A 57,671-nucleotide genomic window follows, 5' to 3' on the forward strand; every position below is an offset into this window, starting at 1 on the left:
TGGTCTACAATGTAGATCAACCGATACCTACGGATATAACCGTCTGGACCGCCGGTATTCAGCCTGTTTCTGTCATACAAAATTTGGATCTGCCAAAAGACCGTAGTGGACGGATTTTACTTAATGATCTGTATCAAGTTCCTTCCCATCCGGAAGTATATGTCATCGGCGATTGCGCCAGCCTTCCGTTTGTGCCAAGCGCACAAGCCGCAGGAGCTCAAGCTGAGCAGATTGGACATGTACTGAAGGCTCTATGGAGAGACGACACACCTAAGGTACACCCGCTTAAACTGAAGGGCACCCTCGGTTCACTCGGCAAGCGGGCCGGCTTTGGTTTAATGGGCAGTACCTCCGTTATGGGACGAGTGCCTAGACTGCTAAAAAGTGGTGTGCTCTGGAAGTCCAAGCGCCATTTCTGATGGTTTAAGATCACAGTTGCTCGATTTCCTTTATTTTTCGGAGGATGGATAAATAGAGCTCTTCGGCTGTAGCGGCTTCCACGATTTCATCATTCACAAAAGCGAATGGTGCCAAATAGCATTGTCCACAGTTTGTAAGGCAGCCGTACTCGATGACCTCGCAATCCGGTCGTTCCTCGAGCGGTTTTAGAGCTTTATCTGTACCGAAATGTGCATTCCCAGCACAGAACTCAACAATGGGTCGCATCATGATCTACCTGCCTTTAGATTGGCATTTTAATTTGCCGGTTTATGTACTATAATATAGGGAGGAAAGGAGTTGAACAAGATGAGCGAAAACGCACAAAGCACAACATATGATGAAGTAGCTGAAGTGCTTGATAAGCTTCGTCCGTTCCTGCAGCGCGACGGCGGTGACGTGGAATTGGTCGACGTTGAAGACGGCATTGTTAAACTGAAACTTGTAGGTGCCTGCGGCAGCTGCCCAAGCTCCACCATAACCTTGAAGGCCGGGATTGAACGTGCCCTGGTTGAAGAAGTTGAAGGCATCCAAGAAGTAGTACAAGTGTTCTAAAACCTATATACAAGTAGAAATGATTCCGTCGTCCTTTTGAAAAGGACGACGGAATCTCTTCGAGAAATATAAGCCAAGTATAAATGAAATCTTATACTTCTTATATTTGCACAAAAGAGTCTTGGTTCTCATGAACCAGGACTCTTTTTTTGGGGGATATAAGAAAAACGTCTATCGTTATTCCGTTTATTTACTCAGGGATGATGCGGGGGCGAATGGGATCCAGACCGCCGGATATATCCATAATATTGCCTGTGATGAAATCCGATTTCTCCATACAGAGATACTCGATGACCCGGGCGATGTCTTCACCGCTTCCTGAACGTCCACGAGGAGTAAGCTCATCCGTTATACCGAACACCTCATCGATCGTCTTCTCTTTGTTCGCTCCCCGGATATCTCCGGGACAGACCATATTTACCGTAATACCGTAAGGGGCCTCTTCTACAGCCAATGTCTTGGTGAAGGATACAAGTCCCACTTTGGCAGCTGCGTAAACAGAACGGTGCGGCCAGGATCTTGCTTCACCCGCATGACCGAATCCGAAATGAATAATGCGCCCCCATTTCTGTTCTCTCATGGAGGGTAGGACACGATGATCCAGCAGCATAACGCCAGTCAGGTTGCCATTAATCAGATGTACGATTTCATTACGATCATATTGTGAAAACAGACGTCGTTCCCGAATAAACGGACCCGCATTGTTAACCAGAATATCAACTTGTCCCAGTTGTTCCTCAGTCTGATCTATAAGACTGTACAATTCCTCTTCCACAGCGATATCCGCTTTCACTGCAATTGCCCGAACACCCATCCCTTCGATTTCTTTCTTAAGAGCGTGTGCCTGCTCCTTGCTGTTAACGAAGTTCAGCGCAATATCGCAGCCCTGCCGGGCCAGCGTTAAGGCGGTCATTTTGCCCAATCCAGTCGCACTTCCGGTAATCAGCGCCACTTTCCCCTTCAAGACCTTCCCTCCTCCGTACATAATCATCTTTCCTCAGTATAAAATATTTGCCTCCTCCCCACAACTTGACGCTTTTTCTCATGAGAAAAATCATGTAACATCTCCCACTTTAAACATTTACACATAAAGAAACCGTTCTTTAATAAAATGGAGTTACAACCCATCCACTTACAAAAAGAACGGTTTTTTTGTACATTTATCATATACTATGAACGAATTCAGCGGGATAATCCTGCCTCCGATAATCGTGTAGCCTTCACTACATAAGACGCTAAGCCCGGAAACATGCGCGCCATCCCCGGATATAAACGATTTGTCTTCGCAAAAGCTAACTTCTGGATGTTTCGTGCTCTCCTGAGCAGCTTCGTAAACTCGCCGTTGGCTTCCTTTATATACTGGCTTTGCCATTCGGTGTACGTTATCTCATCCCGTAAATACAGATCCGTCAGATTTGAACACAGCATAGAAGATCGTAGTGCTACGGACATTCCGTCTCCGCATAGAGGTGGGATCATTAACAGGGCGTCCCCCACATGTGGAAATGTGGACCAAGGCTCAGGTATTTCAGACAGCCTGACGGGCGCAATCGATACCTGGGTTCCTTGGACGGGTACAGCCTGCTCCAGTCTTGAAGCCAGCTTCGGATTGGTACGGGAGGCTGCTTGCAATATATCCTGTACGGATTTACCGTTCGACTGAACGACATCAAGTGTAAGTAAAGCCGCCACATTAACCATTCCATTTTGTATTGGAGAGATTCCTGTGTAACCACCTTCACAAAAATAAAGCTCAACCTGTGACTCTGCGTTAATCCCGGTGTAATGCGATTTTAGCCCAACATATATGATTTCATCCCGATGTGCTACATCTGTATTCGCAACACACTTGGGTTTGCGGGTCCCGTATGCTCCAATGATAGCCTTGGCATAATAGCAAATGGTGTCATTACCTTGCTTTGTTTCAACCTTGTATCGGTTGTTATCTAGCTGGTCAATACCAGTAACGGTTGTTTGGGTTATAATTTCAGCCCCGACAGATAACGCTTTCTGATGAAGCAGGCGATCAAGCTCATACCGGCTTATTCCCCAGGCGCTTCCAGGAAGCGGTGCCTCTATTTCACCACCGTGAGGCATAAAGATGCGTGCCTTATTCATCGTGCTCGGCTTCACCTGATGCTGCAGCAGATCAACACCCAGAAATTCCAGCATTTCTTGGGTTTCTGGGGACATAAATTCACCGCACGTTTTATGCCTTGGAAACGGCTGGCGATCCAGCAAAAGTGTGTCATGTCCCCGCTCTGCAAGCTGCATCGCTGTACTGCTGCCTGCAATCCCGGCTCCAATCACTATGACATCCACTTGCTTATCCATGGGACAGCTCCTTCCTTTGAGAGTTGTTTAAAAAGCTAATTTTTGATCACGAAGTGAAACAGGAAGTGGAATCGACGTCGAATCTTGACCACACACTTGTCCATTCGTTTCAAGTTCGCTTATGAGGTATCACGACGGCATAACGAAACAGAGGTTTCCAGGCATAGGTCATCGAATCATGATTCAATTTTCTCTTCAGGTCCTTCCAGTCCGCCCCGGTAAATCCTTTGGCAACAGACAATGGACCATCATGCCGGATATAACGATTACGAGATATAATGCGCGTAGTAATCCATACGGCTGTATATGAGACCGCATGGCGGTGAATATCATTAATTACAACACCGTATCTGGAAGCTTTCAGCATATGAGATACGATATCAATCAATTCTTCGCCATCAAAATGATGAACAAATTGCGAACCGGTTACAATATCGGCAAATGCCTCCGGTATTTGCCGGATATCTGCCTGTTTAACCTGTATACGCGGTTCATTTTGAAAAAGAGACCTGGCTTCCTCGCACGCTTCTTCTGTCAGATCCACCAGCGTGATATTGAGATGTATTCCTTTATCGTCCGCCCATTGAAGCAGCTTGCGATTGACGTCTCCCGAACCAGCACCCACGTCAAGGATGGTCAGAGACTCAGGTCTTCCTATGTCATTCCACAATTTCTCGATCCCGTACCTCGTTGGCCCAGGTGCAGCAAATATTTTGTTCAGACGTCTTAAATGTTTAAGCGCCTCAATCAGTTCTTCGCCTCCGGTCGAAAAATCATCCATCAATTCGTCTTCCTGTGCCCGTTTCGTTAAATTTCTAAAGATAGGCATGGTCATGCTCTGTGAGTAAAGAGACATAAGATGGGACATACCTGAATCGCATAAGTTCTGCCGTCAGCCCTGGTCCAAAGGCCATCGCGACTCCTTCTTTGGCCGTGCTATCCACGGATTGGAGCTCGCTGCGCATGGCGTCGAGAACAAACATAATCGTTACAGAGGATAAATTCCCTGCATTTCTGAGAATTTCCCTGCTGAATTTGGTCTGCTCATCGCGCAAGTTCAGTACATTTTGTACAGAATCGACAATTCCACGACCTCCAGGATGAATGGCCCATAGATCTGGCAGATTGTCCCCCGCAAGTAATAATTCCAATTCCGGTACAAGATGTGTACCTAACAGTTTGGGTATACGCGGGGAGAGATAAAGATCAAACCCGGCATTACCAACTTCCCAGGTCATATCTTCCGTAGAATCAGGCAATAGAACCGAGTATCCTGTTCCAAGCTGCAAGTAATGAGTATGATGCTGCTCGGCATGGCCAATAACACACGACGAAGCCCCATCTCCAAAAAATGAAGCCGCGAATAATGCTTCTCTCTCCTTCACAGGCTGAAAATGTAAGGTACACAGCTCAACGCATACGACAAGAACTTGTGAGCCTGGCGCACTTTGTACGATATCCCTGGCCATTTGAATGGCTTTTAATCCTGCTGCACAGCCCTGAAAGATCAACGGAAGACGATTCACACGGGAAGACAGCCCTAAATGTCTTATCAGCATAACATCAAGACCTGGCACATATTGGCCGGTACAGCTAACCGAGATGAGATGAGTAATATTTCCAGGTTGGATATTGGCATCCTTTATTGCTTTTTCTGCAGCCGCTGTTGCTAAAGGCAATGCTTCTCTTCTATATGTATTCATTCGTTCTTCTGTTGTAGGAATGTTGGACCGATCACCAACAGGTAAGTATCGGCATTCTTCGGATGTACCTAAATAGTTCGGTTCACATGTATAACGAGTTTCCACTCCGCAGGATCTGAAAATCCTTCTGGCAAATCGGGCCAAGTCCGGTTGGTCATGCAAAGAAGTAGCCAAAAGCTCGGCTATAACGGATTGTGAAATCGAATGGATCGGCAGAGCCGTTCCGATGCCCAAAATAGAAACCTGGGAATTATTAGAGACAGGGTTCATTTTAGTACCTCCTGTTGGAAAAGTGTGATACACCATATGTTATGTCTCATGCACTCTGTTATTATTCCGTTATTCCAGTTCAAAAAAATCATAAAATAAAAGCAGGCTACCCAAAGATGGATGGCCTGCTTTTTCTTTTTAGAGGGGCATATCCTTTCCTTCCTTAAAAGGCAGGAATAGCTGCACCTTTATATTCTTTTTCAATAAATTCCTTCACATCGTCCGAGGTCAGTGCTTTAGCTAATTTCTGAATCGCTTCGGAGTCTTTATTGTCCGAGCGCGCTACAAGAATGTTCGCATAAGGATTATCCTTCTCTTCGATGAAGAGAGCATCCTTCGTAGGATCAAGATCTGCTTCGAGAGCATAGTTCGTGTTAATGATCGCCATGTCCATCTCGTCCAGCATACGTGGCAGCATAGCCGCTTCTACTTCTTGGATCTGCAGATTTTTAGGATTTTCTGTGATGTCTTTCGCTGTGGATTCCAGCTTATTCTCATCCTGCAGCTTGATCAGACCATTTTTGGCCAACAGCGTAAGTGCACGTCCGCCATTGGAAGGATCGTTCGGAATCGCAACCACAGCGCCATCCCTCAGCTCATCTACTGACTTGATCTTTTTGGAGTAAGCACCCAAAGGCTCAACATGAACATTTACTACGGATTCAAGATCCATACCACGTTTTTTCACTTCACTGTCCAGGTAAGGCTTATGCTGGAAGAAGTTAGCATCAAGTTGCTTCTGATCTACCTGCTGGTTCGGAAGCACATAATCCGTAAACTCCACAATTTCAAGCTTGACGCCTTCCTTCTCAAGTGCCGGCTTAATGTGCTCCAATATTTTGGAATGCGGCTCAGGTGAGGCACCAACTTTAATCGTCAGACCTTCCTTACCGCCATTTTCTGCGGACTTATCCCCACAAGCTCCTAATACCACTACCAGTGACAGACTGAGAAATCCCAATAACAACTTTTTCTTCATCTTATTCTCCCTCCAAATCATGAATTATAAATTATTTATATCTTGTCTTACTATCAGCCATATCATTAGGTTATTTCGTTATTTCCTTGTAAAATGCCGCACCAGACGATCCCCTGCCATCTGTAACAACTGTACGAGCAACACCATCAAGACGACAGCCACAATCATAACTTCGGTTTCATACCGGTGGTAACCATATTTAATGGCCAGGTCACCTAGACCGCCGCCGCCTACCTGTCCTGACATCGCCGTGTAGGAAACGAGCGTAACGATCGTAATCGTCATCGCCGCAAGCAGGCCCGGACGCGCCTCGGGCAGCAACACCCGCCAGATAACCTGACGTGTAGATGAGCCCATTGCATGTGCCGCTTCAATCACACCTTTATCTACTTCATTCAGTGAGGTTTCCACGAGTCGTGCGAAGAATGGAGCCGCTCCAATAACGAGCGGTGGAATCGTTCCGAGAACCCCATAGGATACACCTACAATTGATTTCGTAATCGGAATCATTGCGACAATCAATATAATAAATGGTACGGAACGAAGAACATTGACGATAAATGATAGGATGGAATATCCGAAGCGCACCCATCCTGATGAAGAACGTGCCGCCATATATAACAGCACACCGAGCGGCAGGCCGATTAGAATCGTAAACAAAGCCGATGAAGCCAGCATTCGGAGTGTATCCAGTGTTGCCGTGATGATCTCTTCCCAGTTCACCTCGGAAAAATCAAGTCCGAACATCAGTCCATCACCTCCACGTCAAGCCCTTGTTCCTGCAACTTCTGAATGGTCAGATCAATAGCCGGCATATCCCCTTCAAATCGGACGATCAACTGGCCATATGGCGTATGCTTGATCGTAGAAATGGTACCTTGCAAAATCGCAAAAGCTACCCCAGTTTCGCGCACCGTTTGAGAAAGAGTGGATTCGTATGTTTTCGAACCCAAAAAAGTGATTTTTGCTGCACGAGATGACTCGGTATGAGGAGCATGAATAGCGAGCCTCAATGCTTCTCCGCTATCCGTTTCATTTCGAATAAACTCCCTTGTCACTTCATGTTTAGGTTTCAGGAACACTTCCGTCACAGGCCCCTGCTCTACAATGCCACCTTGGTGAATCACCGCAACCCGGTCACAAATACTCTGGATAACGTGCATCTCGTGAGTAATAAGAACGATCGTTAAGTTAAAGTGCTGGTTAATATCCAACAGCAATCTGAGAATGGAATCGGTAGTCTGCGGATCCAACGCAGAGGTCGCTTCGTCACAGAGCAGCACTTCCGGATCGCTAGCCAGCGCCCTTGCAATACCGACTCTCTGTTTCTGTCCCCCGGATAACTGCGAAGGGAATTTGTTCCGGTGAGCTTCCAGCCCGACCAGAGCCAGCAGTTCACTCACTTTCCGTTCAATCTCTGACTTGGGTGTCTTGATTAAACGCAGCGGAAACGCAATATTATCAAATACAGTTGCTGAAGAGAGAAGATTAAAATGCTGAAATATCATTCCTATCTTGCGGCGCTCTCCTTGTAGCTGCTTATTGCCAAGACCCGTCAGGTTAACCCCGTTAACCCATACCTCACCGGAGGTTGGCCGTTCCAGCAAGTTAATACAACGTATCAGCGTGCTCTTGCCGGCACCAGAATGTCCGATCACTCCGAATATTTCACCTTTTTCAATCGACAGATTCAATTCGGACAAGGCTGTGGTCAACGTTCCGGCTTTTCCGTACTGCTTCGTCAATCGCTTAAGTTCGATCAATCCCAGTTCCTCCTATTCTTAATTTTTCACATCTTTTATCGAAAAATAAAAGAGCCCTCTCTTTGTAGAATCAAAAAGGGCTCTCTTTACGTAAAGACGAATGCCTTTTCTCATCTGTCAAAACTGCCATATTGTCCGCAGTTTTGAAGGAATTAGCACCATGACATTCCTTGCGCTTCAGCCAGGTTGGCTGTGCACTGGAATCGGTTGCTGGGCTTCATCGGGCCTGTCCCTCCGCCTCTCTCGATAAGAAAACATCGATATGAAATTATAATTTGATTTACTTAAAAAAACAGATCAAGGAATGCAATTGTTAGTATAGTTTCTTTTCACACGTTTGTCAAAAGGAATTTATAGGTTCATACGCTTAGAGCTAACGCCTTTTTCTGCCCAAAGATCGTTTGTGTAATGAAATGAGGCGGCCAGCGTTTTGCATACCATATCAAGTCCTTGATTCAAATCGTCTAGATGCTTATCCATATCTTCCAGCTCCACCCTATCGTTAAGTCCTTGGTGCCGCTGCCACAGATCATCCTGCATCTCAGAGTTCATGTAATGAATTTCCGCATTGCGTCGTTTACGAAGAACACTTAGGGATGACTTATAGTGGTTCTTAATACCTTCCAGCTTGTCCACCAATTCATCGTGATATTTTAAATACCTAAACTGGCGAAGCACTGTGAAATATGAAAAATGAGCCTTAACCTTGGACGTATGAAGATCATACAAATCATTCAGCACTGTCCCGAGTTTATCAAGAATGGAGAACACCCGGATAAATCCGTCCTTATAAAAATACACGTAACGAGCATATTCCCCTTGTTCCTGGATCGACATGTCATCAACGTACCCGGCCTTTACCGATTTACGGAAATGACATGCCGCGAACCAGCTCTGCTCCAGCTCATCCAATGATCCAATCAAGCCACGGATCCATATCTCAAGCTTGCGAAAGTCATGCGTTGGATCCTGATTTTTCTCAATCTCTCTTTGCAAAAGCTGGGTTGTCTTCAACATCGTTTCAATGGCGTCTTTAAGCAGACCCTCATTTTTTCGAGGCGGTTCCCCGAGCAAAATTCGAAGCATGGCTTTACCCCCTAAGAGTCAAGTTCTGGAACTTTGATATTTCTACACCGAGGTTTTTCCGAAATATTGATTCCATCGCTTGTCCACGGTTTCTACAATATCTTTCCGCGGGATCAACTCATCCGGATAGCCTGGCTTCATACGTGCATCAATGACGAGCGGGAGCTTGTAGGACAGGTGATGATCGCGAACCTCTGCAGTCGCAAAAATGTCGGTAGCCGGGTTGAAGCGGGTAAATACGGACCACAAGAAGGAAGTCTGCGTAGCAGACACCTCAGCAGCATCGTCCACCAATACAATCATCGGCCAAGCTGTGTTCCGACTGTCCATATGGTGCATCACCCGTTCAGCAAGACCAGGCTCCCTTTCGTATGATGAGCCCGAGACGACAAGACAACCCCCGCAATAGGGAATGACCTGATCGATCCCCGGAATATCCCCATCTACATAAGTGCGTGGAAGCTCACGAATCGGCTGGCCAATGCCCATCATAACAGCCTTGCTGCCGTGGTTCAGCTTCTCACCAGTATAATCCAGCGTATCATGAGATGTTTTATTAAATATGAACAAATCTGTGGTCGGATTAAATCGTTCCAATACGGCTTCAAGTGTTTCGGTAAAATCAGAAAGATCAAGCGGACGGTTCGTCAGCATGAGAAACTTGGTTAAAGAAAGCTGTCCTTCGCCCAAAATTCGAAAAGCCGATACCAACGCCTCCCGCGAATAGCTTTCACGGACAACAGCAGCCGTAAGGGCGTTAAAGCCTGTTTCTGCATATGTCCATAACGAACGTACTGAAGGCATGACCATCGGGAAAGCCGGCGAGAGCAGCTGCTGCAGGAAATTACCGAGATAATAATCCTCCTGTCGCGGTTTTCCTAAGATGGTAGCCGGGAAGATGGCGTCCTTTCGGCGCCACATATGCTTAACATGAAATACTGGGAAATCATGTGCTAACGAGTAGTAACCGTAATGATCGCCAAAAGGCCCCTCGAGCCTACGTTCATAAGGCGGAACAAGTCCTTGAATCGCAAATTCCACCTCAGCCGGAATCCGGTGGCCTCCAAGCGGATTATCCGTCATTGGAAGCTTTCCCCCAAGAATCAACGATGCCAGTAACAGTTCAGGTAAATGCTCTGGAACAGGAGCAATCGCTGAAGCAATTAGCGCTGGAGGGCCACCAATAAAGACAGAAACCGGCAGAGGCTGGTTCTGCTGTTCAGCTTCATAGTAATGGAAACCGCCGCCTTTATGAATCTGCCAATGGACTCCTGTCGTCTGGTCATCATAAAGCTGAATCCGGTACATGCCCAGATTATGATCTTTTGGATTCGAAGGGCTTTCCGTATACACCAGCGGCAAGGTGATGAAAGGCCCGCCATCCTCTTGCCAGCTGGTTACCTTCGGCAGATCCTTCAACGGATTTTCGGTAACCTTAACCGCCAGAACAGGCGCTTCCTGCTCAGGCACCGTTTTCATTCCTACCTTTAAAATGTCCTTAATAAGCCCCCGTTCATTCCACAACGCGGCCATTGTAGGAGGAAGTAGCGTTTCAGTAGCGCCGATAAGCGATTTTATCAGTTGTTCAGGCCGTGGGCCGAACGCCAGATCAACCCGTCTCGATGTACCAAACAGGTTGGTAGCCACAGGATACGGTGTCCCCTTTACATTGGTAAACAGAAGAGCTGGGCCGCCTTCTTCAATAACGCGGCGATGAATTTCTGCCAGCTCCAGATATGGATCGACTGGTGCTTCAATTACAGCCAGATCTTTTTCTTTTCCTAGCGTTTCTAGCCATTGGCGTACATTTTGATAAGTCACAGCTTCCCCCCTATACAACAAAATCCCCGAACAGCTTGCCCGTGGACTTTGTAGAAATGATTATGATAAATCAACGATTTATACTCTATTGTTGAAAGGGATTGACTCTTCACTAAGTGGTGCTTCAAGCTTGCTTAACTGCCATGCCCTTACACTTAAATAACATAAAACTCCAAATAATACAGAAATGAGCAACGTATGCCCCAAAGCTGCAAAAATATACAGTTCTTCATTATGCATCGTTGCCATCAGCAGTGGACCGCTCAGAACTTGCAGTAAACAGAGCGTCACTGCGGCGACTCCAAGCATTTGAATTTCACGGTTATCGCGGTTGCGCCAAAATGCAAAATGCCCCATGATCGCGACCACGATAAGCAGAAGTGCAGCTGCAACTCTATGCATAAATGCAATACCTACTCCACCGGACAGCTCCGGTATAATCTCGCCGTTGCACAGCGGCCACCCCGAACACCCTTCCCTCGAATCGGTGTGACTGACAAACGCACCGATGTACACGACGATATAGGAATATATCGTTGTAGCCCAGACCAAATTACGGAATGACTTGCTCACCCGAGGCAGCTGTTCGAGCCTACCAGACTCTTTGGTCTGCTCGATTCTGCGCATGCCTAGTGCAAGCATGACTGAGCTTGCGAACGCAATAAGGGAGAATCCGAAATGCAGCGCCATTACAGCTGCGGATTGCGGCTTCATAACAGCCATTGCACCCATAATAGCTTGAAGAATGACAAATATGGAGGTCAGGACCGCATATGTAACGAGGTCACGGCGCTCGCGCTTAAACTTCCAGAACGCAATCAAAGAAGCAAGAGCCGACAAGCCGGCCATTCCGCTGACAGCACGGTGGGAGTACTCTATCATGGATGACAATGTGTAAGCGGGAACAAATTTGCCGTTACACAAAGGCCACTCCTGTCCGCACCCCATGCCCGAGTCGGTTTTAGTCACAACCATACCGCCAAAGGTTGCGAGAAACATGACTAGACACGTCAAGTAACTGAGCCATTTTAATTGTTTATTATTCACGATTTCCACCTGCTACCGTATTCATAATAATGATAAATCCAACATTTCTTACTGTCTCTCATAACCACTAAATGCAAGTCCAACATATATTATAACTGATACACTAGCTTCGATCATAGACTGTTTGTTACAAAATGTTCAAAAACAAAACACCGTCGCCCGTATAAACGGGTCGGCGGTGTGATGTAATTACTTGTGGATTGTTCCGTATACCTCTAAAGCGCGATCTAGGAAAGTTTCAATTTCTTCCCGTGACTTGCGCAGCTTATTTACAAACCGGACCAGCTCACGACCATCTGTGTAGGCTACGAAGCTCGGGATGCCCATAATGTTTTGCTGCTGGCTTACGTCACCAACGGCTTCAACGTCAACTTCCAGCAGTGTTAGCCGGTCGGAATATTTACTCTCCACTTCCGGCATAAATGGATCAATAAATTTACAATCGACGCACCAGTCTGCCTTAAATACAGCAATCGTCAATCTAGGAGACTGAATCGATACCTGAAATTCAGCTTCTGAAGTAATCTTTTCCATAGGGATCTCCCCTTTCCGTCTGAATTGGTTCTCCCTAAGTGAAGCAAAATGTTGAGTGGAAGTCAAATTTTAAAGCCATACTGACAATAAGTTCAATGACATTTAGGAAAGAAGGTACCTTATGAGCCATTCCAAAGGTTTCAAGACCGGTCGCCAGTCCATCTGGTCACTGCTGTTTTCCGTCCCTCGTGCTGCTGCTGAAGCATTTGGTGGTTTAACCGCCGCTTGGATTGCGTCCAGTGAACTTCGGCGTTACCCTAAGGACCTAGCCTGGAATGAAGGCGCCGCCAGAAGTATTACATGTTTGCTAGATAAAACTGCCGAAGGCTGCCAGCGAGAACGCGCTGGTCAAACGATGAGGTTCGATCCCTTGCTCAGGGATTCAACCGCCGAAAATAACCTGGGTCAGCTTCCAGCACTAGACCATCTTCTCATCCAGCGTATTCATGAAGCTGTTACCGAAGCCAATAAGAGCAATATTACACGTACCCGGGCCTATCTCGAATTTTACGAGGACTATCCAGAGGTACATTGGGCTCTACTTGCCCACATGGTTTCCAGAAATGCCGGATGGAATATGTCCGACCTGCAGAGCGGTCTCATGTCCGATTTGACCGACAACCGATTCAAGAACCATCTGTATCGGTTTCTTGAACGTTGTAATGCCTTGATATTCCAAGACGCCTATCCGCAACTTTTACTCTATAAATTCAGTAAACAGAAGGAACAAAGCTACTTTCATCTTCTCCCTTATTTTCACGTTTCGGCATTCATGACTCCATTTTGGGAGCGGTTTTGGATCGATCGGAACAGCAGCCTGCTGACAGTCGCCTTGATCATCAATGAGCAAAATTATATAGAAGGACGCGTCGTCCGTCATCCATATTTCCGCAAAAATGTACTAGACGCCCCATCTTTTCGATTGCACGAGCTTGCGCGGTTGAATCAAATCATTTTTCCATTAGGCGATACCCGCTGCAGACATGATTTATTTAAACAATCCATCCTGCCTCTTCGGCCTTTAGTCGGATTGACCATAAAGCATTTTGACGATCCATCAACTCGGATCAAAGCTGGAAAATCGCTGTATGCCATGCTGTTTGGATATGAGGATATTTACCGCGGCGTATTCAAATATGTCCACTGCTCACCGCATTTGGGCTCACGCTCGGAATACTGGCCAGCCCTATTCACAACACAGCGCAATAAAACTATGAACTCACTTGTAGAAAGTAAAGAGCTCCTTCAATCAGAGTGGCTGACAAACGGCCATCAGCTATACAGCCCGCTCCTTGAAGATGTGTGGCATGATACGGAGTACGAGCCTATTCCCCGCTTTGATTGGTTTCAGGAACCTACCATGTTGCGTCATCTAAGCAAGCCTATTCGCCCTTTTCTGGTTGATATGACCCATGCCCACCGCACTGCGTTGGAGAGAACGGCATTTACTCATGATTTGAGCGGGCACTTGAATCCATAACATATTCAATCAAAGGAGTGATATAAAAAAACATAACAAGACTACTTCAAGAAAGGGGGTGTACCAAAAGGTCCATTGACCTGGGACACCTCTCTTTGCCTGTTGTAAGGCGCTACGTGTACACCCCACTGATGCAGTTCTCTCTTCTTCTTCTTTAGCTTTCTCTTCCGCTGCTCAGCACCATTTTATCTACTTTTTTGATTATTTCTTCCTTGGTGATATCCGGATGGTCAATCATAATGGAATAGCGTAGTTTTCCTTCGTCCCAGGTGAGTACGCGTAAGTCTTCCATATATTCACCCTGCATGCCTCGTACCGTTACATTTCCTTTAATCTTAGCTTCCTCTCCTTTAGGGATTTCAAAAATGCCCAGTGTCGATGAAGGGATATCCTGCTCGGTATAATAAACAGTTACTTCTGTTCTGTTCAGCTCGCCTTCATAGATGTTCCATTCCACTTTATCCATCTTCTCTTCGGAATCCTGGAATACAAGGAAAGGATGGCCCAGTGCTTCAACAGCCTCCGCCAGCGTTCCTGAATGGGTTGGGTATTCCGTATTCAATGCCTTGATTTCTACATCTTCAGGCAGGTCAAGCGTAAAGGTATTACTATCAAAACTTGGTGAATCATCCAGTGATGTGTAAGTCACTTCAGAACGGATATCGCCTGAGATAGAATTTGATTTAACCAGAAACCATGTTTTTTGATCAACCCAAAACTCCATGTCTCCTAAAAGAGAATTCTTCGACTTGGCTTTTACCTTTAAATGATAAGTATTCTTATCAAGTAATTTTTCCTCTCCTATCACTTCATACGTATATTGGTCTTGTAGGCTTTCGAGCATCCTGGTCAGCTGCTCTTTTTGCGTCAGGTTGCTTGGCAAATCTATACCTGCAAGGTCAATCGATTGAGCCTGGTTACTTCCTTCTTCATACATCAGCACCTGTTTACCATCATTTAGTGTGTACGACTTCTTATCACGCAATTTGTCAACTGAAACAAACTTTCTTTTTCCATCACTTCCGGCATATTCCTTGAAGGACACATCCTCAGTCAACTCATCATTCGTAAAAATCTTGAGTTCTCCCTCGCCCATATACATTTCCAGCTTATTATCCGTCTCCAGTACATAAGACATAATATCCTCCGAAGAAGCGGTGATATTCCCGGTGCATCCTGATAACATAAAGATAGCTGCAACAGGTACGATTAACAGATTTCTTATCTTCAATTCTCTTCTCCTACCTTTCTTTTATCCAGCATGCCGCCAAGGTTCCGTATCCAGCGCTGGACCACAATTTTATTTTTCCTTCATGTCTCTCGATCAGCATTTTGGCTATGCTCAGCCCTAGCCCCGAGCTTCCGCCTTGCCCTCTCGATCCGTCTACCTGGACAAAAGGGAGAAATATTTTTTCCTGCATAGGCTCCGGTATGTTGTTTCCTTCATTTTGAATCAAAATTATGGTTCCGCCTTTTCGCCATTCATCCAGTTCCTCTTTAAATGCTGGGAAAACTTCCTGTGATAAATGCTCATCTGACGAAAGTGCAGCAAGCAGAATCTCTTTTCCTGAATCTGTATGGCGAATGGCATTGGCCACCAAATTATCAGCAAGCCGAACCATCTGCTTAACATTTACTCTATAAGTACCGGAGATTCTTTGGTCGATACGCAGCTTTATCCCTTTCTTCGAACATGGTTCCTCGTAGCCGGAAAGAAGCATATCAAAGAATTCCTCTCCCTCCACTTCAACCAGCTCTGTTTGATGGTGTGAGGCCTGCAAAGTGGCATAAAGCGTCAAATCATCAATCAATTGCTTCATATATGCCAATTTTTCAAATAAAATAGTCTGATATTCTTTCTTTTCTTTTTCAGACAGCTGCCGGTTGCTTTGTAATGCTTCCGAATAAGCCTGGATGACAGTCAAGGGCGTCTTAAGATCATGCGATAGAGCTGCAAGAATGTACTCTTTTTCTTTTTGCTGTTGAACAACTTCCTGCTGCGACTTTTCGATCTGTTCTTTCATTCTATAAAAATGAGTCTGCAGCTCTCCAATTTCATCGTTGGAGGGAGGATTTGAGGATAAGACTTTCCTGCCGTCCGCAAAAGCGGTCATTTGTCGTTGCAGCGACTGCAAGGGCTGATTCAGCTTCCGGTTCAGCAAATATACAACTGTTAAGAAAACAATGATCATAAAGATGAACAGTCCGCCAAAAATTAAAATCGTGCGGTCCTGCACACCCCTTAGCCATTCATCCCTGCTGATGGTCACCTCATAAAACCCGACTAATTCACCTTCACTGCCAGTCACAGGCTTTTTTACAGAATATGTGCGCAGATTTTTCTGGAACTGATTCACATTTTTGTATAGCTGATTCTTATCCAGCTTAGTAAGCCGGCCTACAAACGGCTCTTGCGAGGAAGAGTAGAGCAGGATGCCATCATAACGATACAGTGTAATTCTCATCGACTCATCAGCCAGACTGTCCACTTTCCTATACTTCTTCTGCGGCTGTATTTTGTAATAAACCGGATTTTCCAAAACAGGCTCAAGTTCAGATAGTGACTTAGTAAACTCCATATATTCGAGCATGTCTCGCTTTTGGTCATAGCTGCTCACAGTGATATAAAAAAGGTACAGAGCCATAATCGGCAGCAGCATAACAATAATATAGCTAATCATCAGCCAATTTCTGATTTTCATAGTACCTCTCCAATAAAGCGGTAGCCGACGCCCCAGACAGTCTGAATAAAGGAAGATGAGCGGGTATCATCCTTTAACTTTGCTCTTAAACTTTTAATATGGACTGTGACCGTATTATTCCCATTCACATCCTCCTGCTGCCAAACATGCTCATACAGAGCCGATTTGGAAAAAATCTCGAAAGGGTTTTTGGCCAAGAGGCACAGCAATTCCCACTCTTTCGCCGTCAGCAACAGAAGCTCTTTGTTCAGATAGACGCTTTTGCTGGAAAAATCAATGCTCAGGCCATGAGCATAGCTGACCGCCTTCTCCGTATCCTGCTGGTTTTGATACCGCCTGTACCGCCTTAAATGAGATCCGATCCTTGCACTTAATTCCTCCAGGCTGAAAGGTTTGGTCACATAATCATCTGCGCCGAGATCAAGCCCCCGGATCTTACTTTCATCCTCAATCCTGGCACTGATTATTAGCATTGGCACTTCCGATTCTTTTCTAATGCTCCGACAAAGTGTGAACCCATCCACTTCAGGAAGCATAAGATCAACCAGCACTAAATCATATTGCCCCAGCTTAAAATCCTCCCAGCCTTCCTTACCTGTTGATGACCAGGTTACATGGTATTCCTCCTTACGCAAATGATCACACACAATCCTTGCAATCTCCCGGTCATCCTCCACCAGCAGTACCGCTGCGCTCTGTTTCATAGCTGTATCCTTCTTTCAATATTTATTATAGTCTGAACATATAAAGCTTCCGGAACCTTTATAAACTCTTAATAATTAGGATGACAACAAGTACTGATAGTGTAAAGGGTAAATTCTCCAAGACTAACCCCTGTCGTTAGATAGCACAAAAAAGCCGCGATATACGCAGCTCCTTAATGAACATATGTTTATTGTTCGCGTATCTTAACAAAAAACGGCTCTCCTCAATCGGAGAACCGTTTATTATTGCTGTAATTCCCCTTCTAACCACGTTCCCGAAGCCTTGAGGGCTGAAGGCGCATGAGAGGACGGAACAACTTTTGCAGCAGACGAGGATAGCTTGAGAGCTCTGACTGCCGCAGTACACCAAAGACGATAAGCAAGACCAGATAAATAACCACAACGACCGCTCCGACCAGCAAACATGTGATAAAGAAAGCAAGCCGGGCAGGCATCAAATCGACCATTTGGATCCCCAGCTGGTTTACTCCATAACCTATACCTAGAGCAGCCAGAGCTGTAATGATAAAGCCTGTCCAACGAGAGCCCAGAATAGAGAACGGGACAATGGCTTTAATCGAACGCAAGTTAAGCATCGTAATTACGAGGAAACATAGAGACGTCGCGCCGATGATTCCATAAATCCCGAACAGCGGAGCGAGCAGGGCACTTGCGCCCAGCTTAATAACAATACCAATCATCACGTGAACCATAGAAACCTTGGCTTTCCCGATTCCAAGCAGGATGGAGCCTGAAGTCATCATCGTGATTTGGAATATGGTACCGAAGGTAAGCATGGCGACAATCCCGCTACCGTCCAATGAACTGAAAAGTAGGCCATTTACGGAGTAAGATGCAGCAACGAGAGCAAGGACAATAGGCATTCCCGTCAGAATCGATATCTTTAAGGCGAGTGTAACTTGACGTTGCAGATGATCCTGATCTTTTCTGGCATAAGCAGCAGAGATAATCGGTATCAAGGATTGACTCAGTGCGATCGCGAGGATTGGTGGAATTCCCGCGATACTTTGCGCTCTCGTCCCTAATACCGCTAGGGCCGCCGTTGCCTCATCTGCACCGATTTCTCCGGTCAGCAATGGCTTGACAATGGAACCGTCTATGAAGTTAATCGCTGGAACCGCAAGTGATGACAGCACAATCGGAATGGACAAGGTAAAAATAGCTTTATAAATACCCCCAAGAGGAATGGATCTATCCGCTCCTGGCAGATTCAGTTTCCGATCCTGACGGCGCAGCTTCATGGCAAAAAGGATCATGACGCCAAAAGCAGCAATACTTCCGAGCACACCACCAAAGGACGCTCCTGCCGCTATCCATGTGTCATCATAGCCGAGGCGGAGCAGAATATAAGCCAGACCAATACCGGTAACCACCCTGGCGATCTGTTCCACGATCTGGGATATCCCGCCAGGCGTCATATAGTTCCGCCCCTGGTAGTACCCTCGCATCATCGCAATAGTCGGGAAGAGCAGCAGCGCTGGCGCCAGAGCCTGAATTGCAGCAGCAGATTCTGGCACCTTCGTCACATAGGTAGCGTAATACGGCGCAACGAAATAGAGCATCAGCGTCATTACAACCCCGGCACCAGCCGAAAAGAATAGCGCTGCCTGATAAATCCTTTTGGCCTCGGCCGGTCTGTTCAGCGAATAGCGCTCGGATACCATCTTACTGAGTGTGCTCGGGATACCAGCCGTTGCCAAGGCCAGCAGCATTAAATACACATTGTTTGCAATCGTAAAGGACGCGTTTCCTACATCATTGAGCATGTGCTCCAGCGGTATCCGCTGGGCCAGACCCAATACCCGGGCCACTAATGCAGCTGCGGCCAGAATAATTGTACCTCTGATGAATGTATCTTTCTTTGACAAGTCCTTACCCTTCTTTCTCCCAAAAGGCGTCTGCTAGTGCAGTTCCACCCTAAAAAATCCAAACAAAGAAAATAATAATCATAGCAAGCTGTAAAACGATCTTCACTACAATACTGCTAAATAGGCCAAGTAACGAACCGAGTCCTACCTTAACCGATTTTCCCGGTGCTGAACCTGCCAGCATCTCCCCGAGAAAGGCTCCGACAAACGGACCGATCACAAGACCGAAAGCTGGAATGACAAATGGACCGATAATTAAACCGATGGTGCTTCCCCAGATGGATGCCTTTGAGCCGCCCAGTTTTTTAACACCCCAGGCGTTAACCGCATAATCGGCAACAAACAGCATAACCAGGATCAAGGTCTGAATAATCCAGAATAACGCATTGTAATGCTCAAACGTAAAGAACCAGCCGTAAACAAACAGTGCGAAATAAATGGCGACCACGCCAGGCAGGATCGGGTAAATAGCACCCGCCATACCGATCAGAAACAGGGCGATGACTATGATCCAACCCAATACATCCACCTATGAATCACTCCCCACACAAAATATAATCACGGATCACTTCGACGATGCCGTCATCATTGTTACTCGCCACTACAACGTCCGCTTCGTCCTTGAGAGTCTGCTGTGCATTTCCCATAGCAACGCCCAGGCCAGCCTGTTGAATAGCTGCCAAATCGTTCAGACTGTCACCTACAGCGACCGCCTGTGATATATCAAGTCCAAGAAGCTCACACACCTGCTTAATGCCTTCAGCCTTGTTAATTCCCTTGGGATTAATCTCGAAGTTAGAGGGCGATGAATTCGTGATCTCCAGGCCATCCATTTCTTGAAGCCTCATAAGAATATTATGTCGTACATCATCGTCATCCGTATGATAACCGAATTTCAACCATTCTTTAGTCTCAATGTCTCCGGCCCAGTTGTCCCGGTTGTACAGCTGATCTACGGTGTAAGCCCAGAACCAAGAGCCGGTCTCAACAGCGAGTTCATGCATTTTGCGAACAAGCTCTACGTCAAGCAGCGAACGGCGGTACAAGTCATAGGGCGCCCTCCAAACCTCGCTGCCATTCACGGTAATCATTGGGGTTGTAAGCTCCAACTGCTGTGCATAAGGATATGCATTGGAAAATGCCCGGCCTGTGGACAAGCATACATGAACCCCTTGCCGAACCGCCTCCTTAATCCATTTCACTGTTTCCGGTGAAACCTCATGATCATCCTGAAGCAGTGTTCCGTCCATATCCAATGCCAGCAGTTTGAACTTATGATTCATGACTTTATCCCCCTTAGTTCTTCTCTCTTGTATAAACATAACGACATTTTACCACAAATAAAAAAAGAAGCCCAAAGCTCGATTTGGCAGACAGCCTCGAACTAAAAAAAGCAGACCAGGATAATACGATCCCGGCCTGCCCTTTCATATCGTTCATCCGTGGGAGCGGATTTATTCCGTACTTTCGCCGTCTGTCTCATCAGCACCTTCATCCGCATTTTCGACTTTCTTAGGATGCGGTGTGCCGTCTAAGCCATATACCTCATCATATGCGTCAAAGATTTTACGAGCGATCGGCGCAGCACTATAAGATCCGAATCCGCCCTCTGGTATAATTACGGCTACTGCCAATTTCGGTTTTTCCCTTGGAGCAAAGGCGATGAACACCCCGTTATCTGTTGAAATTCTTTTTCCGTCAATATATACATCCTGCTGTGATGTACCTGTCTTACGGGCAAAATCATACCCAAATCCATCGAATGATGGCAATCCCTGCGTATTCATCCCCTTGATGACTTCATCCCAATAGACTTGGGGAAATTCCACCTCATTCAAAACCTCACGTTTAAACTCCTTGACAACATTACCGTTCTGATCCTCAATCTTGCTAGCCAGCTGGGGTTTGAGCCGAGCGCCTTGATTCGCAAGCATAGTCGTATACTGGGCCAGCTGAAGTGTTGTATATCCCCCAGATTGACCGAAGGAGGCAAATACAAGCGCGGCCAACGGACTGCCCGCCTGTTTGATATTTCTATACTCAATCTTACCCTTGAATTCATTTAGCAGTCCTGATTCCGTTGATACCCCGAGACCGAAATCCTTCATATATTTATCCCATACATCAATGCCCTTGGCACCATACTTGTTAAACAATTGTTTCCCTACCCACTCCACCATAAAGGCGTTGGAGGAGTGCTCGATTGCTTTGGCAGGATCAATCGATCCGAACACTTTCGACTGGGAGTTACGGACTCTGGACTTGTCACCGCCAAATTCTCCATACCCCTTATCATAATAATAGTCGTTCACTCCAAATAATCCTTCGTTCAGACCCATCAGAACACTCAAAGGTTTGATCGTTGAACCAAGCAGTGGTACAGAATCGAGATTGTTCCCTGAACGGCCAGAGCTGTACGGAGTAATGGTTCCATTTCCATAATAAGGCATAATCTTATCCTTCCAAACATCCGGATCCGTTCCATCCTTCCATACATTAGGGTCATAATCCGGTATGGAAGCCATGGCAACAATGTTGCCTGTATCCACTTCCATGGCCACTGCGTACCCCGTCTTGGCATTGGGATGGATCTTACCCGAAAACGGTACGGTATGCAGCCATTTGAGCTGATCTACAATCGCCTGCTCTGTCTTCTGCTGAATTTCTTTATGAATTGTAGTGTGTACGTTGTTTCCTTTCTCAGGTGGAACAAGTATCGGCGTACCGTCAATCATATTTAGAGGATTAATTGGAATGCTCATATAACCGTTTTTACCCCGGAGTTCATCCTGGAACATCAGTTCTAATCCATCTCTGCCAACCCGCTCAGTCTCCGTATATTTCAATCCGGGATCCTTCTGGTCCTTGTTCTGTTCATCAATCTTTTTATATTTATCGACGCTTTTAACACCTTTAAACTCTTGCAAATAGCCAATGGTTTGCACAGCTACGGTATCCTTATCGTAATAACGGATGTTCTCCTCCACAATTTCCACACCGGGGAATTCATCCTTATTTTCAATAAAATAAGCAACTTCCTTATCCGTAAGATCCCCTTTGATTCTTCGTGGCTCGTATCCGCCCTGTTTCTTCGAGTCGAGATCCAAATTATCCAGAATATCTTCAACCGTCATCTTCTCTGCATCTGCAGCCCCATGCTCCTCAAACACCTTGAACATCTTCTCTGCAAATGCTTTAATCTCCGGAAAGTTTTCCTTTCCTTTATCCGACTGACTGTTGTAGTTCTTCAGCAACGTAACATAAAGCGCATTCGAGGGCTTAGAGAAAGCAATCGGTGTTCCCGACGCATCAATGATGCTTCCCCGGATCGGCTGAAGCGGAAAGTTCTTCGTCCGACCGCCGGTTTCTTGCTCCGTCAGTTCAGGGCCCTCCACGAACTGCAAGATAGCAAGTCGGACAATAATCACACAAAATATTATAAACGTACTGAAAAAGAACAAATTAATCCTCAGATTAAATTGACTTCCGGCATCTCCTTCATCCTGCTTTCGTTTATCCGGCTTAAAAAACTTCACCTTAAGCTTCTCCCCTTTGTTCGCTTTCACATAAGATCATCTTACCATAAACCATATACACGGTTCATCTTTCAAGAATTTAACAGAGTGCCAAACCAGGTAATACAAAATGGCCTTCCAGAAGAAAGGCCATTTAGAACATTATGCAGTTCCTAACATGTTAGAGGTGTAGTTAGCATTTCCAGCCGTTTTCTGATACTCCATGCTCCTTTAGAGTAGGTATCGTAAAATTTTCTACGCCACGGGAGCGGCACGGTATAGTCCGCTCTAAAAGACATTAGAATACCTGCTCTTTAATATGCGTCTCATTAAACCGGGGAGGATTAAACCAATTCCCGCTCTGTGCCCACGTTGGGTCAAGCGGTATCCACTGCTGCTTCTCGCTCAGGTAAACCTCATTCCATGCATGGGGCCCATATCCGCCTTGACCGTTGTAGCCCCGTCCTGTAACTACTCTTACCTTCATATCCTGGGAGCGGGCCATCATGGAGTATAGACGTGCGTAATCGATGCATACCCCGGAACGGGTATCGTAAGTATCCTGAGGAGTTTGCTCACGCCAAATCCGCTGCTCCTCATAGACCTTTACTTTGTCATAATCGTACGACACTCGGGTTCCTACCCAATCGTAAAGTTTGCGGGCCTTTTCCTCGTCCGTTGCGGCCTCTTTAACTACATGTGCAGCCGTTTGTTCGATACCTTCCGGAATCGAATGGTCAATGACCTCATACTTCTGCTGCATAATGCCGTTCAGCTCTTCCTGAACCGATTGGGTAAATACAGGTAGTTTGTCACGAACCAGAGAACCCGACAATGGTTCCATGACCGCCTGTGCACCATCCTGGTATACAGGTGATGACTCAACATATCTGCTGAACGAATGATCCGGATAAAGACTAACCCATATGAACAGAATTGCAATGACAACAATCCCTCGAGCTACTCCCATAACGACACCGATTCCTGCTCCTGCCAGACGGCTAACAATCGTAGACGGTTTGTCTTTCTTTAGACCGAACAACCCCAAACTGCCGCCAATCGTCAATGACACTAACAAACGAAGTATAAAGACAAACAGACAGTAACTGATCATAAAGAGAACCGCAAATCGCAGCAGTGCAAAATCAGCCATGGATTTGACAAAGGTATAATAGATCTGCTCCCACAGTTTAAGCTCTCGTTCAGGAATCTGGCTTCCCAGTGATTTCAGCCATACAGAAGCTTTGGGTGACAGCCATAGTGTAAATGGAACTGAGATACCTATACTAATTAGACGGAGAAGAGCGTCACCGAGAAAAAAAGCAAGCTTCCCTGCCGAACGGGAAGCTCCCCGACTCCAACCCTGTATTAAAGAAAAGGCTACAATAAACAGCAGCAGGATAGTAATACCATTACCCTCCCGCACGCTGTCACTCCATGCCGAAAACATGGAACCCCCTCCTTCCTATCGACTAGCTTCTTAGCTGCTTCAATTTTTTTTCGCTTGTCCTATAAATTCCTGAATCGTTTCGTTAATATCCCATGTTCCAACCGACACTCCACGGAAGCTCACTTCCACTTCCTTTGATTCGCTGCTGCCTTTGAGTTCTAAGTTCGGTGCCTTTACCGTAAATGTCCCGTCACCGTTTGATGTATATTTTGCTTCCTTTGCTTCTTTCATCATCATGTTCATAGCTTCTGTTTTGACGGTGTCTACCGTTTCATTCTTCACTGTAGTCACAACTTCACTGATTTGGTCTAAGGATATCCCGCTGTAAATGAGTAGTCCTCCGATTATCAAAATAACCAAAGCCCATTTGATGACTGTCTTGACCAGGTTAATAACAATAAACAGCACAATCAAAGCGATAACGATTACTAACCAATTTTGCTTCAGAAATTCCAACCATACTTGTGTATCCATTCATGTTTCACTCCCATCACTTTACATCAACTGAGCAGCCTGCAGCCGTCCTTATAGATTATACATGATTCCCCGCCTCAGTGTCAGTAAGACCCCTTAAATACAAATTAAGGTATAAGCTTGGCATCTTCAACGTACAAGTAGAACATAACCTGTCTAAATGCGGGTAGGAGGTGCTTTTATGAAAACAGCGATTTGGTTGTACATGTTTTTGTTTCTGGCATTCTTTGATCTGCATGCCCAGTATCCTGTCCTCACACCGTTCGCCATATCACTCGGTGCCGCCCCGACCTTCATCGGGTGGATGATGGGTATCTATGCCTTAACACATCTACCGGGTAATCTGATTGCCGGCGGATTAATCGACAAGCACGGCAGCCGGAGGTACATTGTTTTTAGCTTGACGGCAGCCGGGATCATACTGCTGCTGCAAGCTCATGTACAGCTGCCATGGCAACTGCTTGTACTCCGCTCCATCAGCGGATTTGTACTCGCCTTTTTATCACCGGCATGCCTCGCCCTGTTGGCCTCATTATCACAGGATAAGGTAATTCAAGGGAAGTATATGTCCGGTCACGGCGTAGTTCATACACTCGCTTCCGTTCTATCACCTGCTGCAGGTGCCTTTATCGTGGCTAAAACCGGCTTTTCAGGTACATTCCAAACTCTGGGATGGGTGTTGATCTTTACAGGTATCATGGCTCTTCTCACTGTTCCTAAGCCTTCTGCTCTGGCAAATACAAACAATAACGAAAGATCGGAATCGGAAACGAGTAAAGCACTCCCTTTCAGTCTGCGTTTGTATCTGATCCCTTTTGTTATCGCCTGCTCGCAAGGGATTCTATTTTTCGAACTTCCACTTCGTGCTAACGGTCAGGCAAGTATTATGTCAACCGGGCTTCTCTTCTCCTCCATCAGTCTGGGAGCCTTGGTCACACTAAGTATGCTCTTTTTGAATAATTATGGGCCAGGTAAAAGAGTGGCTATCGGCATCCTTGGACTCGCCTTGTGTTTCTATACTTTGGCTGCAGCTAACCATCTTCCGATGATTGCCACTCTGTTCATGCTCGGCACGGCAAAGGGTCTTCTTTTCCCTGCCTTGTCCTCCCTGTTTATTGAACTTAGTGGTGGTGGAAGACTGGGCAGAGTATTCTCTTATCAATCCATTGCCATGTCCATAGGTTCCTTTGTCGGTCCTATTGCAGCAGGACAGTTTAGAGACATAATTTCTCCGTACTTCATTGCCTTTATTATGCTGATGATCGTCCTACTGCTTCTCCCTCACCGGAAACAGATACCTTCTATCGATATACCAGCAGGTGCGAACATCTAACATCATGAATGATTTTCCTAATATCAGCCAAAAGTCCAGATGTAGGCCAACACACAGTCCATATGGGTATTTCCACATAATATACAGTGAGGCAAATGACCACCAAGATTAAATGAGGAGTGAAAATAAATGAGTCACGTTCATAAACATTGTCATCATATTCCGGTATCACATTGTTCTTCTGTAGGTATGATTTTAGTTCTCTACATTTTACTGGTAATCATCCTCAGCTGCTGCTTCATTTAAAATGTTCGACCGGGTGTGTCCCATATTATTTTTCAAGTTAGAAAACCAGGGGATCTCTCAGAAAAAGAAAAAGCAGGCCACTCGAGGTTTTGTTCTCAGGCGGCCTGCTTGGTTTTGTGGTCCACGGTGTGCTTCACTACATAACTGCTTTCGGTCTGTTCTTACTCGCGCTTACAAAGGTTAGCTTCTGCACATTTGGCATATCATTAAGTCCTCTTTCATCCGTATAAAAATCGTATCCGGATCGAGCATACCTTAGCTGTATCGCTCCCATCCATTGGCAGATAGAGTTGGTCCATTGTATATTGAATGTACAAAAGAAGCGTCACAGTCAATGGAACTTTTGATTTTGCATGAAGTCCGGTTGACAAGTTAAACATACATAAAGAAATCATAAATATAAACCAGCAACATTTCCCGGGGAATTTCGATGGGGCATGCCGTAATATGACAGAGGTGACTGACATGTCGATTTTCATTATCGTTGAAGGCAAAAATGACCGCAGCAGACTTCGTCGATTGCTAACTTCCGACATTACGATACTTTGTACGTTTGGGACGTTGAATACCGTCAAGTCGGAGTCACTGCACAAGCGGGTAAAAGATCAAGAAGTGTATCTGTTTATGGATAACGACAGCTCAGGCAAAAAAATTCGTGGACTCCTGCGGGACGTTTTTCCAGATGCCTCCCATATTTACACACGTCGCGGGTACGCTGGGGTTGAGGGCACGCCAGATGAATACCTCATCGCCCAGCTTGAAAAGGCCGGCTTGGAGGAGTTTATAATTTACCCACCTCCGATATTAAATGGTCCTTATGAATAACGATAAGAAACCTCTATCGATCTACCTCAAAGAAGACAGACCACATTTAGCGGTAGTTTTTCTTGCGAGAAAAGGATGCACTTACTCCGATGTTTATACTTCTTAGCTCTTAAGAAAAGAAGCACCTGAACCATTCTACAGAATAGTTCAGGCGCTTCTTCAATTTATCGTATCCTACTCTTTAGCTAATGCTTTGACATCCTTCACGACATCTTCGATCTGCACACTGTTAGGATCTGCAGCATTGTACATTTTTCGGATATTGTTGTCACGGTCAACCAAAGCTATGTAGTTGCCGTGAGTATAGTTGCTTGAATCCTTACCGAGAAGCGGGATTTTAAACGAATTCTGCATCAGATCTCGTGTTTTTTCTTGATCACCGCGGAGAAAATACCAACCGCTATAATCAGCAAAGAAACGATCACCGAATTCCTTAATTTTCTCCCGCGTATCCGTTACCGGATCAAAGGAGATCGAAACAAATGTAGCCTCTTTACCAAACGTTCCGTCTTTCTTTAGCTCATTCTGGATTTGGGACAGCAAAAATGTCGTTACAGGACAAACATCCGGACAACTGGTGAAGTAAAAGTACATCAATCGCACTTGCCCCTTCGTATCGTCCCTGGACACCTTTTTACCATCCACATTTTCCATGGCGAAATCCCCAACCTGCCCCACGACCGGAAATTTGCTTTGTCCAATACCGAGCGCATTGTAAACCAGAACCACTGCAGCAATCACACAAACGGCGAGCAGCAGCCAACTCCATTTATACCGTTTTAGCGAAGTCATCTAATTCCGTTCTCCCTTCATCCACCTATGTTATATATGGGAAACACAGCACTCTACGTTATTGGAGTGTGTTGAGAACAAGAACAAATAAACTTATAGTCAGGTAGTTAATGGAGAAGAAAAACACCTTTTTTGACCAGGCCTCATCATCTTTTGCCCGGAAGCCTTTAAAGGCAAGGTAGAGCCAAACCACGGATAGCAGCAGTGAGATGACAAGAAAAAAGATCCCCGCATATCCGTACACATACATCAAGATAGGCAGCGGAACCAACAGCGCAATGTATGGAATCATTTGAATCTTCGTCCGTTGAATGCCCTTTACGACCGGAAGAAGTGGGAAGCCTGCAGCGCGATATTCTTCGACACGGCGAATTCCTAATGCCCAAAAATGCGGCGGCTGCCATAGAAACAGCAAAGCAAACAATAGCCATGCGCCCATATCAACCGTTTGAGTCACGGCCACATAACCGATAACCGGCGGCATAGCACCCGGAATGGCGCCAATGGATGTACTCCAGGTCGAGCTACGTTTAAGCCATAGCGTGTACACAACTACGTACCCGAACATACCAACGAGTCCAAATATTCCGGATAGCACACCAGAGAAAATAAATAGTACGGCTAGTCCAACGATGCCTAAAGTAATTGCATACCACAGCACCACTGTCGGCGTAAGGCGTCCCGTTGGCAGCGAGCGATCGCTCGTGCGTGCCATCTTCATATCCAGATCCCGGTCAAAGTAATTGTTAAAGACACAGGAGGAAGCCATAACCAAAACGGTTCCGAGAAGTGTCATGATCATTAAACCAAAATGTATGTCCCAACGGGATGCCATCCAAAATCCGGCAAATGCCGCTATTAGATTAGAGCGAATAATCCCGGGTTTTGTCACAGCTATGAAATCTTTCCATGTACCCGCTTTTTCGGGAGGCTTGGGTCTTGCGGAAGCCATTGTTGCGGAATCCGAAGGAGCCTGATAACTCATGGGGTTTTCCACGTCTAAACATTCCTCCTTATTTCTGTCGTTATGGAGGAAGACTGCCTCCGCTATAAAGTTTATCATATCATTAGCAAAAAGTGTTTATCAATCCTTCGGAATTCGTTTCATCTATATGACAATTCAGTGAAAATTGATGTCACTTTTTCGTCTTGACGTTATGCCTTCTATTAAGGCACAATTTGTTTAAGAAAGCGCTGCACCAAAAAGCCCGAAGCATAAGCTCCGGGCTTGGACTGCACATTATGAAAAGTGATTACGAGTTACGACCAGAAAGCGACTGTTCTGCGATTTGTACAAGACGCTTGGTTATATATCCACCCAGCGATCCGTTTTCACGGGAAGTATAATGACCCATGTAACCGTCTTGAGGAATGGTGACACCCAGTTCTTGAGCTGCTTCCATTTTAAGTTGCTGCAGGGCTGCATTTGCTTGTGGTACAACCAGATTGTTGCTGCGGGAACCTCTTTGTGCCATGTTATTCTAATCTCCCTTCACTGAATGAAATATGTCTGTGTTCCAATGCAAGCTTGCAAGCTTATTATGTCTCCTTCTCGTAACCTTATACCGAAATATAAATTTTAAAAAATTTGGAGGTGATTAAACATGAGCAAGGGACTGTCCCTCTGGTTCGCAGTATCTTCCATCATCCTGATGACTGCAGCTTCCATAAGTATAAGTCATAACATACTCGTAGCTATAGGACTCGGTATACTTACCGTTTTCAATATAGGTTGGGGCTTTATCATTAAAGCCAGAAGCAGACGCTCCTAATTTGTCATTTTGTAAGCATCGCCCTCTGGCAACTACAGCCTTTTAAATTTTTCAGCTCACATATTTCTATTGCAAGTATCTTTTCCAAGCATTTTTTTTACGTCAGCCCGTAAAATCTGTTATGATGAGGTTAATCATCTACTATTGATTACTGTGGTAAAGGGGCATCGATATGAATCAAGTGACCAAAGGACAATGGAATGGTTACGACACCTATATCTTAAAAACCGGCCGGCTAGAAGTGACACTCCTTCCCCGTCTCGGTAACAATGTCATCGAAATTAAGGACCAACAAGAACAGCGCCACGTACTTCGGAGGCCAGAAGAAAGTGAATTGGCTTTCTACTTACAGAAACCTTACCACTTCGGCATGCCGATGCTTATCCCGCCTGGACGAATCGAGAAAGGCCGTTTTGAATATGGCGGCACCAGTTATCAGTTTGACCAAAATACAGCCAACGACAATCATATCCATGGACTGCACCGCACCCAAGCTTGGTGTGTAAGTGATATCGAAGAGGATGATGAAGGTTGTGCGATTACAACGGAGTTCTCAACTTCTGAAGATCCCCGTTGGACGGCACAAATGCCGCAACCGCTAAAGCTGCAGATGAATTTCCGGTTACAAGAATCGGAACTGCACAAGCGTTTACGCGTCATCAACAATGGTACCGAACCTGTTCCTTTTGGTATGGGATACCACACCTGGTTCCTGTTAGATGGCCAGCCTGATCAGTGGACATTAAAACTTCCGGTAGAGGGTATTTACACGTTGAATGATCAACTTATTCCAACAGGGCATCAGGCCCCCCTCGGTGAATTGGAAGCATTAAATAAAGGCTTCAATATGAAAGACGCTGATTTTGACACTATTTTAAGTATCCCTGAGGGAGAGCCTGCCGAAGCAATTCTCACCCGAAATGACGGATACGGAATCCATTATTCTGCGGACCGCTCCTATTTCAAGCATTGGGTCTTGTACACCAAGGGAAAAGCGGATGAATTCCTGTGCATTGAACCTTATACTTGGCTTCCTAATGCACCGAATCTGGATCTACCGAATGAAACAACGGGTCTTATCCATTTGGAACCCGGTCAATCTGTCGAACTTCATACGAAATTGCAGATACACTATCCGAATACATAAGGATAAAATCGTATCATAAAACAACCGCAGCCCTGAATGGTTTCAGGGCTCTTTTTTTGTCCTAATATTACCAGGAATGAAGTTAGAAACTACACGCATGAGATTCTCTTCTTTCAACCATAATAACTTCATACAACGCCGAAGGAGGTGACAAACATGGGTATGGGTCAAGCAGGTCAAGGCCGCAGAGGCGGAAGCCGTTCTAATAACCTGGTCGTTCCCCAAGCTAACGCAGCACTTCAACAGTTGAAGTATGAAGCGGCACAGGAATTGGGCGTATCTATCCCACAAGACGGTTATATGGGTAACTACACTTCCCGCGAGACTGGTTCTTTGGGAGGATACATCACTAAACGTCTGGTTCAAATGGCTGAACAACAATTGACAGGTCGTTCGAACATGTAGTTGATTTTGTTCCTCCAAATAAAGAAGGAGGCGATCTTCTCCCCAAAGATCGCCTCTTTCGGCATGTATTTTATAAAATTTATGGATATGAAATGATATGATATCAGGATTCCAAAGCGGCTTCAGAGACACTTGTTCTCGGGTATCGAATCATCAGATTTGCCATGTTGTAGTTTGACTCAAGTACGGCATCAATAATTATTAGTCCCTGTCTCACGGTAAAATCATAGCTTATTTCTCCATGAGTCCAGTGGCGTTTATGCTTCAAGCTTTCAAGCGCCATAGCACGGAAGGATAATTGTTGAGTTTGGTTCAACCCTTCTCCAGCGGAAGTAATTACACCGTTTCGACCGGTAAGCGGATTATGACGAATCCCAAATTTACCGATAACATTATTTCGTATTTGCACAAATACAGTGCCAGAAGATAGTCCTGACAGCTCCTCCTCCAACTCTCTAAACACTAAATCTAACTGCCTAACCAGCGATAGTTGATCCAATTTAATCATTTCAACCCCCCTTGTTTTTTCAAAAATTTCCCTTTTATAGGGCTTATGACTCATTATAGGTCAAATATTAGCAATCATCAACAGCATTCAACATAATTGGGTATTTATTACTATTATTTTCATATGATTCATAACATCCTGTGCTGTATTACGGCATTATTCTATTTTTTGCGACAAAAAAGGAAGTCCTTGCGGACTTCCTTTAATCCATGATATTTCAATTTTCTGCAAGTTACGCCAAATGATCTGTCATACGCAAAAATTGTTGAATATCGGAAACACACATGTCAGCTGCACTCTGCCAAAAATCCCGCTTTGTCAAATCGACATCAAGGTGCTTTTTCGCAAGCTCTTCTACTGTCATAATTCCGGTATCCCGAAGAAGTGCATCGTATTTATCCGCAAATGTACTGCCTTCCTGCTGCGCCAGAACGTAAAGCCCTGTACTAAACATAAAGCCGAACGTATACGGGAAATTATAGAACGGTACACCCGTACTGTAGAAGTGCAGTTTGGAAGCCCAGAAATGAGGATGGTAAGAAGATAAGGCTTCACAGTATGCTTGCTTTTGAGCTTCTTCCATTAACTCCGAAATCTCAGCCGCGTTCAGCAGTCCTTCTTTCCGCTTGTTATAGAAACGGGTTTCAAATAAGAAGCGGGCATGGATATTCATGAAAAAAGTAACGCTATTCTGAATTTTCTCTTCCAGCAAAGCAAGTTTTTCTTCTTCGTCTTTAGCCGCCTTGACGAGAGCATCTGCCACGATCATTTCTGCAAAAGTGGAGGCCGTTTCGGCTACGTTCATAGCGTAACTTTGATTCAGAACCGGCAAGCCCCTCATTAGATGCTGATGGTAGGCATGACCCAGTTCGTGAGCTAATGTAGATACATTTGAAACAGTTCCGCCAAAGGTCATAAAAATTCTCGTCTGATCGCTTACTTTGAAGGATGTGCAAAAACCACCAGGACGTTTGCCTGGGCGATCCTCTGCCTCAATCCAGCTTTTGTCAAAAGCCATCTGGGAGAATTCAGCCAGTTTCGGACTAAACTTGCTAAATTGCTCAACGATGGTCTCAGCCGCCTCATCATAGGTGATTTTGGAAACAGAAGTTCGTATTGGCGCCTCTACATCGGTCCAAGTTAACCCATCAAGTCCGAGGAGTTTGGCCTTTCGGTTTAGGTACTCGACGAGCACCGGCTTTGTGTCTTGAATAACAGCCCACATCGTATCCAAGGTTTCATGGGACATACGGTTAATAGCTAGTGGCTCTTTAAGAGCATCTTCCCAGCCTCGGTTAGCATAAAGCTTAAGCCGGAAGCCGGCGAGATGGTTCAGCGTATCCGCACAATAATCTTCTGAGTCTGTCCAGGCTTGTTCCCATTTTTCGAACATTTCCTGTCTTACTTCACGATTTGGGTTATGTAACTTGTTGAAAGCTTGACCTGCAGAAAGGATTTCGGTCTTGCCATTCTCTTCAAATGGTATTTGTATTTTGCTTACAATTGTATCGTAAAAGTTTCCCCATCCGTGGTATCCGTCAATCGCAAGCTCAAGTGCCAGACTTTCTAGTTCAGGATTCATTTTCTCACGCGCCAGATCACGGCTCTCATTCAGGATAAACTTCAGCGGCGATACTTTCTCTGTTGAAGTCCATGCTTCCCACAGTGTATCTTCAATTCCACGAAGAAGATTGTTGAATTTAGCAATAACACTCTGAAGATTTGCCCTAATCACAGTAACCCGTCCGGACAGCTGAACTGCTTTTTTATCATTTTGATCCTGTGCCGCCAGACAGCCTACAAATGCACCTGCTTCACTTGTCATAGCGGTGCATTTCTCTAATAAAGAAAGAATGTGCTCCAAACTTTTAGCTTCCTCCAGATTTGCTGGAACATTGGCGGCCTGAACGGCTGCACGGAGCTCATTTGCTTCCTTCTCAAGTGAATCTAAAAATGCAGCGAGCTCTGGAGAATGCGATCCCCCCGGAAAAATGGACTCCAAATCCCACGTTTGCTGTAGCCGTTTTTTCATGGTCATCACCTTTCTTTATACAAAAATACTAAGTTTTAATTTGTGTGGTACCGTGTAAACGTGTATAACTATAACTATATCCTATAAATTACTGCTGGAGGGCGACTTCTATGAGACCATTGCAAATATCGCCGGAGACGGCAATCATCCTCTCAAAACAGCTTGGCGTTCCATTGGAGCACCTTATGCATATGCCGCAGCACATTCTGATGCAAAAAATTGCAGAATTGGCTGGATCGGAGCAGAAGCCTTCGTCTGGGGAAGCGGATCCAAAAAACGGTTCCACGGAGAAACCATGATCCCTTTTTCAAACGCTTGGCCTTATGACATTCTTTCCGGAGACGTGTATGTACAGAATTGCCCTTTTTGCGGCTGTGACAATGTTTTGCTTCCCATGAAGCCGAAAGAACTGATCAGCGTGCGCGAAGGCAAGAAGAAACTCCTCATCTTTCCATGCTGCCATAATAAAGTTACCGTACTCGACAGCGATGCCGATTATATTCTTACCGATCAGAAGCTGAGGTAACGCAAGCTTTTACCGCACTGTCAACAACATAATGTGACGCTTCAGGCTCTTCTACAAGAGCCTCTTTAGCGTTATAGGGAATTCATTTCTTCCGGGAGCGCTAATTTCTCAGCCATCATTTGTTCGCGCAATACGGCCCACTGTTCGCGAGAAGCACGAATCATGGCTGAATCAACAATTTTCTTGTCTTGAATTACACGAGAGAACCATTGAACCGCTTCGCTGTAACGGCCCACCCGGCGGTTAATTTCCCCGATCAGATACAGCAAGCGAGCATCGTTAGCGCCAACCCCATCCATCTCATAGACTCGAATGTACGACTCAAGACTGTAAGTCAAAAAACGCTGTTCCTGCTCCTCATTCTCTTGATAGCGGTACAACCAGGAAATATGATGAAGAAGACTAGCGATAATCCGCTCCCTCTCCCCAATGCTCTGAGCGCACAGGAGGGCCAGCTTATATGCCTCCAATGCATCCTCCAAGCTACGTGAACCCCCAAAATCACGCTTAATCCATCTACTCGCGATTTTCGACCGGAATTCTGACTTCTGGCGATCATTTAAGGTTTCAGCTGAATTCTCAGTTGAGGCAAATCCGCATTTTGGACAGACTCTTACCACATAAAAGTCAGGATTCTCATTTTTGTAATACCCACAAAAATCAGTGTCTGTCCTCACCGCTTTTTTAAAACTTGGCCGTACTCTTGAAGTAGTAAATGGATGATCGCAGTTCCCGCATGTAACTGTAATCGTGTACAAAGGTTCTAAAACCATACCGTTGACATCCCTTTCCCCCATGATGGTGTCTTAAGTAAAAGCAGCTTTAAGGTGTATTCACAAAGTGTCGGGCAGGACCAGATAAGCGCTTAAGAACAAAATCCCGCAGTGTCTCTTCCACGCCAATCTCCTCCAAGGCGCCAGCCATACAACCTAGCCATTCATCTGCATGGCGGTCCGTAATCGGGAAATTAAGATGTCTTGCTCTCATCATCGGGTGTCCGTAAGCTTCCGAGAACAGGGCAGGCCCTCCAAAAAACTGGCTCAGAAACATATATTGCTTCTCCATCACCGGCATAATATCCTCTGGAAAAAGAGGGCCAATCAGATGATTTTTCTGAACGCGCGGATAAAAGGCTTCCACTAATGAGCGGACTCCTTCTGCACCGCCAAGATTATCATATATGCTCAAGCTCGGATCCATTTCCGTAATCCATCCCCCATCTTTGAAATAAGTAATCGTAAGTTAGTCTCATTATATCAGACATAATAAAAACGTCTATCGACGTAATCACATGAAGCCAGACCGCATTTAGCAGAAGTTTTTATTGCGATATAAGGATGACATCTCCTGATGCTTATCCTTATCTTATATCTAGAATAAAAACGTCTATCGACGTAATCACATGAAGCCAGACCGCATTTAGCGGAAGTTTTATTGCGATATAAGGGTGCCATCTAAAACAAAAAAGGCGCTAAACGAAGTTTAGCACCCTGTACCTATTTAATAACTGCGCCAGTCCTCTTCACCCTGGTGGACGAGAGAGGCACGTATTACATAAACGAAGGCGCAAACCAGAATACCTGCGACTATGCTCATGATCATCACTCCATCCAAACATAATTCGAAAGATGTGCTTTGATACTTTAATTATAGCACAATGTCCTCAAAAATAAAGCACCCTTGTAACCGCTTTCTAACTCTTTTTGTACTGTTTGTCCTAATTTCCGCATAAAGATGGAGCAGTAAGGCTAAATTTACCGCAGACATGATCTGTTCTACCCAGGGGGCGTTGTTAAATATATGACCATGAAAAGAATGGGTTGGATATTTCTCATGACCGGCTTATTCAGCATTGTCGTCCTTATGGCGGCTTTTCCCGGGGCCGCTCTGCAATCTGCAATCCGTGGTCTCTCCATTTGGTGGGACGTACTCTTCCCATCACTCTTTCCCTTTTTCGTCATTTCCGAAGTGCTACTTGGATTTGGCGTTGTTCACCTTATCGGAACTCTGCTGGATCCCTTAATGAAACCTTTATTTCGTATTCCCGGAAGCGGAGGATTTGTCGCGGCTATGGGATATGTGTCTGGCTATCCAGTGGGAGCCAAATTGACAGCTAAGTTGTGGGAACAAAAAATGGTCAATCGGGACGAGGGAGAACGCCTGGTTGCTTTTACAACCTCTTCAGATCCTATTTTTCTCATTGGTGCCGTTTCAATTGGTTTTTTCCACAACCCGCAAATCGGTTTAATTCTTGCATTAGCGCATTACGGCGGTGGATTTCTGGTAGGACTTTTGATGCGATTCCACGGCCGTAAAAATAATACAGTTTCGGATCATTCTACAGATTTGGCAAAGGGCAGTCGTCTTAAAGTTGCGATTCACGCCATGCATCATGCGAGAGAAGCAGACGGTCGTGATTTTGGGACTCTTTTGAGACAAGCGGTTCAATCTTCTCTCCAGCTTATTATTGTCGTAGGCGGCCTGGTTGTATTCTTTTCCGTTTTTCTGGAGCTTTGGACACGTGCGGGAGCCATCCCCGCCCTGAATCAGATTGTAAGTGCCCTCCTGTCCCTTGTCGGCGTTCCAGAACAATTATCTACGGCACTGGTCGGAGGCCTGTTTGAAGTTACGCTGGGTGCCCGTTATGCGGGTGAAGCTGGGGACGTAATTCCTTTGGCTTACAAAGCGGCAGTTGCAGCCTTCATATTGTCATGGGGCGGCTTGTCAGTACATGCCCAAATCGCAAGTATTTTGAATGCCACGGATCTTCGCTATTTACCGTTCATGATTGCCCGCTTGATCCATGGGGTCGTGGCTGCAACTGCGGTCCTACTGTTCTGGAATCCGATTATGGGGGAGACGATAACAACTCAAGCCATCTCGGCCGTTTCTTATTTGTCTTTCAGCGGGTATAACCATATTATGGCCGTATTTTGCATATTGCTCGGTAGCCTTATCAGTCTGACTCTCTTGATGGAAGTATTTATCCTACTGCGACGAAAGTTCCGCAATTTCCCAAGGTGACATTGTTTTATTCTCCAAGATTGATTATCATCGATATATAACCTTACAAAAGGAGCTTATCAACTTGAGATACTATGTTCTGGACCGCGGAGACCCATTGTCTGTAGAATTGAGTCAACAATTTCACAAGCTAGCGGAACAGCGGGGCTTCGAACTGGATGCAGAATCTCCGGAGATCGTTGTCTCCATTGGCGGAGACGGCACGATGCTCCATGCTTTCCATACGTTTATCGACCGTATTCCAGACCTTGCTTTTGTCGGGGTTCATACCGGACATCTCGGCTTTTATGCCGACTGGAAAGCAGACGAACTGCCAAAACTGATTGATCTCATGTGCGGCATCGGCGATCCTAAAATTCTTAAACCCCGCATTGTTAAGTATCCGTTAGTTCAACTCGAAATTCATAAAAAATCGGGGACGGCATCGTATATCGCGCTAAATGAATTCACACTTAAAGGTGTAGACGGCACTGTCGTTGCCCAAGTCGACATTAATGATGTAACCTTTGAAATGTTTCGGGGAGACGGTATTTGTATTTCAACACCTTCCGGCAGTACAGCTTACAACAAAAGTGTCGGGGGGGCTATGGTTCACCCTTCCATCGATGCACTTCAAATCGCGGAAATTGCCTCTATAAACAATCGGATCTTCCGAACGCTAGGGTCTCCGCTTCTTCTTCCGAAACATCATCATTGCGATATTTTTTCATGCAAAGACCAGCGTTTGCTGCTTACGGTCGATCATAACAATTTCATGATTGATGATCTTATTTCCGTTCGCTGTCAGGTCGCGGAACAGAAGGTAAGTTTTGCTCGCTATCGTCCGTTCCCCTTCTGGAATCGGGTACGGGACGCTTTCCTCGGATAATATTTATCGATTCATACCAAAAACAGCAGCCCTGCGCAGGAGCTGCTGTTTTTGGTGGTACATAATAGTATGTATCCTACTCAGCTTGATGCTGATTCTTTTGATTGAGACGATTGTCTCGATTGTCCCGGTTGTCTCGCTGCTTAGATTCCTTCCAGGATTTTGGCGATTTGTTAGGTCGCGGCTCCTTGGATTCTTTTACTTCTTTTACTGCCTCACGTTTGCTCCGATATTCCTGCGGCTCTTTACCTGTTCCCGGTTCACTCGAACGCCCACCAGATTTGTTTTCCCTAAGATCTATTCTTTCCTCACTTTCGGTTAACTCATCCGCTTCCTGCTCGGCGCGACTTTCCTGAGCTTCCCGTGCCTCCTTCAATTCCTGTTCCTTCAATTCCTTGAGCTCTTTCGGGTCTTTGATTTCCTTGCTTTTCTGGAGCACGAAATAAGCACAACCGAAATTGCAGTACTCATTAATATAATCAGACATTGTCGAGAAGGTTACGTCTTTGGAGGCTTTGGGATGGTTATCCCGATAAAACCCCTTTAATCGTAGCTGGTTGTATCCCCAGTCTCCGACAATATAGTCATACCGCTCAAGCACTTCGCTGTACCTTTCGCGGAAAGCCTCAGTATTCCAACCGTTTCTATGATCCTCAAGTACTTCGTAACTTCTGTTGCCTATAACGATCAAACAAGCTTCCCCTGCCTTTCCCGGCTATGACCGTACAATCTCATCCTTATGGCGTTCAGCCGATTTCACCTGCTCATGCGCATGATAAGAACTCCGCACAAGCGGTCCAGATTCCACGTGGCTGAATCCTCGTTTTAGTCCTTCTTCTTTCAATAAAGCGAATTCCTCAGGAGTATAATACTTCTCCACATTTAAATGTTTAGGTGAAGGCTGTAAATACTGACCAATTGTCATAATATCACAATCTACCGCTCTAAGGTCGTCCATCGCTTGCAAAATTTCGTGCCATTCCTCACCTACGCCCAGCATGATGCTGGATTTGGTTGGGATGTCCGGCTGCATTTGCTTTGCATTTTTCAACAATTGCAGGGAACGCTCATATTTGGCTTTGGCACGGACACGGTCAGACATCCGTTCAACCGTTTCAATATTATGATTCAGAATATCCGGCTTTACGTCCATAACGATTTGCAGCGATTCCGCGCTTCCCATAAAGTCAGGAATCAGCACTTCAACACTGCACAACGGCAGGCGTTTGCGGATAGCCTTTACCGTTTCCGCGAATATATAAGCTCCTCCATCTTTCAAATCATCACGGGCAACACTCGTCACAACACAGTGGCGCAAATTCATCTTTTCGGCTGCTTCAGCCACACGTTCAGGCTCCTGTAAGTCCAGTTCTGTAGGCAAACCTGTGTTGACTGCACAAAAGCGACATGCCCGAGTGCATATATCTCCCAAAATCATAAACGTAGCAGTACGGTTAGCCCAGCATTCATAAATGTTCGGGCAGCGCGCCTCTTCACACACGGTGTGAAGTGTCTTGGAACGCATCATGCTCTTGATTTCGTTATAATTATCGCCCGTTGTGAGCTTGATCTTAATCCAGTCCGGCTTGGGTTGTTTATTTAAAGTTTTGGACAAGAAGAAAACCTTCTTTCGAATTGAGTTGGATAGTCCTTTTAACTGTTCCATATTATATCATGAAAATCTTACGATTACCTATCCTCATCGGTATGGAATTCATCTTTCAACGGCATGGATAAAAATCAGTCATTCGATTCACCCTACAGGTAGGCATCAATGTCCGCGTATTTTTGAAAACGAAGGTCAGGAGGATGGGACACCATGAAAGAACCACGACGAAAATCAGGTCGATTGGGTATGAAGCGCCACTTTTCTGCGGCTTTATTAACCGCCTTTACAGCGGCCTCATACTTTTGGGGACCGGGCTGCGCTACAGCAGAAGAAGCTATTCTAACTGATACACCAACGGCTGCGCAGACGAAGGAAGATGATGTCTTTGCATCCAGAAAAATGTTGTATGACCGAATTTCAGCCGTGACCCAAGTACCCTGGTATCGTTTGGCAGCCATTGATCAATACGAGCGGACATTGACCCGCGTGCATCCTAAAGACCGCAAGCATCCTGAACGTCTTACAGGTATTTTTGTTCCAACAACAGCCTGGACAGGTCCGCTGAATCCGAACCAAGAGGACACTTATCCCCCAACGATCGAAATGTTCTCCGGTTTAGGTCGAGATGGAGACGGAGACGGAAAAGCGGATCCTAACAATAACACTGACTTGCTATACAGCATTTCGGCCAAACTGAAGCCCTACGGACACTCTAAGGACGATTTCGCAATCGGATTATGGTCGTATTATCAGAACGGAAGAGCCGTTCAGCGGGTCATGCAGTATTCCAAACTTTATGAAACATTCGGCAAACTCGAACTGTTCGCCCATGCCTTTCCGCTCCCTGTGGGCAATAACTACTCCTACCGTAGCACCTACGGTATGGGACGGAGTTGGGGAGGCAAACGAATTCATGAGGGAACTGACCTGTTTGCGGGGTACGGGGTACCTGTACGCAGCACCTGCTATGGTGTAGTCGAACTCAAGGGTTGGAATAAATACGGAGGATGGCGGATTGGCATCCGTGATCTAAACAATCATTATCATTATTACGCACATCTTCAGGGCTTTGATAAAGGAATCAAGTCAGGCGATGTGGTGACCCCAGGGCAGACCATTGGCTGGGTCGGAAGCTCAGGATATGGGAAACCGGGAACACAGGGTAAATTCCCACCTCATTTACATTATGGAATTTACCGCGACACCGGTCTTTCAGAGTGGTCATTTGATCCTTACCCGCTCCTCAAGCATTGGGAGAATGAGGAGCGCCAGTCCTTACGAAAAAATAAAAAAGCGCGTCCCTAAGTCATTAGGGCGCGCTTCTTCTTGATTTGAGCTACGGATCGATACTTGTATCAGGGACACTCTCTGATTCCTGAGAGGGTGCTTCCTTATGCCCTTCCGGAGCTGGTACCGTGATTCCCGGATTCGGATCAGTCTTTCCCCCCGTTGCAGCACCTCCTTCTGACTTACTCATTGGAGGAATAGCAATGCTCGGCGCATTATTGCTGTTTTCGCCGACCGGCCTGCCCTGATTATCGTAATAATACATGGGCACATCACCAACTACTAACATGTAGGAAATGGGGATATCCGTTTCAACAACCTGAGGCTCCATATCAAAAGGAACAACAACAGCAACCTCTGTCACAATATGAACGTATACCTCGACTAGAATCATATTGATCCCGGCTTCCTGCTGCCTGGTATCCAGCTGAACCTTCACAGCTCCTTGAGGCTCAATTTTGACAGGAATCTGCGGTCCAAAGGATGCTACGATTGGGCTTTTTAATACTTGGCCCAGAGGGATATGCTCTTTCCGTTTGTGAATATTCTCCAAAGTTTCCTGAACAAGTTGAGTCGTATGAGATGTGATCTTTAAGTGCTCTGCATAGTTCAGCATAAACCCGGTCACTTTGCCTGTACTGTCGGTTTTCCAGTTCACTAAGTTATCAAACTGCTTACCTTCGGTAACCTGACTTGTTATTGCTTTGTTAATGGCTTCCGTCGCAATTTGCTTAACTCGGATTTGAGCCAGATGCATAATGGGCGGTCTCAAATTTCTCTCCACATAAAGAAACAATTGAATGATTCCGAACAATAAGATCAGTGACGCGATAAGCCACCATTTTCTTCGGCTCCGCGGTTTCGATCCCTGAGGACGTACACTGTTCCAAGACGCTTTTACAGGTGTAAAGTGATTTCTAGACCGTTTTTTATATACACGCCGGATTCTCGGCCTGGGCCATGACGGCAAGGACGGAAACGATATCCGCCGGCTCCCCCATTTTTTTCGCCTCACACGTTTGCCCTCCCCTCATTTGCGCTGGAGGCGTGCACCCCACTTCTTAGCAAGCTTCCATAGAGGATATGCGGACAAAGTGTAAAAAAGAAGAGCAAGAGTACCGGTTAAGGTTGTCCTTGCTCTTCTTCACATCTCTTTTTCCATAAAGTAGCACTCTTCCCGAATGTCGAACGGACTTAATATGCAGCCCAACCGGTTATCGTGATTTCATGAATCCATAAAGCCTCATATATCAAGGATTTTTTCTGCCCTATAGTTGTCTCATTTTGATGTTATAAACCGTCTTAAAAGACCTTATAATCGGTCTCAATTTACGTTGTAACTCACATTGGAAGAACTATTGCTAGTTTGAATACTCCCGCTGTCGCAGTGCTTCAAACATCAGTACCGATGCAGCCATAGCCGCATTCAGTGATTCTGCCTTGCCGGGCATAGGAATGATGATTGCATCATCCACAAGTGCCGCAACTTCTGGCGATACACCACTGCCTTCACTGCCGATAACAATCCAGCAAGAGCCGCCAAAATCATAGTGAAAGGCTGTAGTTTGTCCCTCTAGGGAAGTCGTAACTAATCGTGCTCCCATTTCTCTAGCTTGTGGGAGAATATCCGTTAAGTCCCCCTCTATTACAGGGAGATGAAACAGTGATCCCATCGTAGAACGCAGTGTCTTCGGGTTGTACAGGTCGGCACAGCCTTTGCCCAAAATCACGCCACCAGCACCCGATGCATCCGCGCTGCGGATGATCGTACCGACATTTCCTGGATCCTGCAGGCCATCCAGAACGATGATCAGTTTGTCCTTTTGGGCAAAAAGATCGTCCCATGTCATCTTCTCTTTACGAACAACCGCGAACACGGGCTGCGGGGTCGAAGTATGGCTGACTTTCGAAATAATCGCTTCCGTCACACCGATCCATTCGACACCTTGTCCGTTGTCCGGTAATTCCTTCAGTTCATGAGGAATACCTTGTTCATACTCGTAGGCAATACATTCAATATCTGCTCCAGATATTAGCGCCTCCTGCACCAGATGAATGCCTTCCACCACAAATTTGTTCTGCTTGTCCCTATGCTTCTTCTCCTGTAGCTGGGTCCAGCTTTTTACTCTTGCATTTTGCAGCGATAAAATTTCCATATATGTTCCACCCATTCCTGGCGTATATCCATAATCAAATTACTTATTTCGGGTAAGCAAGCTCAAACTTCGTCAAATCATTCTTATGTCCAACCATAACCAGAATATCACCCTCAGCAAGGCGATCTTCAGGGTGCGGTGAGATGTTCATCTCCCCGTTACTGCGGATACCCATAACGTTGCAGCCAAAGCGAACCCGGATATTCAGCTCCTTCAGGTTTTGACCAACCATCTCCGATGATACTCGCATTTCCATAATACTGTAATCATCCGATATTTCGATATAATCCAGAATATTCGGCGAAATCAGATGATGGGCTACCCTTAAACCCATATCACGTTCGGGGAATATCACTTTATCGGCTCCGATTTTTTGCAGCACCTTACCGTGAAGTTCATTTTTTGCTTTGACAATAATAACAGGTACGCCTAAATCCTTTAGAATCAGTGTCGTTAAAATACTTGACTGAATGTCCTCACCAATCGCAACAACGACCACGTCAAAATTACGGATCCCCAGAGCCCGAAGTGCCTCTTCATCCGTCGAATTCGATGACACGGCGTGCGTAACCATATTAGAGACTTCTTGTATACGCTGCTCGCTAGCATCAATGGCAAGCACATCAAAACCCATCCCGCTAAGCTCCTTGGCCACGCTCGTACCGAAACGTCCCATACCGATGACCGCGTACTGTTTCTTAGCCATTTTCTTTCCTCCCCGAACCCTAGATTATCTGTGTTAGTATACCATATTGAACGTTAATCTTGAATTTATATGTCTCCCTGCGGGTACATTAAGCAATGACCCTTAAATAACAAGGAGGAACATTTCGATGTCCATATTGTTAGATCTAAGGCAGGCCGTCATTCACAAAGTCCATAATCAGGACGAAGAGCAGCTTCGCTCCATGATCGAGGGTTCCGTAGACGGGCCCGAAGCCGCCCTTCCTGGTCTCGGCGTCATGTTCGAGATGATGTGGAAAGACATGAATCCGTCGGCTCAAAACGATCTTGTCACTTCCCTTCATGATCACCTCAAGACCGTAACTCCCGGCAAGCTGGTCTAAGCTAGGCGGGTAACAGGAATGAACAAACAATCCCCCTTCCAGAACATGGACAGGGGGATTGTTTATGTTTGAGATATTACAGCTACTCTACTTAAGGAGCAGTCTCCAAAAACTTCGCTGTCGGATTTTTATCCACGGCTGTTCTCATCGCATACTCATTCTCAAAGAGAACAACATAATTATCTTTCTTATCCTTAACTAGCGTTGAATTAATTCGGAATTTAGACGGGTCAACCTTCTCATCAACAAGCCAACGTGCAAACTGATAAGGCATACGTTGGAGCAGAACATCAACACCGTATTCACCCTTCATCCGGTACTGAAACACCTCAAACTGAAGCTGGCCTACAACACCGAGAATCATTTCGTCAAAGCTGACCGTACGGAACACCTGGATCGTACCTTCCTCAGTCAACTGATCGATTCCCTTTTGGTACTGCTTATGTTTTAATGCATTTTTCACAGTAACCTTGGCGAATAATTCAGGCGAGAACGTTGGCATCTCATCAAACTGGATATCACCGCTCTGACTGAGAGAGTCACCTATCCGGAAAATTCCTGGATCAAATAAACCAATAATATCTCCCGGATATGCTTCCTGCACAATATCCCGGTCCTGTGCCAAAAACTGCTGAGGCTGTGAAAGCTTTATATCCTTGCCTACCCGGACATGCTTCACACTCATACCGCGTTCAAATTTACCAGACACGATACGGAGAAACGCAATGCGGTCCCGGTGTGCCGGGTTCATGTTGGCCTGAATCTTAAACACATAGCCCGAGAATTTCTCATCCGTTGGCTGTACAAGACCTGCTGTGCTCCGGCGGGGTTCTGGCTTCGGTGCGAGTTGAAGGAAATTTTCCAAAAAGGTCTGTACACCAAAATTGTTAACCGCACTGCCGAAAAATACAGGAGTCAGTTCACCCTTCAACACTTTTTCAAAATCAAACGGATCTCCGGCGACATCCAGCAATTCAAGATCCTGACACAATTGATCGTGCAAAAACTCTCCTGCCATTTCACGGATTACGGGGTCATTGTAATCTTCAACCTTTTGCACCTTGATGGATGAGTGATCGTCCCCTTGGAAGAGTTCAACTTGATTTTTCATCCGGTCGTATACCCCGCTGAGCTCACGTCCGGAACCGATAGGCCAGTTCATTGGGACGGAACGAATACCAAGTACTTGCTCAATCTCTTCCATCAGATCAAATGGTCTTCTACCTTCACGGTCTAATTTATTGATAAAGGTGAAAATAGGAATGCCTCGCTTGGCACATACCTGGAACAGCTTAATCGTTTGAACTTCGACACCCTTCGCCACGTCAATCAACATGACCGCGCTGTCTGCCGCAGTCAGCGTCCGGTAAGTATCCTCACTGAAGTCCTGGTGACCGGGTGTATCCAGTATATTAATCCGGTGACCTTTGTAGTCAAATTGCATAACGGAAGACGTTACCGATATCCCCCGCTGCTTCTCGATTTCCATCCAGTCACTTGTTGCGTGTTTACTTGCCTTTCTCGCTTTAACCGAACCTGCCAAGCGAATGGCACCACCGAAGAGCAGCAGCTTCTCCGTTAGTGTTGTTTTACCGGCGTCCGGGTGTGAAATAATCGCAAAAGTTCTGCGCTTATCCACTTCACTTTGCAGTTCATCTACTGTTTTGCCCATCTCACTGTTCCCTTCGTACTAAAGTCATGTACATTATTGTACCACAATCCATACGCAAACCAACCCCATACGCAAAGCGTATGAGGATGATTTTTGATGGTACGATACAATATTTAATTCGATCCCTTCAGCCATACTACATTATCTTCTTCTTGTCCATTTACAGGCCACCAGTGGAATCCATCTTTTTCAAGCAGTTCATCCGCTTGCTTAGGACCCCACGATGCCGCAGGATAGGTTTCCAGCTCACCCTGGTTTTCTCTCCAAGCTTCAGCGATGCGATCCACGAAGGACCAGGCTGATGCAACCTCATCCCAACGCGTGAAGTAAGTTGAGTCGCCACGGACCGCATCATGCAGTAGGCGCTCATAAGCTTCAGGTGAGTTAATACCAACCATACAGCTCTGACAGAAGTCCATAGCAACCGGCTCAATTTCCGATTCCGAACCTGGTTTTTTCGCATTGATCTTCACGTACAGCCCTTCCATCGGGTTAACCCGAATAACGAGCAGGTTTGGTTCCAGCGTGTGCTTTTGCCCAAGATATACATTACCCGGCATACGCTTGAATTCCACAACGACCTCCGTTGTTTTCACCGGCAGGCGCTTACCTGTGCGAATGTAGAATGGCACCCCCGCCCAGCGGAAATTGTCCACGAACACACGTGCTGCAAAATACGTCTCCGTATTCGATTCTGGATCAACCTTGTCCTCTTGACGATACGCAGGCAAATCTTTGCTTCCTACGGAACCACTCGAATATTGGCCGCGGACAACGTTCTCCTTCACTTCTTCATGTGTTGCATAAGGACGAAGAGAGCGAAGTACCTTCACCTTCTCATCACGGATATCTTCCGGAAGAAGACGGCTAGGCGGCTCCATAGCAATCATAGTAAGCATTTGAAGCATATGGTTCTGTCCCATATCGCGAAGTGCGCCCGCATGATCGTAGTAGCCTCCACGTTCCTCCACACCAACGGTTTCCCCCAGTGTAATTTGAACGTTAGCGATATGTTTGTTATTCCACAGCGGCTCAAAGAATGCATTGGCAAAACGGATAACTTCGATGTTCTGCACCATTTCTTTGCCCAAATAGTGGTCAATACGGTAGACTTCCTCTTCCTTAAACACCTGACGGATTTCTTCATTCAGCTTTGCAGCCGACTCGAGGTCGTAACCGAACGGCTTCTCAATGACAAGACGATTCCAACCTGCTCCATCCAGCATGCCGCCCTTCATCAGATTGAAGGAAACACTGCCGAACAATTCAGGAGCAAGCGCTAGGTAAAACAAGCGGTTGCCAGCTATATTAAACTTGGCTTCCAGCTGCTCGGTTTGCTCCCGTAACTCGCGGAATCCGTCAATATTGTTAATATCTAAAGATTTATATTCAAAATGCTGCGCGAAATTATGCCATTCCTCATCCTGTTCAGAACGATATCGACAAAATTCCTGAATCGAGCGATGCACGTCCTCACGGAATTCATCCTGAGACCGCGGACGCCGCGCCACGCCGATTACCGCAAAATCCTCTGCCAACTTTCCTTCGCGATAGAGACTATAGATCGCCGGGAACAATTTGCGTCTTGCCAAATCGCCGGTCGCTCCAAAGATGAAAAATACCGCTCCCGGTGTCTTTAATGAATCTAGATTTTGATTTTCAGCCATGGCTCCTCATTCTTTCTCTATGTAATATAGTGTATTTTTATGCATCACAACATAACATGATGTGATGACATTTTAGCATATTCATATAAAGTATGCTATCTCATTTCATACATTTTCATCGTTATTTCAGAAAGAGAGCTTAGTATTCTATTGTAATAACGGGAAATCCGATTGTTATTCTATTATTTTCCTTCATCGAATCTTCATGCACTGCTATTTGCATATGAATAGGGTTCTCCCCACCCATAACATAGGTTTTCAGAGAGGGAACTTCATAAGAGCGGCTTTCGGTCGTGGTATCCTGATAGGAATCCACTGCGTTAAGTGGCAGTTGTACAGCCAGCTCTTCCTCTAATCTTTGTACAGTTTCACCTGCTGTCATTCCATTGTATACACTGCCCTGAATTGAAGCATTCCATGCGGGTGTAATTCCCGCTTTCATCATAGAAGCTTGCGCTCTCTCCTGTATGCGAATCAGGTGCTGAATACCATCCAGCCCTTGGGCATCTAGTTGTATTTTCACGTAGCTCGTCTCTCCAGCCTGAACCCAGTCCAACCGTATATCGGTGTCAGAGATGACATCCCGGGCTCGATAGGCCTTCTCCCCGTGTTCCAACTCAACAGACAGATCACTTATACCCATCTCTTCAGCAAGAATACTCGCGGCTTGTTCACTTTTCTTAACCGACAAAGTCTGGCTCTCTCCTTGCAATTTTACAGTTACATGCAGCGGTGAATCAATTTGTGCCTTTCCCAGCGCATACAGCAGTTCCAGTTGACTGCCGGAAGACTCCACCAAAAGCTCGGAACCTCTCTTATTCGTAGAATCCATCGTGAATCCGGCCAATATCCCTGTAATCCCGCATAATAGCACCATACCTGCTATGAATTTCATTCCGAACCGCTGCATGAATAACCGCCCCTTTATACCGAAATCTATCAATCTAGTAAAAGGATTCCCGGTTACAGCGAAAATATTCTGTTCATATCAAAAAAAGACCCAACCGCTATCCGGCAGTCGGGATCTTTGTTACTACTGGTATGTTGGAACCGTTACTCTGCGAGCCCGTTTTTGTAAGCATAGATGGCCGCCTGTGTACGGTCCTCAACCCCAAGCTTCGCCAAGATGTTTGTCACGTGAAACTTTACGGTTTTAATGCCTATGATCAAATCATCCGCAATATCCTGATTGGACTTGCCCTGTGCAAGCAGGCGCAGCACTTCCATTTCCCGATCCGTCAGCTCACTATGAGCAGGAGCTTCCGCTTGCGGGTGACGGAATCGGTGCATCATTTTGGATGCTACTTGGGATTCCAGTACCGACTGTCCACGTGCGGCTGCCCGGATGGCATCGGCAACCTCCGAAGCTCTGGACGTCTTCAGCAAATAGCTGAATGCCCCCGCTTCGATGACAGGATACATTTTTTCATCATCCAAATAGCTGGTAAGGACGATCACTTTACAGTCAGGATACAGCTTTAGCAGCTGCCGAGTGGTCTCTATCCCGTCCATTCCTTCCATTACGAGGTCCATCAGCACCACATCCGGATGATATTCTTTTGCTAACCGTATGCCTTCTTCTCCACTACCGGCTTCTCCGACCACTTCAATCCCGTCCTCCGTGCCCAGCACGGCGGCAAGCCCGATTCGAACCATTTCATGATCATCAACAAGCAGCACTTTAATTGGCGTTTCCAACTCCATCTACTTCACCCCGGTTTCGTTCTTCGTCCATCAGAGGGACGGATATCTCGATGCGAGTTCCTTTACCGGGCGCAGTAATAAACTGTATGGAGCCGCCAAGCTCCGTCACCCGTTCCTGCATGGTAGAAAGACCATAAGAGGTTTGTTTTTTCTCATCCACCTCAAACCCCACCCCATCATCCCGCAGCGTAACACGCACCGTGTTTTGCTTCCGCTGAATGCGGATGTCCATTCTGTCCGCTTTGGCATGTCTCAACGTATTGGACATCGCTTCTTGGATAATGCGGAATAGATGATTCTCAATCCCTTTCACAAGGGTTACTCCTTCATCCATTTCCAATGTAATCTCCATTGGGACTTTAATCTGCAGCTCCCGTATCAGTTCACGGAGACCCTGCTCAAGTGCTTTACCCTCCAGGTATACCGGGCGCAAATGAAGCAGGAGTGCCCGCATTTCCGACTGAGCTACCGCGGACATTTCCTCAATCAGAGCTACTTGCCGCTGTGCTTTACCAAAATCCTTTTCTAGCGTACGACCAACGGCAGTGGCCGTCATCGATATGGCGAACAGCTGTTGAGATACCGAATCATGAAGCTCCCGTGCCAGACGCTGCCTCTCCTCCACAATGGCCGTTACACGGGCCTGTTCAGCCAGTTGTGCGTTGTTGGTAGATAAACGCTGAAGCGAATTCACTTGCTCCTCCCAGCGTTTACTGATCCGTCCCAGCTGTTCTCCAAGGCGTCCTACCTCATCCTCTCCCATGTCGGGCATGATAGCTGAAGTTACGCCGCCTTTTTCCCAAGTGACTAAGGTTTCCCTAACCCCATCAAGCCTTCGTTTTATCCGGTAGCTCTGAAAAAAACCATACACAGCTCCCAAGCTAACCGGTAAAAGCACTAACGTTATCCCTGCTTGAATACCATTCCTCCAGGAATCAAAAGGCTTCAAATAGTCGTATGTATATAAAATGTACAGCGTAACCAGCATAACCACAAAGCCCAGAAGGGTGCCCTCACGGATACTTCGGGTAATGATATTAGCCTTTTTCTCCGATTTCATCGGGCAGCCCTCCTGCTTTCCTCACTTTGCGGTATCTTGGATCAAACCAGGCGTATGTTGAGATCACCACCAAGATATGAAACGATAAACTTCACTTTATATTCACTAGATTCATAGTTCGGCGATTTCCAGTTCAGACGATTCATGATTCCGGTCTCCCGCTGCCTGCCGATGTCTATAGATCCAAAAAGAACAAATGCTTCAATCTCTACACCATAATAGTCAGGTAACGCTAAATCGATATCTCCAAGAATACCATGGAACATCATAACCGTACTACGTTCCTCTGGCAATGCAAGCGACAAATCCACATCAGCTTCACCAAGGACATGCCACACGCTCATACTCTTCATGACCCATGGAGCACTGTCCCAATCAAAGTTGGACATAAAATTCTGCCTTTGAACGAATCGGTCATTTTCGTGAGCACGGCGTGCTTTCCCATAAAATATTCCGAGCGACAACAAGCCGATTCCGATAATGAGCATTAGGTGATCCAGAAGAAGCAGGACGGTTCCTACACCAAGTATAATATATCCCTTTCGGACAGAGCCGCTTCGAATCTGATGAATACCTGCAACCATCAGTAGAAGAGCGACGATGGTAAAGAAACCAAACCATCTGCCGAAAAGCATAAACACACCGATGCCAATCAATCCAAATGCAATCCAGCGATTTCTATCCATGCCGCACCTCCCCACGATGATTATAAGCCATGAAAAGCCAAAACAGTGCGGGGATCCGCACCGTATGGCTTACCATTATATACTGAACGGATTACCTCGAAATTATGAAGGATACCCCAATATCCGTACATCAAGTTCATTCAGTAGTTTATCACATTTCCTAGTTTTACGAATACTTCTTTTATAAAATCCTGACTTGCTTCTTCCTTTTACTCTTCTTTTGCAGAGCCACCATTCATTTTGTTTCTGAGAGCGTTAAGCTGCTCATCCACTTTCATCTGCTTTTCAACGTCCACAGGACTAGTGTAAGCTACGTTGTTCGGACGGTATGGTGCACGCATTACATCCGCTTCTGCTTCCAACTGCATTATCTTTTCTTCCATGCGGTGGAAGCCCATCGAGGCGCTGCCGCTTTCGATCGAGTGCAGACTACTTACTTGCGACATTTGCTTCTTCGCTTTAGCCATTTGAGCACGAGCTACAAGCTCATTACGCTTGTTGCGCATTTTGTAGAACTCATCCTTCATTTCATGAAGCTGAGCAACCAATTCTTTGGCTTGAGTTTCAGACTGCAGGTGAAGCTCTGTGTATTCTGTTTCTTTTTGATCAAAATATATTTTCTCTTCCAGAAGCTTACGTGCAACTTCCTCTTGACCGTTCTTCAAAGCCAGTTCTGCTTGAGCTTCACGCTGAGCAGCCATTTTCACGGCTTCTTCCACACGTTGTTTCATGCGGCGCTCATTAGCCATTTGCTTAGCAACCGTTACCTCTGCCTCGTGAATTTCTGCTTCCATGTCGCGCAAATATTGATTCAGCATAACAATTGGATCTTCAACCTTATCGAGCAACTCGTTCACCGATGCTTTTGTCATATCTTTAATTCTTTTAAATACTCCCATTTTATAAATCTCCCTTCTCATACTTCGATAGTTTTTTCTTAAGTTCTTCTATTTCTTTCTTCATAGCCTTCTTCTCTATGTCCTTCATCATGGAATCCAGATCAGCCTCTGGCGCTTCCTCATGTCTAGAGGCATATCCTCTGTCATAAGATGACGGTCCTGCATTTCTCGGTCCAAAGTTGTCCCGGTCATCACGATAAGTTCCGCCAGGACGGTTGTTATAGCCGCCATATGAGCCGTTCGGTCCATAATGGTAATTGTTCTGACCACGGCCTGGGCCGCTCGGGCCATATGGATCGTGATAATAAGGTTCCTTCGGAATGACCAATGAAGCGATCAAATAAATCAATAATGTCGTACCGCCAGTAAAGAAGATACTGATGACAAATATAATACGGAGCAGGGTTGTTTCTACACCGAACGTTTCAGACAATCCGCCTATCAACCCGGTGAACATTTTATCTCTGGTAGAACGGTACAATCTTGTCATATTTACTCCTTTCCGCTGTTATTCAGCTTCTCCTTCAAACGGGCAAGCTCGCGATCCAACACGGTCGAAACACTTTCACCAGTCTGAACCAGATACTCTTGGCCCATTTTACGAATGTCGCGGAGACTCTTTGCTTCAAGCTCCCAATCGTTGAGACGGTCATCCAACCGGTTGAACATTTTCGGTACATCTTGGCCACCATAAGATCCTGTACGCTCATTCATTTTTTGCTGAAGTCGCAGTGTCTCCATCCGAGCAACATAATACTGACGCTTACTGTATACCGACTGATATTCCATACGAAGCTCACCCAGCTGTTCTTCTACTTCTCTGAGCGATTCGCGGCTGGTCATTAACAGCCCCTCATACTGTTCAATCTTTTCTTCATAGATCAGTTTTTCTTGAAGAGCCAGTTTCGCCAAATGGTCTTCCCCAGCTTTCAGTGCCAGAAGTGCTTGTTCTTCCCGTTTGTTCTTCATCGTCTCAGCTTGGCTTACCTGCAGCTTCAATTGTCGTGTATGAGACTCACACTGTTGCAGTAGCTTCTCAGCCTCCGTAATGTCCCGCCGGGTAGAATGTAGAAACTGATCAATCAATCGAACTGGATCCTGACTTTGTTCAAGCTTCTCATTTAGAGTGGCAGCCGTGATGTCCCTTATGCGTCGAAAAACACTCATATTTTCTTTATCCTCCTCTTCTATCAAGTTCATTATGTTACAGGTTTATTAGTAGTAACGACGGCCATTTCCACCTTTAAATCGGGACACTCCGTAGACGATCAAGACAATCCCAAGTATCGGACCGAACAGCCAGGAAAGCTTACCGATCAGCGACAATACGCCGATACCTAGTATGATCCAGCCGAAGAACGTGTTACCGCGGCGGATTCCGTAATAGCCAAGTGCGATCATCGCCAGTGGTATCAGTAAGCTGAACAACCATCCAAGGAATGGACCGAATACGCCAAGTAATACTAACGCGCCCAAACCAATAAGGAGGATTCCCATTCCATTATCTTTTGTGCTTCTCATTTATACACCGCCTTTCCGTCTTATTTATCATTCGTTTGTGACTTGTTCAACCTTATGACCTTATTTTAGGTTATTTCTATTCAATCTAAAACGGACCCTGGACGGTTTTTCATCCTCGACCTAAGTCGGGGAAGGGATAAGACCTCAGTCTAAACACGACTACAACAAATAGCGAATAACAGCACCATGCCATCATTCGCAGTTCTTACTATTGCTGCTTATCCGTTTATTCTTCCGCCATAACATCATTAGGAACGTATGAAAGTGAAAGTATCCAATATCTCACTCTCTAGCCTCTTTACTCTATAGTAAAAATATGGGCCGTGCGTAACCCCCAACGCCACACTGCGCGTTGTATGACCGCGCTCAACCACAGAACACAAAAAAAGAACGTGGATAATATCCACGTTCTTTTTGATGATGCCGGTGAAGGGACTCGAACCCCCACGGTTTCCCTCACGATTTTGAGTCGCGCGCGTCTGCCAATTCCGCCACACCGGCTTACTTAATGGCGTGCCCTAAGAGATTCGAACTCCTGACCTTTTGATTCGTAGTCAAACGCTCTATCCAGCTGAGCTAAGGGCACATAGTTATAATGGAGGCGCCACCCAGATTCGAACTGGGGATAAAGCTTTTGCAGAGCTGTGCCTTACCACTTGGCTATGGCGCCAAAAACAAAAATGGAGCGGACGACGGGAATCGAACCCGCGACCCTCGCCTTGGCAAGGCGATGCTCTACCGCTGAGCCACGTCCGCATAAAAATCAATGGCTGGGGATATAGGATTCGAACCTATGCATGACGGAGTCAAAGTCCGTTGCCTTACCGCTTGGCTAATCCCCAATATGACTTTTGAAAAATATGGGGCGATCGATGGGACTTGAACCCACGAATGCCGGAGCCACAGACCGGTGCGTTAACCCCTTCGCCACGACCGCCATATTCAAAATCATAGTTCTATTGGCAGGGGCAGCAGGAATTGAACCCACACTAACGGTTTTGGAGACCGCTGTTCTACCTTTAAACTATGCCCCTATAAAACTGGTGGAGGATGATGGATTCGAACCACCGAACTCGGACGAGAACAGATTTACAGTCTGCTGCGTTTGGCCACTTCGCTAATCCTCCATGTGGTGCCGGCGAGAGGACTTGAACCCCCAACCTACTGATTACAAGTCAGTTGCTCTACCAGTTGAGCTACACCGGCGTATACAGTTGTTAAAACAAATGGTGGCTCGGGACGGAATCGAACCGCCGACACGAGGATTTTCAGTCCTCTGCTCTACCGACTGAGCTACCGAGCCATAAAAGCTCTTTCGGTTATAATGAAGAATGGCGGAACTGACGGGATTCGAACCCGCGATCTCCTGCGTGACAGGCAGGCATGTTAGGCCTCTACACCACAGTTCCACAAGGCACTATCGCTGTTATATAGCGATATAATTGGTTGCGGGGGCAGGATTTGAACCTACGACCTTCGGGTTATGAGCCCGACGAGCTACCGAACTGCTCCACCCCGCGTCATTAAAAGGTGTATATATGGTGGAGGCTGAGGGGTTCGAACCCCCGACCCTCTGCTTGTAAGGCAGATGCTCTCCCAGCTGAGCTAAGCCTCCATAATTAAACCGACTTTTATCTTATCAAATTACTACTCACTTATCAAGAGTTAATCTTGCATAAAAACCTGAAGCAAGCAAATAAATGGTGACCCGTAGGGGATACTCTCACTTTGTTCGAGACTGCGAAGTATTCCTATCGATGTCTATGCTTCGACGAACCATTGGGATTCTCATCCCCAGAAGCAAGCAAATAAATGGTGACCCGTAGGGGATTCGAACCCCTGTTACCTCCGTGAAAGGGAGGTGTCTTAACCCCTTGACCAACGGGCCTTACTGAAATATATAGTGGCGGAGAGAGAGGGATTCGAACCCTCGAGACGCTTTTGGCGCCTACACGATTTCCAATCGTGCTCCTTCGGCCAACTCGGACACCTCTCCATAAATGGCTCCCCGAACAGGACTCGAACCTGTGACAACTCGATTAACAGTCGAGTGCTCTACCAACTGAGCTATCAGGGAACATTATTCAATTCAAGTGTTTAATCACTTGAAAACTAGATACGAAACGTTATTTGCGAATATTTAGGATAAGCCCTCGACCGATTAGTATTGGTCAGCTCCATGCATTGCTGCACTTCCACCTCCAACCTATCTACCTCGTCGTCTTCAAGGGGTCTTACTAATTGGGAAATCTCATCTTGAGGGGGGCTTCACGCTTAGATGCTTTCAGCGCTTATCCCTTCCGTACGTAGCTACCCAGCCATGCTCCTGGCGGAACAACTGGTGCACCAGCGGTACGTCCATCCCGGTCCTCTCGTACTAAGGACAGCTCCTCTCAAATTTCCTACGCCCACGACAGATAGGGACCGAACTGTCTCACGACGTTCTGAACCCAGCTCGCGTACCGCTTTAATGGGCGAACAGCCCAACCCTTGGGACCTACTTCAGCCCCAGGATGCGATGAGCCGACATCGAGGTGCCAAACCTCCCCGTCGATGTGGACTCTTGGGGGAGATAAGCCTGTTATCCCCAGGGTAGCTTTTATCCGTTGAGCGATGGCCCTTCCATGCGGTACCACCGGATCACTAAGCCCGACTTTCGTCCCTGCTCGACTTGTAGGTCTCGCAGTCAAGCTCCCTTATGCCTTTGCACTCTTCGAATGATTTCCAACCATTCTGAGGGAACCTTGGGGCGCCTCCGTTACTCTTTAGGAGGCGACCGCCCCAGTCAAACTGCCCACCAGACACTGTCCCCGCACCGGTTCACGGTACTAGGTTAGAACCTAGATACGATCAGGGTGGTATCCCAACGGCGCCTCCACAGAAGCTTGCGCTCCTGTTTCTTAGGCTCCCACCTATCCTGTACAGATCGTACCCAAATCCAATATCAAGCTGCAGTAAAGCTCCATGGGGTCTTTCCGTCTTGTCGCGGGTAACCTGCATCTTCACAGGTATTAAAATTTCACCGGATCTCTCGTTGAGACAGCGCCCAAATCGTTACGCCATTCGTGCGGGTCAGAATTTACCTGACAAGGAATTTCGCTACCTTAGGACCGTTATAGTTACGGCCGCCGTTTACTGGGGCTTCGGTTCATAGCTTCGGATTGCTCCTAACCACTCCCCTTAACCTTCCAGCACCGGGCAGGCGTCAGCCCGTATACTTCGCCTTACGGCTTCGCACAGACCTGTGTTTTTGTTAAACAGTCGCTTGGGCCTTTTCACTGCGGCCCCCTCGTGCTATTCACACTACCGGGGCACCCCTTCTCCCGAAGTTACGGGGTCATTTTGCCGAGTTCCTTAACGAGAGTTCTTCCGCGCGCCTTAGAATTCTCTTCTCGCCTACCTGTGTCGGTTTGCGGTACGGGCACCTTCACCTGACTAGAGGCTTTTCTTGGCAGTGTGAGATCATGACCTTCGCTACTATAATTTTCACTCCCCATCACAGCCCAGCCTTAATGATGTGCGGATTTGCCTACACATCAGCCTCACTGCTTGGACGGACATCCATCAGTCCGCGTCACTACCCTCCTGCGTCACCCCATCGTTCATAACGGTTTACGGTGGTACAGGAATTTCAACCTGTTGTCCTTCGATTACGCCTTTCGGCCTCACCTTAGGTCCCGACTTACCCTGAGCGGACGAACCTTCCTCAGGAAACCTTGGGCTTTCGGCGGATCAGATTCTCACTGATCTTTTCGTTACTCATACCGGCATTCTCACTTGTATGCTGTCCAGCGCTCCTTACGGTACACCTTCAACCTACATACAACGCTCCCCTACCCCTGATGCAAAAGCATCAAGCCATAGCTTCGGTGGTGTGTTTAGCCCCGTTACATTTTCGGCGCAGAGTCACTCGACCAGTGAGCTATTACGCACTCTTTAAATGGTGGCTGCTTCTAAGCCAACATCCTGGTTGTCTGTGCAACTCCACATCCTTTCCCACTTAACACACACTTGGGGACCTTAGCTGATGGTCTGGGCTGTTTCCCTCTTGACAATGGATCTTAGCACTCACTGTCTGACTCCCGGATATAAGTCTATGGCATTCGGAGTTTGACTGAGCT

General features: G+C 46.1%; 57 protein-coding genes, 16 tRNA genes, 1 rRNA gene and 1 riboswitch (2 of these 75 running past the window's edge). Of the genes, 14 read left to right on the plus strand and 60 right to left on the minus strand.

The window, feature by feature from the left end; genetic code table 11:
- Positions 1-419 carry the 3' end of an NAD(P)/FAD-dependent oxidoreductase gene (locus MNQ98_RS25205; RefSeq protein ID WP_241930680.1) on the plus strand. The gene continues 640 nt to the left of window position 1, outside the view, so only the last 419 of its 1,059 coding nucleotides appear in the window; the start codon falls outside the window, past its left edge; its stop codon occupies positions 417-419.
- A gap of 10 nt (positions 420-429) precedes the next feature.
- On the opposite strand, the gene MNQ98_RS25210 is transcribed toward MNQ98_RS25205, so the two are convergent.
- A complete protein-coding gene (locus MNQ98_RS25210; protein ID WP_241930681.1) occupies positions 430-669 on the minus strand; it encodes a YuzB family protein in 240 nt (79 codons plus the stop codon).
- Positions 670-747: 78 nt separating this feature from the next.
- On the opposite strand from MNQ98_RS25210, the gene MNQ98_RS25215 reads away from it, so the two are divergent.
- The gene (locus MNQ98_RS25215) at positions 748-993 is read left to right on the plus strand and encodes a NifU family protein (RefSeq protein ID WP_208917847.1); all 246 of its coding nucleotides are present in this window, start codon (positions 748-750) and stop codon (positions 991-993) included.
- A gap of 190 nt (positions 994-1,183) precedes the next feature.
- Here MNQ98_RS25215 and MNQ98_RS25220 read toward each other — a convergent pair whose 3' ends face one another.
- The 11 genes from MNQ98_RS25220 to MNQ98_RS25270 all read right to left on the minus strand — a co-directional run bounded on the left by MNQ98_RS25220 (position 1,184) and on the right by MNQ98_RS25270 (position 12,530).
- Complete coding sequence (locus MNQ98_RS25220) at positions 1,184-1,957, minus strand: SDR family oxidoreductase (RefSeq protein WP_241930682.1); 774 nt, start codon at positions 1,955-1,957, stop codon at positions 1,184-1,186.
- 218 nt (positions 1,958-2,175) lie between these two features.
- The gene (locus MNQ98_RS25225; RefSeq protein WP_241930683.1) at positions 2,176-3,327 is read right to left on the minus strand and encodes an NAD(P)/FAD-dependent oxidoreductase; all 1,152 of its coding nucleotides are present in this window, start codon (positions 3,325-3,327) and stop codon (positions 2,176-2,178) included.
- A 109-nt stretch (positions 3,328-3,436) separates the two neighbouring features.
- Entirely contained in the window at positions 3,437-4,156 is a 720-nt protein-coding gene (locus tag MNQ98_RS25230; RefSeq protein WP_241930684.1) for a methyltransferase domain-containing protein, read from the minus strand.
- Positions 4,143-5,300, minus strand: coding sequence for a type III polyketide synthase (locus MNQ98_RS25235; RefSeq protein WP_241930685.1), 1,158 nt, complete (start codon positions 5,298-5,300; stop codon positions 4,143-4,145). Before MNQ98_RS25235 ends, MNQ98_RS25230 begins: the two co-directional genes overlap by 14 nt.
- Positions 5,301-5,463: 163 nt before the next feature.
- On the minus strand, positions 5,464-6,279 hold the full coding sequence (locus MNQ98_RS25240; RefSeq protein ID WP_241930686.1) for a MetQ/NlpA family ABC transporter substrate-binding protein: 816 nt from the start codon (positions 6,277-6,279) through the stop codon (positions 5,464-5,466).
- A 78-nt stretch (positions 6,280-6,357) separates the two neighbouring features.
- Positions 6,358-7,026: a methionine ABC transporter permease gene (locus tag MNQ98_RS25245; RefSeq protein ID WP_241930687.1), complete on the minus strand. Its 669-nt coding sequence runs from the start codon at positions 7,024-7,026 to the stop codon at positions 6,358-6,360.
- On the minus strand, positions 7,026-8,042 hold the full coding sequence (locus tag MNQ98_RS25250) for a methionine ABC transporter ATP-binding protein (RefSeq protein ID WP_241930688.1): 1,017 nt from the start codon (positions 8,040-8,042) through the stop codon (positions 7,026-7,028). Before MNQ98_RS25250 ends, MNQ98_RS25245 begins: the two co-directional genes overlap by 1 nt.
- 107 nt (positions 8,043-8,149) lie before the next feature.
- Positions 8,150-8,295: riboswitch (SAM riboswitch) on the minus strand.
- 98 nt (positions 8,296-8,393) lie between these two features.
- Complete coding sequence (locus MNQ98_RS25255; RefSeq protein WP_241930689.1) at positions 8,394-9,128, minus strand: Cthe_2314 family HEPN domain-containing protein; 735 nt, start codon at positions 9,126-9,128, stop codon at positions 8,394-8,396.
- Between the two features lie 42 nt (positions 9,129-9,170).
- Entirely contained in the window at positions 9,171-10,949 is a 1,779-nt protein-coding gene (locus tag MNQ98_RS25260; RefSeq protein WP_241930690.1) for a UbiD family decarboxylase, read from the minus strand.
- Positions 10,950-11,027: 78 nt separating this feature from the next.
- Positions 11,028-11,996 carry a COX15/CtaA family protein gene (locus MNQ98_RS25265; protein ID WP_241930691.1) on the minus strand — a complete coding sequence of 323 codons (969 nt, stop codon included), beginning with the start codon at positions 11,994-11,996 and terminating at the stop codon, positions 11,028-11,030.
- A 189-nt stretch (positions 11,997-12,185) separates the two neighbouring features.
- Entirely contained in the window at positions 12,186-12,530 is a 345-nt protein-coding gene (locus tag MNQ98_RS25270; protein WP_241930692.1) for a thioredoxin family protein, read from the minus strand.
- Between the two features lie 121 nt (positions 12,531-12,651).
- Here MNQ98_RS25270 and MNQ98_RS25275 point away from each other — a divergent pair, with 121 nt between their 5' ends.
- Positions 12,652-14,010, plus strand: coding sequence for a DUF2515 family protein (locus MNQ98_RS25275; RefSeq protein WP_241930693.1), 1,359 nt, complete (start codon positions 12,652-12,654; stop codon positions 14,008-14,010).
- A gap of 154 nt (positions 14,011-14,164) precedes the next feature.
- Here MNQ98_RS25275 and MNQ98_RS25280 read toward each other — a convergent pair whose 3' ends face one another.
- From MNQ98_RS25280 to MNQ98_RS25320, 9 genes are all read right to left on the minus strand, one after another.
- Positions 14,165-15,241 (minus strand): LolA family protein, encoded by a 1,077-nt coding sequence (locus MNQ98_RS25280; RefSeq protein ID WP_241930694.1) that lies wholly within the window; start codon positions 15,239-15,241, stop codon positions 14,165-14,167.
- Positions 15,242-15,251: 10 nt separating this feature from the next.
- Positions 15,252-16,712 (minus strand): sensor histidine kinase, encoded by a 1,461-nt coding sequence (locus tag MNQ98_RS25285; RefSeq protein ID WP_241930695.1) that lies wholly within the window; start codon positions 16,710-16,712, stop codon positions 15,252-15,254.
- On the minus strand, positions 16,709-17,416 hold the full coding sequence (locus MNQ98_RS25290) for a response regulator transcription factor (protein ID WP_241930696.1): 708 nt from the start codon (positions 17,414-17,416) through the stop codon (positions 16,709-16,711). The genes MNQ98_RS25285 and MNQ98_RS25290 overlap by 4 nt, the downstream gene beginning before the upstream one ends.
- A gap of 263 nt (positions 17,417-17,679) precedes the next feature.
- A complete protein-coding gene (locus MNQ98_RS25295) occupies positions 17,680-19,305 on the minus strand; it encodes a putative polysaccharide biosynthesis protein (RefSeq protein ID WP_241930697.1) in 1,626 nt (541 codons plus the stop codon).
- A gap of 49 nt (positions 19,306-19,354) precedes the next feature.
- The gene (locus MNQ98_RS25300) at positions 19,355-19,834 is read right to left on the minus strand and encodes a DUF456 domain-containing protein (protein ID WP_241930698.1); all 480 of its coding nucleotides are present in this window, start codon (positions 19,832-19,834) and stop codon (positions 19,355-19,357) included.
- A gap of 7 nt (positions 19,835-19,841) precedes the next feature.
- Positions 19,842-20,588 carry a Cof-type HAD-IIB family hydrolase gene (locus MNQ98_RS25305; RefSeq protein ID WP_241930699.1) on the minus strand — a complete coding sequence of 249 codons (747 nt, stop codon included), beginning with the start codon at positions 20,586-20,588 and terminating at the stop codon, positions 19,842-19,844.
- Positions 20,589-20,759: 171 nt separating this feature from the next.
- Positions 20,760-22,841 (minus strand): peptidoglycan D,D-transpeptidase FtsI family protein, encoded by a 2,082-nt coding sequence (locus MNQ98_RS25310; RefSeq protein ID WP_241930700.1) that lies wholly within the window; start codon positions 22,839-22,841, stop codon positions 20,760-20,762.
- Positions 22,842-23,118: 277 nt separating this feature from the next.
- Complete coding sequence (locus tag MNQ98_RS25315; RefSeq protein ID WP_241930701.1) at positions 23,119-24,270, minus strand: transglutaminase domain-containing protein; 1,152 nt, start codon at positions 24,268-24,270, stop codon at positions 23,119-23,121.
- A gap of 39 nt (positions 24,271-24,309) precedes the next feature.
- Positions 24,310-24,744, minus strand: a complete 435-nt coding sequence (locus MNQ98_RS25320) for a hypothetical protein (RefSeq protein WP_241930702.1) — start codon at positions 24,742-24,744, stop codon at positions 24,310-24,312.
- 181 nt (positions 24,745-24,925) lie between these two features.
- On the opposite strand from MNQ98_RS25320, the gene MNQ98_RS25325 reads away from it, so the two are divergent.
- A complete protein-coding gene (locus tag MNQ98_RS25325; protein WP_241930703.1) occupies positions 24,926-26,077 on the plus strand; it encodes an MFS transporter in 1,152 nt (383 codons plus the stop codon).
- Between the two features lie 711 nt (positions 26,078-26,788).
- Positions 26,789-27,148: a toprim domain-containing protein gene (locus MNQ98_RS25330; RefSeq protein ID WP_208920072.1), complete on the plus strand. Its 360-nt coding sequence runs from the start codon at positions 26,789-26,791 to the stop codon at positions 27,146-27,148.
- Between the two features lie 174 nt (positions 27,149-27,322).
- Here MNQ98_RS25330 and MNQ98_RS25335 read toward each other — a convergent pair whose 3' ends face one another.
- From MNQ98_RS25335 to MNQ98_RS25345, 3 genes are all read right to left on the minus strand, one after another.
- On the minus strand, positions 27,323-27,940 hold the full coding sequence (locus MNQ98_RS25335) for an SCO family protein (protein ID WP_241930704.1): 618 nt from the start codon (positions 27,938-27,940) through the stop codon (positions 27,323-27,325).
- A 58-nt stretch (positions 27,941-27,998) separates the two neighbouring features.
- A complete protein-coding gene (gene cyoE / locus MNQ98_RS25340; RefSeq protein ID WP_481856794.1) occupies positions 27,999-28,925 on the minus strand; it encodes a heme o synthase in 927 nt (308 codons plus the stop codon).
- A 268-nt stretch (positions 28,926-29,193) separates the two neighbouring features.
- Positions 29,194-29,415, minus strand: a complete 222-nt coding sequence (locus MNQ98_RS25345; protein ID WP_208917820.1) for an alpha/beta-type small acid-soluble spore protein — start codon at positions 29,413-29,415, stop codon at positions 29,194-29,196.
- A gap of 129 nt (positions 29,416-29,544) precedes the next feature.
- On the opposite strand from MNQ98_RS25345, the gene MNQ98_RS25350 reads away from it, so the two are divergent.
- The 3 genes from MNQ98_RS25350 to MNQ98_RS25360 all read left to right on the plus strand — a co-directional run bounded on the left by MNQ98_RS25350 (position 29,545) and on the right by MNQ98_RS25360 (position 31,264).
- On the plus strand, positions 29,545-29,712 hold the full coding sequence (locus MNQ98_RS25350; RefSeq protein ID WP_241930706.1) for a hypothetical protein: 168 nt from the start codon (positions 29,545-29,547) through the stop codon (positions 29,710-29,712).
- A 172-nt stretch (positions 29,713-29,884) separates the two neighbouring features.
- On the plus strand, positions 29,885-30,859 hold the full coding sequence (locus MNQ98_RS25355) for an aldose 1-epimerase (protein WP_241930707.1): 975 nt from the start codon (positions 29,885-29,887) through the stop codon (positions 30,857-30,859).
- A gap of 162 nt (positions 30,860-31,021) precedes the next feature.
- Entirely contained in the window at positions 31,022-31,264 is a 243-nt protein-coding gene (locus tag MNQ98_RS25360) for an alpha/beta-type small acid-soluble spore protein (protein ID WP_208920071.1), read from the plus strand.
- 103 nt (positions 31,265-31,367) lie between these two features.
- On the opposite strand, the gene MNQ98_RS25365 is transcribed toward MNQ98_RS25360, so the two are convergent.
- Together MNQ98_RS25365 and MNQ98_RS25370 are read right to left on the minus strand one after the other, a co-directional pair.
- Positions 31,368-31,772: an O-methyltransferase gene (locus MNQ98_RS25365; protein WP_208917817.1), complete on the minus strand. Its 405-nt coding sequence runs from the start codon at positions 31,770-31,772 to the stop codon at positions 31,368-31,370.
- 232 nt (positions 31,773-32,004) lie between these two features.
- On the minus strand, positions 32,005-33,804 hold the full coding sequence (locus MNQ98_RS25370) for a M3 family oligoendopeptidase (RefSeq protein ID WP_241930708.1): 1,800 nt from the start codon (positions 33,802-33,804) through the stop codon (positions 32,005-32,007).
- Positions 33,805-33,914: 110 nt separating this feature from the next.
- On the opposite strand from MNQ98_RS25370, the gene MNQ98_RS25375 reads away from it, so the two are divergent.
- Both MNQ98_RS25375 and MNQ98_RS25380 read left to right on the plus strand, forming a co-directional pair.
- Positions 33,915-34,103 (plus strand): YycC family protein, encoded by a 189-nt coding sequence (locus MNQ98_RS25375; protein ID WP_208917815.1) that lies wholly within the window; start codon positions 33,915-33,917, stop codon positions 34,101-34,103.
- Positions 34,100-34,330 carry a hypothetical protein gene (locus tag MNQ98_RS25380; protein ID WP_241930709.1) on the plus strand — a complete coding sequence of 77 codons (231 nt, stop codon included), beginning with the start codon at positions 34,100-34,102 and terminating at the stop codon, positions 34,328-34,330. Before MNQ98_RS25375 ends, MNQ98_RS25380 begins: the two co-directional genes overlap by 4 nt.
- A gap of 71 nt (positions 34,331-34,401) precedes the next feature.
- Here the strand turns inward: MNQ98_RS25380 and MNQ98_RS25385 are convergent, their stop codons facing one another.
- Together MNQ98_RS25385 and MNQ98_RS25390 are read right to left on the minus strand one after the other, a co-directional pair.
- Positions 34,402-35,103 carry a DUF2225 domain-containing protein gene (locus tag MNQ98_RS25385; protein ID WP_241930710.1) on the minus strand — a complete coding sequence of 234 codons (702 nt, stop codon included), beginning with the start codon at positions 35,101-35,103 and terminating at the stop codon, positions 34,402-34,404.
- Positions 35,104-35,152: 49 nt separating this feature from the next.
- Positions 35,153-35,530 (minus strand): globin domain-containing protein, encoded by a 378-nt coding sequence (locus tag MNQ98_RS25390; protein ID WP_241930711.1) that lies wholly within the window; start codon positions 35,528-35,530, stop codon positions 35,153-35,155.
- Positions 35,531-36,130: 600 nt separating this feature from the next.
- On the opposite strand from MNQ98_RS25390, the gene ylbJ reads away from it, so the two are divergent.
- Both ylbJ and MNQ98_RS25400 read left to right on the plus strand, forming a co-directional pair.
- Entirely contained in the window at positions 36,131-37,354 is a 1,224-nt protein-coding gene (gene ylbJ / locus MNQ98_RS25395; protein WP_241930712.1) for a sporulation integral membrane protein YlbJ, read from the plus strand.
- A 64-nt stretch (positions 37,355-37,418) separates the two neighbouring features.
- A complete protein-coding gene (locus MNQ98_RS25400; protein WP_208917810.1) occupies positions 37,419-38,222 on the plus strand; it encodes an NAD kinase in 804 nt (267 codons plus the stop codon).
- A 76-nt stretch (positions 38,223-38,298) separates the two neighbouring features.
- Here MNQ98_RS25400 and MNQ98_RS25405 read toward each other — a convergent pair whose 3' ends face one another.
- Complete coding sequence (locus MNQ98_RS25405; protein WP_241930713.1) at positions 38,299-38,913, minus strand: YutD family protein; 615 nt, start codon at positions 38,911-38,913, stop codon at positions 38,299-38,301.
- Between the two features lie 24 nt (positions 38,914-38,937).
- On the minus strand, positions 38,938-39,837 hold the full coding sequence (gene lipA / locus MNQ98_RS25410; protein WP_241930714.1) for a lipoyl synthase: 900 nt from the start codon (positions 39,835-39,837) through the stop codon (positions 38,938-38,940).
- A gap of 204 nt (positions 39,838-40,041) precedes the next feature.
- Here lipA and MNQ98_RS25415 point away from each other — a divergent pair, with 204 nt between their 5' ends.
- Positions 40,042-41,136 carry a M23 family metallopeptidase gene (locus tag MNQ98_RS25415; RefSeq protein WP_241930715.1) on the plus strand — a complete coding sequence of 365 codons (1,095 nt, stop codon included), beginning with the start codon at positions 40,042-40,044 and terminating at the stop codon, positions 41,134-41,136.
- 31 nt (positions 41,137-41,167) lie between these two features.
- Here the strand turns inward: MNQ98_RS25415 and yunB are convergent, their stop codons facing one another.
- The 3 genes from yunB to MNQ98_RS25430 all read right to left on the minus strand — a co-directional run bounded on the left by yunB (position 41,168) and on the right by MNQ98_RS25430 (position 43,980).
- The gene (yunB, locus tag MNQ98_RS25420) at positions 41,168-42,133 is read right to left on the minus strand and encodes a sporulation protein YunB (protein WP_241930716.1); all 966 of its coding nucleotides are present in this window, start codon (positions 42,131-42,133) and stop codon (positions 41,168-41,170) included.
- 346 nt (positions 42,134-42,479) lie between these two features.
- The gene (locus tag MNQ98_RS25425; RefSeq protein ID WP_241930717.1) at positions 42,480-43,274 is read right to left on the minus strand and encodes a TrmH family RNA methyltransferase; all 795 of its coding nucleotides are present in this window, start codon (positions 43,272-43,274) and stop codon (positions 42,480-42,482) included.
- A 43-nt stretch (positions 43,275-43,317) separates the two neighbouring features.
- A complete protein-coding gene (locus MNQ98_RS25430) occupies positions 43,318-43,980 on the minus strand; it encodes a potassium channel family protein (RefSeq protein WP_241930718.1) in 663 nt (220 codons plus the stop codon).
- Positions 43,981-44,107: 127 nt separating this feature from the next.
- On the opposite strand from MNQ98_RS25430, the gene sspI reads away from it, so the two are divergent.
- Positions 44,108-44,341: a small acid-soluble spore protein SspI gene (gene sspI / locus MNQ98_RS25435; RefSeq protein ID WP_208917804.1), complete on the plus strand. Its 234-nt coding sequence runs from the start codon at positions 44,108-44,110 to the stop codon at positions 44,339-44,341.
- A 91-nt stretch (positions 44,342-44,432) separates the two neighbouring features.
- On the opposite strand, the gene MNQ98_RS25440 is transcribed toward sspI, so the two are convergent.
- The 27 genes from MNQ98_RS25440 to MNQ98_RS25570 all read right to left on the minus strand — a co-directional run.
- Positions 44,433-46,013 carry a peptide chain release factor 3 gene (locus tag MNQ98_RS25440; protein WP_241930719.1) on the minus strand — a complete coding sequence of 527 codons (1,581 nt, stop codon included), beginning with the start codon at positions 46,011-46,013 and terminating at the stop codon, positions 44,433-44,435.
- Positions 46,014-46,126: 113 nt separating this feature from the next.
- The gene (zwf, locus tag MNQ98_RS25445) at positions 46,127-47,680 is read right to left on the minus strand and encodes a glucose-6-phosphate dehydrogenase (protein ID WP_241930720.1); all 1,554 of its coding nucleotides are present in this window, start codon (positions 47,678-47,680) and stop codon (positions 46,127-46,129) included.
- A gap of 139 nt (positions 47,681-47,819) precedes the next feature.
- Positions 47,820-48,590 carry a YwmB family TATA-box binding protein gene (locus MNQ98_RS25450; RefSeq protein WP_241930721.1) on the minus strand — a complete coding sequence of 257 codons (771 nt, stop codon included), beginning with the start codon at positions 48,588-48,590 and terminating at the stop codon, positions 47,820-47,822.
- A 143-nt stretch (positions 48,591-48,733) separates the two neighbouring features.
- Entirely contained in the window at positions 48,734-49,384 is a 651-nt protein-coding gene (locus MNQ98_RS25455; RefSeq protein WP_208917800.1) for a response regulator, read from the minus strand.
- Positions 49,362-50,444: a sensor histidine kinase gene (locus MNQ98_RS25460; RefSeq protein WP_241930722.1), complete on the minus strand. Its 1,083-nt coding sequence runs from the start codon at positions 50,442-50,444 to the stop codon at positions 49,362-49,364. The genes MNQ98_RS25455 and MNQ98_RS25460 overlap by 23 nt, the downstream gene beginning before the upstream one ends.
- A gap of 41 nt (positions 50,445-50,485) precedes the next feature.
- A complete protein-coding gene (liaF, locus tag MNQ98_RS25465) occupies positions 50,486-51,130 on the minus strand; it encodes a cell wall-active antibiotics response protein LiaF (protein ID WP_241930723.1) in 645 nt (214 codons plus the stop codon).
- A 209-nt stretch (positions 51,131-51,339) separates the two neighbouring features.
- Entirely contained in the window at positions 51,340-52,029 is a 690-nt protein-coding gene (locus MNQ98_RS25470) for a PspA/IM30 family protein (protein WP_208917797.1), read from the minus strand.
- Between the two features lies 1 nt (position 52,030).
- The gene (locus MNQ98_RS25475) at positions 52,031-52,519 is read right to left on the minus strand and encodes a PspC domain-containing protein (RefSeq protein WP_241930724.1); all 489 of its coding nucleotides are present in this window, start codon (positions 52,517-52,519) and stop codon (positions 52,031-52,033) included.
- A 2-nt stretch (positions 52,520-52,521) separates the two neighbouring features.
- Positions 52,522-53,196 (minus strand): PspA/IM30 family protein, encoded by a 675-nt coding sequence (locus MNQ98_RS25480; RefSeq protein ID WP_241930725.1) that lies wholly within the window; start codon positions 53,194-53,196, stop codon positions 52,522-52,524.
- A gap of 48 nt (positions 53,197-53,244) precedes the next feature.
- Positions 53,245-53,550, minus strand: a complete 306-nt coding sequence (locus tag MNQ98_RS25485) for a hypothetical protein (protein WP_241930726.1) — start codon at positions 53,548-53,550, stop codon at positions 53,245-53,247.
- Positions 53,551-53,971: 421 nt separating this feature from the next.
- Positions 53,972-54,051, minus strand: a tRNA-Leu gene (locus MNQ98_RS25490).
- A gap of 8 nt (positions 54,052-54,059) precedes the next feature.
- A tRNA-Arg gene (locus MNQ98_RS25495) sits at positions 54,060-54,136 on the minus strand.
- A 10-nt stretch (positions 54,137-54,146) separates the two neighbouring features.
- A tRNA-Cys gene (locus MNQ98_RS25500) sits at positions 54,147-54,220 on the minus strand.
- A gap of 11 nt (positions 54,221-54,231) precedes the next feature.
- Positions 54,232-54,306 (minus strand) — tRNA-Gly (locus MNQ98_RS25505).
- Positions 54,307-54,317: 11 nt separating this feature from the next.
- Positions 54,318-54,392 (minus strand) — tRNA-Gln (locus MNQ98_RS25510).
- A 19-nt stretch (positions 54,393-54,411) separates the two neighbouring features.
- Positions 54,412-54,487, minus strand: a tRNA-His gene (locus MNQ98_RS25515).
- Between the two features lie 23 nt (positions 54,488-54,510).
- A tRNA-Trp gene (locus MNQ98_RS25520) sits at positions 54,511-54,584 on the minus strand.
- A gap of 7 nt (positions 54,585-54,591) precedes the next feature.
- Positions 54,592-54,677, minus strand: a tRNA-Tyr gene (locus MNQ98_RS25525).
- Between the two features lie 3 nt (positions 54,678-54,680).
- Positions 54,681-54,756, minus strand: a tRNA-Thr gene (locus tag MNQ98_RS25530).
- 21 nt (positions 54,757-54,777) lie between these two features.
- Positions 54,778-54,853: transfer RNA gene (locus tag MNQ98_RS25535), tRNA-Phe, on the minus strand.
- 29 nt (positions 54,854-54,882) lie between these two features.
- Positions 54,883-54,959: transfer RNA gene (locus MNQ98_RS25540), tRNA-Asp, on the minus strand.
- 34 nt (positions 54,960-54,993) lie between these two features.
- A tRNA-Met gene (locus MNQ98_RS25545) sits at positions 54,994-55,070 on the minus strand.
- Positions 55,071-55,089: 19 nt separating this feature from the next.
- Positions 55,090-55,165, minus strand: a tRNA-Val gene (locus MNQ98_RS25550).
- Between the two features lie 198 nt (positions 55,166-55,363).
- Positions 55,364-55,438, minus strand: a tRNA-Glu gene (locus MNQ98_RS25555).
- Positions 55,439-55,454: 16 nt separating this feature from the next.
- Positions 55,455-55,546 (minus strand) — tRNA-Ser (locus MNQ98_RS25560).
- Positions 55,547-55,551: 5 nt separating this feature from the next.
- Positions 55,552-55,627, minus strand: a tRNA-Asn gene (locus MNQ98_RS25565).
- 64 nt (positions 55,628-55,691) lie between these two features.
- A 23S ribosomal RNA gene (locus MNQ98_RS25570) occupies positions 55,692-57,671 on the minus strand (it continues 947 nt past the right edge of the window).

The organism is Paenibacillus sp. N3/727, from assembly GCF_022637315.1.
Classification (GTDB): Bacteria; Bacillota; Bacilli; order Paenibacillales; family Paenibacillaceae; genus Paenibacillus_AQ; species Paenibacillus_AQ uliginis.

Coding starts and splice junctions, on each gene's coding strand:
- MNQ98_RS25285 (WP_241930695.1), bottom strand. CDS start 16,712: ATGAAAATCAGAAATTGGCTGATGATTAGCTATATTATTGTTATGCTG.
- MNQ98_RS25315 (WP_241930701.1), bottom strand. CDS start 24,270: ATGTTTTCGGCATGGAGTGACAGCGTGCGGGAGGGTAATGGTATTACT.
- MNQ98_RS25485 (WP_241930726.1), bottom strand. CDS start 53,550: ATGAGAAGCACAAAAGATAATGGAATGGGAATCCTCCTTATTGGTTTG.
- MNQ98_RS25415 (WP_241930715.1), top strand. CDS start 40,042: ATGAAAGAACCACGACGAAAATCAGGTCGATTGGGTATGAAGCGCCAC.
- MNQ98_RS25365 (WP_208917817.1), bottom strand. CDS start 31,772: ATGATTAAATTGGATCAACTATCGCTGGTTAGGCAGTTAGATTTAGTG.
- MNQ98_RS25355 (WP_241930707.1), top strand. CDS start 29,885: ATGAATCAAGTGACCAAAGGACAATGGAATGGTTACGACACCTATATC.
- MNQ98_RS25475 (WP_241930724.1), bottom strand. CDS start 52,519: ATGACAAGATTGTACCGTTCTACCAGAGATAAAATGTTCACCGGGTTG.
- ylbJ (WP_241930712.1), top strand. CDS start 36,131: ATGACCATGAAAAGAATGGGTTGGATATTTCTCATGACCGGCTTATTC.
- MNQ98_RS25330 (WP_208920072.1), top strand. CDS start 26,789: ATGTCGATTTTCATTATCGTTGAAGGCAAAAATGACCGCAGCAGACTT.
- MNQ98_RS25460 (WP_241930722.1), bottom strand. CDS start 50,444: ATGAAATCGGAGAAAAAGGCTAATATCATTACCCGAAGTATCCGTGAG.
- MNQ98_RS25455 (WP_208917800.1), bottom strand. CDS start 49,384: ATGGAGTTGGAAACGCCAATTAAAGTGCTGCTTGTTGATGATCATGAA.
- MNQ98_RS25245 (WP_241930687.1), bottom strand. CDS start 7,026: ATGTTCGGACTTGATTTTTCCGAGGTGAACTGGGAAGAGATCATCACG.
- MNQ98_RS25450 (WP_241930721.1), bottom strand. CDS start 48,590: ATGCAGCGGTTCGGAATGAAATTCATAGCAGGTATGGTGCTATTATGC.
- MNQ98_RS25440 (WP_241930719.1), bottom strand. CDS start 46,013: ATGGGCAAAACAGTAGATGAACTGCAAAGTGAAGTGGATAAGCGCAGA.
- MNQ98_RS25270 (WP_241930692.1), bottom strand. CDS start 12,530: ATGGAAAAGATTACTTCAGAAGCTGAATTTCAGGTATCGATTCAGTCT.
- MNQ98_RS25255 (WP_241930689.1), bottom strand. CDS start 9,128: ATGCTTCGAATTTTGCTCGGGGAACCGCCTCGAAAAAATGAGGGTCTG.
- zwf (WP_241930720.1), bottom strand. CDS start 47,680: ATGGCTGAAAATCAAAATCTAGATTCATTAAAGACACCGGGAGCGGTA.
- MNQ98_RS25335 (WP_241930704.1), bottom strand. CDS start 27,940: ATGACTTCGCTAAAACGGTATAAATGGAGTTGGCTGCTGCTCGCCGTT.
- MNQ98_RS25325 (WP_241930703.1), top strand. CDS start 24,926: ATGAAAACAGCGATTTGGTTGTACATGTTTTTGTTTCTGGCATTCTTT.
- MNQ98_RS25385 (WP_241930710.1), bottom strand. CDS start 35,103: ATGGTTTTAGAACCTTTGTACACGATTACAGTTACATGCGGGAACTGC.
- MNQ98_RS25375 (WP_208917815.1), top strand. CDS start 33,915: ATGAGACCATTGCAAATATCGCCGGAGACGGCAATCATCCTCTCAAAA.
- MNQ98_RS25390 (WP_241930711.1), bottom strand. CDS start 35,530: ATGGATCCGAGCTTGAGCATATATGATAATCTTGGCGGTGCAGAAGGA.
- MNQ98_RS25210 (WP_241930681.1), bottom strand. CDS start 669: ATGATGCGACCCATTGTTGAGTTCTGTGCTGGGAATGCACATTTCGGT.
- MNQ98_RS25215 (WP_208917847.1), top strand. CDS start 748: ATGAGCGAAAACGCACAAAGCACAACATATGATGAAGTAGCTGAAGTG.
- MNQ98_RS25370 (WP_241930708.1), bottom strand. CDS start 33,804: ATGAAAAAACGGCTACAGCAAACGTGGGATTTGGAGTCCATTTTTCCG.
- MNQ98_RS25235 (WP_241930685.1), bottom strand. CDS start 5,300: ATGAACCCTGTCTCTAATAATTCCCAGGTTTCTATTTTGGGCATCGGA.
- MNQ98_RS25425 (WP_241930717.1), bottom strand. CDS start 43,274: ATGGAAATTTTATCGCTGCAAAATGCAAGAGTAAAAAGCTGGACCCAG.
- MNQ98_RS25480 (WP_241930725.1), bottom strand. CDS start 53,196: ATGAGTGTTTTTCGACGCATAAGGGACATCACGGCTGCCACTCTAAAT.
- MNQ98_RS25305 (WP_241930699.1), bottom strand. CDS start 20,588: ATGAATCATAAGTTCAAACTGCTGGCATTGGATATGGACGGAACACTG.
- liaF (WP_241930723.1), bottom strand. CDS start 51,130: ATGGATAGAAATCGCTGGATTGCATTTGGATTGATTGGCATCGGTGTG.
- MNQ98_RS25360 (WP_208920071.1), top strand. CDS start 31,022: ATGGGTCAAGCAGGTCAAGGCCGCAGAGGCGGAAGCCGTTCTAATAAC.
- MNQ98_RS25350 (WP_241930706.1), top strand. CDS start 29,545: ATGAGCAAGGGACTGTCCCTCTGGTTCGCAGTATCTTCCATCATCCTG.
- MNQ98_RS25230 (WP_241930684.1), bottom strand. CDS start 4,156: ATGCCTATCTTTAGAAATTTAACGAAACGGGCACAGGAAGACGAATTG.
- MNQ98_RS25290 (WP_241930696.1), bottom strand. CDS start 17,416: ATGAAACAGAGCGCAGCGGTACTGCTGGTGGAGGATGACCGGGAGATT.
- sspI (WP_208917804.1), top strand. CDS start 44,108: ATGTCCATATTGTTAGATCTAAGGCAGGCCGTCATTCACAAAGTCCAT.
- cyoE (WP_481856794.1), bottom strand. CDS start 28,925: ATGAGTTATCAGGCTCCTTCGGATTCCGCAACAATGGCTTCCGCAAGA.
- MNQ98_RS25225 (WP_241930683.1), bottom strand. CDS start 3,327: ATGGATAAGCAAGTGGATGTCATAGTGATTGGAGCCGGGATTGCAGGC.
- MNQ98_RS25275 (WP_241930693.1), top strand. CDS start 12,652: ATGAGCCATTCCAAAGGTTTCAAGACCGGTCGCCAGTCCATCTGGTCA.
- MNQ98_RS25320 (WP_241930702.1), bottom strand. CDS start 24,744: ATGGATACACAAGTATGGTTGGAATTTCTGAAGCAAAATTGGTTAGTA.
- MNQ98_RS25240 (WP_241930686.1), bottom strand. CDS start 6,279: ATGAAGAAAAAGTTGTTATTGGGATTTCTCAGTCTGTCACTGGTAGTG.
- MNQ98_RS25430 (WP_241930718.1), bottom strand. CDS start 43,980: ATGGCTAAGAAACAGTACGCGGTCATCGGTATGGGACGTTTCGGTACG.
- MNQ98_RS25470 (WP_208917797.1), bottom strand. CDS start 52,029: ATGGGAGTATTTAAAAGAATTAAAGATATGACAAAAGCATCGGTGAAC.
- MNQ98_RS25345 (WP_208917820.1), bottom strand. CDS start 29,415: ATGGCACAAAGAGGTTCCCGCAGCAACAATCTGGTTGTACCACAAGCA.
- MNQ98_RS25380 (WP_241930709.1), top strand. CDS start 34,100: ATGATCCCTTTTTCAAACGCTTGGCCTTATGACATTCTTTCCGGAGAC.